The organism is Bartonella sp. HY038 (assembly GCF_014117425.1).
GTDB lineage: Bacteria > Pseudomonadota > Alphaproteobacteria > Rhizobiales > Rhizobiaceae > HY038.
On sequence record NZ_CP059725.1, the window covers coordinates 2,830,001 to 2,887,671 of the forward strand.

At 40.8% G+C, this 57,671-nt stretch carries 54 protein-coding genes and 2 pseudogenes (2 of these 56 running past the window's edge); 20 read left to right on the plus strand and 36 right to left on the minus strand.

Annotated elements, in window-relative coordinates; all coding sequences use genetic code 11:
- From H3299_RS12230 to H3299_RS12250, 6 genes are all read left to right on the plus strand, one after another.
- A protein-coding gene (locus H3299_RS12230) for an enoyl-CoA hydratase (protein ID WP_182417926.1) crosses the window boundary here: on the plus strand, positions 1–589 show its 3' portion. 242 nt of this gene lie to the left of the window's left edge; 589 of the gene's 831 nt are visible here — the last part of the coding sequence; the start codon falls outside the window, past its left edge; it ends in the stop codon at positions 587–589.
- Between the two features lie 96 nt (positions 590–685).
- Positions 686–2,218 (plus strand): class I SAM-dependent methyltransferase, encoded by a 1,533-nt coding sequence (locus H3299_RS12235; protein ID WP_182417927.1) that lies wholly within the window; start codon positions 686–688, stop codon positions 2,216–2,218.
- A gap of 264 nt (positions 2,219–2,482) precedes the next feature.
- Complete coding sequence (gene fdhE / locus H3299_RS12240; RefSeq protein WP_182417928.1) at positions 2,483–3,397, plus strand: formate dehydrogenase accessory protein FdhE; 915 nt, start codon at positions 2,483–2,485, stop codon at positions 3,395–3,397.
- A 15-nt stretch (positions 3,398–3,412) separates the two neighbouring features.
- Complete coding sequence (gene selA, locus H3299_RS12245) at positions 3,413–4,801, plus strand: L-seryl-tRNA(Sec) selenium transferase (protein ID WP_371739544.1); 1,389 nt, start codon at positions 3,413–3,415, stop codon at positions 4,799–4,801.
- Between the two features lie 42 nt (positions 4,802–4,843).
- A complete protein-coding gene (locus H3299_RS15690) occupies positions 4,844–5,248 on the plus strand; it encodes a GTP-binding protein (RefSeq protein WP_246708076.1) in 405 nt (134 codons plus the stop codon).
- Positions 5,212–6,735 carry a SelB C-terminal domain-containing protein gene (locus H3299_RS12250; RefSeq protein WP_246708077.1) on the plus strand — a complete coding sequence of 508 codons (1,524 nt, stop codon included), beginning with the start codon at positions 5,212–5,214 and terminating at the stop codon, positions 6,733–6,735. The genes H3299_RS15690 and H3299_RS12250 overlap by 37 nt, the downstream gene beginning before the upstream one ends.
- An 11-nt stretch (positions 6,736–6,746) precedes the next feature.
- Here the strand turns inward: H3299_RS12250 and H3299_RS12255 are convergent, their stop codons facing one another.
- Positions 6,747–7,682 carry a glycosyltransferase family 25 protein gene (locus H3299_RS12255; protein ID WP_182417929.1) on the minus strand — a complete coding sequence of 312 codons (936 nt, stop codon included), beginning with the start codon at positions 7,680–7,682 and terminating at the stop codon, positions 6,747–6,749.
- 117 nt (positions 7,683–7,799) lie between these two features.
- Here H3299_RS12255 and H3299_RS12260 point away from each other — a divergent pair, with 117 nt between their 5' ends.
- From H3299_RS12260 to H3299_RS12275, 4 genes are all read left to right on the plus strand, one after another.
- The gene (locus H3299_RS12260; RefSeq protein ID WP_182417930.1) at positions 7,800–10,334 is read left to right on the plus strand and encodes a ligase-associated DNA damage response DEXH box helicase; all 2,535 of its coding nucleotides are present in this window, start codon (positions 7,800–7,802) and stop codon (positions 10,332–10,334) included.
- Positions 10,335–10,491: 157 nt separating this feature from the next.
- Entirely contained in the window at positions 10,492–11,385 is an 894-nt protein-coding gene (locus H3299_RS12265; RefSeq protein WP_182417931.1) for a LysR family transcriptional regulator, read from the plus strand.
- A 101-nt stretch (positions 11,386–11,486) separates the two neighbouring features.
- The gene (locus tag H3299_RS12270) at positions 11,487–11,822 is read left to right on the plus strand and encodes a DUF1330 domain-containing protein (RefSeq protein ID WP_182417932.1); all 336 of its coding nucleotides are present in this window, start codon (positions 11,487–11,489) and stop codon (positions 11,820–11,822) included.
- A 63-nt stretch (positions 11,823–11,885) separates the two neighbouring features.
- Positions 11,886–12,434 carry a flavodoxin family protein gene (locus tag H3299_RS12275; protein WP_182417933.1) on the plus strand — a complete coding sequence of 183 codons (549 nt, stop codon included), beginning with the start codon at positions 11,886–11,888 and terminating at the stop codon, positions 12,432–12,434.
- A gap of 91 nt (positions 12,435–12,525) precedes the next feature.
- Here the strand turns inward: H3299_RS12275 and H3299_RS12280 are convergent, their stop codons facing one another.
- Positions 12,526–12,882: a hypothetical protein gene (locus tag H3299_RS12280; RefSeq protein ID WP_182417934.1), complete on the minus strand. Its 357-nt coding sequence runs from the start codon at positions 12,880–12,882 to the stop codon at positions 12,526–12,528.
- A 143-nt stretch (positions 12,883–13,025) separates the two neighbouring features.
- On the opposite strand from H3299_RS12280, the gene H3299_RS12285 reads away from it, so the two are divergent.
- Positions 13,026–13,319: a PepSY domain-containing protein gene (locus tag H3299_RS12285; RefSeq protein WP_182417935.1), complete on the plus strand. Its 294-nt coding sequence runs from the start codon at positions 13,026–13,028 to the stop codon at positions 13,317–13,319.
- A 240-nt stretch (positions 13,320–13,559) separates the two neighbouring features.
- Here H3299_RS12285 and H3299_RS12290 read toward each other — a convergent pair whose 3' ends face one another.
- The 21 genes from H3299_RS12290 to H3299_RS12390 all read right to left on the minus strand — a co-directional run bounded on the left by H3299_RS12290 (position 13,560) and on the right by H3299_RS12390 (position 34,218).
- A complete protein-coding gene (locus tag H3299_RS12290; RefSeq protein ID WP_182417936.1) occupies positions 13,560–13,832 on the minus strand; it encodes a hypothetical protein in 273 nt (90 codons plus the stop codon).
- A complete protein-coding gene (locus tag H3299_RS12295; protein WP_182417937.1) occupies positions 13,833–14,498 on the minus strand; it encodes a lysozyme in 666 nt (221 codons plus the stop codon).
- A 35-nt stretch (positions 14,499–14,533) separates the two neighbouring features.
- Entirely contained in the window at positions 14,534–15,100 is a 567-nt protein-coding gene (locus H3299_RS12300) for a hypothetical protein (RefSeq protein WP_182417938.1), read from the minus strand.
- A 10-nt stretch (positions 15,101–15,110) separates the two neighbouring features.
- Positions 15,111–16,763, minus strand: coding sequence for a phage tail protein (locus H3299_RS15575; protein WP_210276104.1), 1,653 nt, complete (start codon positions 16,761–16,763; stop codon positions 15,111–15,113).
- A 55-nt stretch (positions 16,764–16,818) separates the two neighbouring features.
- Entirely contained in the window at positions 16,819–17,244 is a 426-nt protein-coding gene (locus H3299_RS12310; RefSeq protein WP_182417939.1) for a hypothetical protein, read from the minus strand.
- A 1-nt stretch (position 17,245) separates the two neighbouring features.
- Positions 17,246–18,190 (minus strand): phage tail protein, encoded by a 945-nt coding sequence (locus H3299_RS12315; RefSeq protein WP_182417940.1) that lies wholly within the window; start codon positions 18,188–18,190, stop codon positions 17,246–17,248.
- Between the two features lie 153 nt (positions 18,191–18,343).
- Positions 18,344–19,393 carry a tail fiber domain-containing protein gene (locus H3299_RS12320; protein ID WP_182417941.1) on the minus strand — a complete coding sequence of 350 codons (1,050 nt, stop codon included), beginning with the start codon at positions 19,391–19,393 and terminating at the stop codon, positions 18,344–18,346.
- A 1-nt stretch (position 19,394) separates the two neighbouring features.
- On the minus strand, positions 19,395–19,823 hold the full coding sequence (locus H3299_RS12325; RefSeq protein ID WP_182417942.1) for a hypothetical protein: 429 nt from the start codon (positions 19,821–19,823) through the stop codon (positions 19,395–19,397).
- Positions 19,820–21,286, minus strand: coding sequence for a hypothetical protein (locus tag H3299_RS12330; RefSeq protein WP_182417943.1), 1,467 nt, complete (start codon positions 21,284–21,286; stop codon positions 19,820–19,822). Before H3299_RS12330 ends, H3299_RS12325 begins: the two co-directional genes overlap by 4 nt.
- A 73-nt stretch (positions 21,287–21,359) precedes the next feature.
- Positions 21,360–22,058: a hypothetical protein gene (locus tag H3299_RS12335; protein ID WP_182417944.1), complete on the minus strand. Its 699-nt coding sequence runs from the start codon at positions 22,056–22,058 to the stop codon at positions 21,360–21,362.
- 228 nt (positions 22,059–22,286) lie between these two features.
- Complete coding sequence (locus H3299_RS12340; RefSeq protein ID WP_182417945.1) at positions 22,287–22,712, minus strand: hypothetical protein; 426 nt, start codon at positions 22,710–22,712, stop codon at positions 22,287–22,289.
- 129 nt (positions 22,713–22,841) lie between these two features.
- Positions 22,842–23,933, minus strand: a complete 1,092-nt coding sequence (locus H3299_RS12345) for a N4-gp56 family major capsid protein (protein WP_182417946.1) — start codon at positions 23,931–23,933, stop codon at positions 22,842–22,844.
- 328 nt (positions 23,934–24,261) lie between these two features.
- On the minus strand, positions 24,262–25,299 hold the full coding sequence (locus H3299_RS12350) for an alpha/beta hydrolase (RefSeq protein ID WP_182417947.1): 1,038 nt from the start codon (positions 25,297–25,299) through the stop codon (positions 24,262–24,264).
- 210 nt (positions 25,300–25,509) lie between these two features.
- The gene (locus H3299_RS12355) at positions 25,510–26,415 is read right to left on the minus strand and encodes a hypothetical protein (RefSeq protein ID WP_182417948.1); all 906 of its coding nucleotides are present in this window, start codon (positions 26,413–26,415) and stop codon (positions 25,510–25,512) included.
- A gap of 78 nt (positions 26,416–26,493) precedes the next feature.
- Complete coding sequence (locus tag H3299_RS12360; RefSeq protein WP_182417949.1) at positions 26,494–28,536, minus strand: phage portal protein; 2,043 nt, start codon at positions 28,534–28,536, stop codon at positions 26,494–26,496.
- A 58-nt stretch (positions 28,537–28,594) separates the two neighbouring features.
- On the minus strand, positions 28,595–29,947 hold the full coding sequence (locus H3299_RS12365) for a PBSX family phage terminase large subunit (protein WP_182417950.1): 1,353 nt from the start codon (positions 29,945–29,947) through the stop codon (positions 28,595–28,597).
- Between the two features lie 17 nt (positions 29,948–29,964).
- Positions 29,965–30,282 (minus strand): hypothetical protein, encoded by a 318-nt coding sequence (locus H3299_RS12370; protein ID WP_182417951.1) that lies wholly within the window; start codon positions 30,280–30,282, stop codon positions 29,965–29,967.
- 28 nt (positions 30,283–30,310) lie between these two features.
- Complete coding sequence (locus H3299_RS12375) at positions 30,311–31,678, minus strand: hypothetical protein (protein ID WP_182417952.1); 1,368 nt, start codon at positions 31,676–31,678, stop codon at positions 30,311–30,313.
- Positions 31,679–31,748: 70 nt separating this feature from the next.
- The gene (locus tag H3299_RS12380) at positions 31,749–32,246 is read right to left on the minus strand and encodes a hypothetical protein (protein ID WP_182417953.1); all 498 of its coding nucleotides are present in this window, start codon (positions 32,244–32,246) and stop codon (positions 31,749–31,751) included.
- Between the two features lie 110 nt (positions 32,247–32,356).
- Positions 32,357–32,869 carry a hypothetical protein gene (locus H3299_RS12385; RefSeq protein ID WP_182417954.1) on the minus strand — a complete coding sequence of 171 codons (513 nt, stop codon included), beginning with the start codon at positions 32,867–32,869 and terminating at the stop codon, positions 32,357–32,359.
- Positions 32,870–33,225: 356 nt separating this feature from the next.
- Positions 33,226–34,218, minus strand: coding sequence for an aldo/keto reductase (locus H3299_RS12390; RefSeq protein ID WP_182417955.1), 993 nt, complete (start codon positions 34,216–34,218; stop codon positions 33,226–33,228).
- Between the two features lie 605 nt (positions 34,219–34,823).
- Here H3299_RS12390 and H3299_RS12395 point away from each other — a divergent pair.
- The 3 genes from H3299_RS12395 (at position 34,824) to H3299_RS12405 (ending at position 39,576) form a co-directional block, all read left to right on the plus strand.
- Complete coding sequence (locus tag H3299_RS12395) at positions 34,824–36,242, plus strand: FAD-binding oxidoreductase (protein WP_182417956.1); 1,419 nt, start codon at positions 34,824–34,826, stop codon at positions 36,240–36,242.
- A 258-nt stretch (positions 36,243–36,500) separates the two neighbouring features.
- The gene (locus tag H3299_RS12400; protein WP_182417957.1) at positions 36,501–36,824 is read left to right on the plus strand and encodes a hypothetical protein; all 324 of its coding nucleotides are present in this window, start codon (positions 36,501–36,503) and stop codon (positions 36,822–36,824) included.
- 469 nt (positions 36,825–37,293) lie between these two features.
- On the plus strand, positions 37,294–39,576 hold the full coding sequence (locus tag H3299_RS12405; protein ID WP_182417958.1) for a molybdopterin-dependent oxidoreductase: 2,283 nt from the start codon (positions 37,294–37,296) through the stop codon (positions 39,574–39,576).
- Positions 39,577–39,629: 53 nt separating this feature from the next.
- Here the strand turns inward: H3299_RS12405 and H3299_RS12410 are convergent, their stop codons facing one another.
- From H3299_RS12410 to H3299_RS12420, 3 genes are all read right to left on the minus strand, one after another.
- Positions 39,630–42,104, minus strand: a complete 2,475-nt coding sequence (locus H3299_RS12410; RefSeq protein ID WP_182417959.1) for a TIGR02302 family protein — start codon at positions 42,102–42,104, stop codon at positions 39,630–39,632.
- Positions 42,105–42,281: 177 nt separating this feature from the next.
- Positions 42,282–42,890, minus strand: coding sequence for a glutathione S-transferase family protein (locus H3299_RS12415; RefSeq protein ID WP_182417960.1), 609 nt, complete (start codon positions 42,888–42,890; stop codon positions 42,282–42,284).
- 168 nt (positions 42,891–43,058) lie between these two features.
- Positions 43,059–45,269: a TonB-dependent siderophore receptor gene (locus tag H3299_RS12420; RefSeq protein ID WP_182417961.1), complete on the minus strand. Its 2,211-nt coding sequence runs from the start codon at positions 45,267–45,269 to the stop codon at positions 43,059–43,061.
- 297 nt (positions 45,270–45,566) lie between these two features.
- Between H3299_RS12420 and H3299_RS12425 the strand changes: the two genes are divergently transcribed.
- The 5 genes from H3299_RS12425 (at position 45,567) to H3299_RS12445 (ending at position 49,753) form a co-directional block, all read left to right on the plus strand.
- A complete protein-coding gene (locus H3299_RS12425) occupies positions 45,567–46,613 on the plus strand; it encodes an ABC transporter substrate-binding protein (RefSeq protein ID WP_182417962.1) in 1,047 nt (348 codons plus the stop codon).
- Positions 46,610–47,605 (plus strand): iron ABC transporter permease, encoded by a 996-nt coding sequence (locus H3299_RS12430; protein ID WP_182417963.1) that lies wholly within the window; start codon positions 46,610–46,612, stop codon positions 47,603–47,605. The genes H3299_RS12425 and H3299_RS12430 overlap by 4 nt, the downstream gene beginning before the upstream one ends.
- On the plus strand, positions 47,606–48,397 hold the full coding sequence (locus H3299_RS12435) for an ABC transporter ATP-binding protein (protein ID WP_182417964.1): 792 nt from the start codon (positions 47,606–47,608) through the stop codon (positions 48,395–48,397).
- 210 nt (positions 48,398–48,607) lie between these two features.
- Entirely contained in the window at positions 48,608–48,988 is a 381-nt protein-coding gene (locus H3299_RS12440) for a hypothetical protein (RefSeq protein ID WP_182417965.1), read from the plus strand.
- 27 nt (positions 48,989–49,015) lie between these two features.
- Positions 49,016–49,753 carry a hypothetical protein gene (locus tag H3299_RS12445; RefSeq protein WP_182417966.1) on the plus strand — a complete coding sequence of 246 codons (738 nt, stop codon included), beginning with the start codon at positions 49,016–49,018 and terminating at the stop codon, positions 49,751–49,753.
- A 90-nt stretch (positions 49,754–49,843) separates the two neighbouring features.
- On the opposite strand, the gene H3299_RS12450 is transcribed toward H3299_RS12445, so the two are convergent.
- The 3 genes from H3299_RS12450 to H3299_RS12460 form a co-directional block, all read right to left on the minus strand.
- Positions 49,844–50,149, minus strand: coding sequence for a hypothetical protein (locus H3299_RS12450; protein ID WP_182417967.1), 306 nt, complete (start codon positions 50,147–50,149; stop codon positions 49,844–49,846).
- 390 nt (positions 50,150–50,539) lie between these two features.
- Complete coding sequence (locus tag H3299_RS12455; protein ID WP_182417968.1) at positions 50,540–51,001, minus strand: hypothetical protein; 462 nt, start codon at positions 50,999–51,001, stop codon at positions 50,540–50,542.
- 13 nt (positions 51,002–51,014) lie between these two features.
- Positions 51,015–51,422, minus strand: a complete 408-nt coding sequence (locus H3299_RS12460; protein WP_182417969.1) for a hypothetical protein — start codon at positions 51,420–51,422, stop codon at positions 51,015–51,017.
- Between the two features lie 232 nt (positions 51,423–51,654).
- Between H3299_RS12460 and H3299_RS12465 the strand changes: the two genes are divergently transcribed.
- Positions 51,655–52,080 (plus strand): hypothetical protein, encoded by a 426-nt coding sequence (locus tag H3299_RS12465; RefSeq protein WP_182417970.1) that lies wholly within the window; start codon positions 51,655–51,657, stop codon positions 52,078–52,080.
- Positions 52,081–52,176: 96 nt separating this feature from the next.
- On the opposite strand, the gene H3299_RS12470 is transcribed toward H3299_RS12465, so the two are convergent.
- From H3299_RS12470 to metK, 7 genes and pseudogenes are all read right to left on the minus strand, one after another.
- On the minus strand, positions 52,177–53,205 hold the full coding sequence (locus tag H3299_RS12470; protein ID WP_182417971.1) for an LLM class flavin-dependent oxidoreductase: 1,029 nt from the start codon (positions 53,203–53,205) through the stop codon (positions 52,177–52,179).
- Between the two features lie 167 nt (positions 53,206–53,372).
- A complete protein-coding gene (locus tag H3299_RS12475; RefSeq protein ID WP_182417972.1) occupies positions 53,373–54,416 on the minus strand; it encodes a hypothetical protein in 1,044 nt (347 codons plus the stop codon).
- A gap of 65 nt (positions 54,417–54,481) precedes the next feature.
- A complete protein-coding gene (locus tag H3299_RS12480) occupies positions 54,482–54,907 on the minus strand; it encodes a cysteine hydrolase family protein (protein ID WP_182417973.1) in 426 nt (141 codons plus the stop codon).
- Complete coding sequence (locus H3299_RS12485; RefSeq protein WP_182417974.1) at positions 54,897–55,073, minus strand: hypothetical protein; 177 nt, start codon at positions 55,071–55,073, stop codon at positions 54,897–54,899. Before H3299_RS12485 ends, H3299_RS12480 begins: the two co-directional genes overlap by 11 nt.
- 46 nt (positions 55,074–55,119) lie before the next feature.
- Entirely contained in the window at positions 55,120–55,917 is a 798-nt protein-coding gene (locus H3299_RS12490; RefSeq protein ID WP_182417975.1) for a pyrroline-5-carboxylate reductase, read from the minus strand.
- A gap of 133 nt (positions 55,918–56,050) precedes the next feature.
- Positions 56,051–56,765: pseudogene (locus H3299_RS12495) on the minus strand (tRNA (guanosine(46)-N(7))-methyltransferase TrmB).
- A pseudogene (gene metK, locus H3299_RS12500) lies at positions 56,765–57,671 on the minus strand (methionine adenosyltransferase) (it continues 357 nt past the right edge of the window). Before metK ends, H3299_RS12495 begins: the two co-directional pseudogenes overlap by 1 nt.

The following is a 57,671-nucleotide window of genomic DNA, read 5'->3' on the forward strand; positions in this document are numbered from 1 at the left end:
AGCTGGTGCCGACATTAAAGAGATGCAGAGCCAAAGCTATATAGAAATGTATATGCAGGATTGGTTTGCCCAATGGCAAAAGTTCAGCAATCTGCGCACACCCACAATTGCGGCTGTTTCTGGCTATGCATTGGGCGGTGGCTGCGAACTTGCGATGATGTGCGACATTATTCTTGCCGATGAGACGGCTAAATTTGGTCAGCCCGAAATAAAGCTAGGCATCATGCCAGGCATGGGCGCCACCCAGCGCTTAACCAAACTTATCGGTCGGACGAAAGCAATGGACATGTGCTTAACTGGGCGCATGATGGGAGCAGAAGAAGCTGAACGCTGCGGATTGGTTGCACGAATTATTCCGAGCGAAAACTTACAAGAAGAAGCTTTGAAGACCGCAATTTCCATTGCCTCCATGTCGCGTCCGGTCGCGATGCTAGCCAAAGAAACGATCAAAATGGCTGAAGAACTGTCCTTGGAGCAGGGTTTACAGTTTGAACGGCGCATATTCCATTCGCTTTTTGCCCTAGAGGATCAAAAAGAAGGAATGGCTGCTTTTGTTGAGAAGCGCCAAGCGAAGTTTAATCACCGCTGACATAGGACCACATAATCCCGATGCCAAGGCAATATCTATAAATTAAAATATAAAAACATTCTAATATTAACACTAAAACAATAACAAGGTAAAAACATGACAAATATGTGGCACGATGGTTATGTCGCTGATATTGAATATACAACAGGTACATATGTCGAACAAACCCCCAGTCATATGGATATGGTATGCCAATTAAACGGTATTGAATTGCCAGTTCCTGCAGATGCAGATTATAATTATTGTGAGCTTGGCTGCGGACGCGGAGAAACATCGCTCCTAATTGCCGCAGCGAATAAGAATGCTAATGTTTGGGCATTTGATTTTAACCCTGCCCATATTTTTGAAGCAAGGCGCATGGCTGAAAAAGCCAATTTAAATAATGTACATTTTGAAGAATGCTCTTTCCAGCAAATAGCCGAAGAGCCTTGTCCTGAAGGTATGCCTTTATTTGATTATATTACACTGCATGGCGTGTGGAGCTGGGTAAGCGCGCAAAACCGCCAATATATCGTACAATTTATAAAAAAATATCTAAAGCCAGGCGGCATTGTTTATGTGTCCTATAATACCCTTCCTGCTTGGTCCGAAGTGATCCCTTTTCAAAAATTACTGTTCCAACTGGCACTTGAAGAAACTGGACGCAGCGACCAGCGCGTATTAAAGGCAGCCCACAGAATAAAGGACCTATTACCCGAAAATCTTCGCTTTATTCCTGAGCAATTTGTCCGCAAATTACCGGATAACGGCACATATCTTTCACACGAATATTTAAATCAAGATTGGGCCCCCGCATTCCATGTCGATGTTGCCAAGGATCTTAGTGAAGCCAAACTAAAATATGTCGGCATTTGTACCTATATCGAGAATTTTGATGAATTTGCATTTTCTTATAAACAAAGTAAGATTTTGGCGGCGACTGCCCCACAAACAGTTGAAACACTTAAAGATTATTTTATCAACCGTAAATTTCGTAAAGACCTATTTGCTCGGGGCTCCGTTGCCTTACAGCCAAAAAAAGCGCTTGAGCAATTAAAGAAATGTGTTTTACAACTTGCTGTCCCAAAAGAAAAAATCCTTTACTCTGTCGCCTCTCATGTCGGTGATTTAAGTCTTAACAAAGACTTGTTCGGCCCAATTTTTGATGCTTTGGAAAAGAAACCAATGAGCCTTGGCGAATTGGTAACACTTCCCGGAATTCCAGAACTTAATCCTAATGCAAGACAAATTATTGGCCTTTTACTCGCGGCAAATTATGTTCACATCATCAAACCGATAAAGATGCAGAAATCACGTGAGGAGGTAAGAAACTTCAATAAACTATACGTCAAAACCTGTCTTGAGCAGGAACGTAAATTGGGCATCCTTGCCTGCGCTGCAAGTGGCAACGGCTTTATAATGAACTTTTTTGATCTAATTGTTTTTGATGCCCTTGCCGATGGCAGCAAGCCAACCGTCAATGATCTTGCCAAGAAAATTTGGAAAAGAGCGATTGAGCGCAGCGATTCCCTATCTTTTGAAGGGGATATCATTCCAACTGAAGCCGATGCTGTTCGTTTGTTAAAACCCGACCTTACCAAAGTCGTTGAACAATCATTACCTATCTGGCAAAATCTTGGAATTTTATAATTTAACGCTGATTACAGCATTATGGACATAAAAGGCATGGTTATTTAACAATGCCTTTTAATTTTTATGCACGTAATTTAGCCTAAATGAAAGTAAAAAATAGTCTAATTATTCGTCGCTTTTGCGGCTTTAGCAAGTGGCAAGTTAATAGTTTTTCTAAAATACCCTAGCACTATTTAGCATTTCCATGTAAACATGGCCACTCACACATTCTTATATGTTTTAGAGCACTCGCTTTAGAACTATCAACTTACTGGATAGAAAATGCCACGTGATAAAAAATTTGAAGGTGATATGACAGCCGTTGGAACCATGCGCGAGCCACCAGTTTGCCGCGTTGCCAATATTGATCGCCTTTTTGAAGATAGGGCTTTGCGCTTTGAGCGTCTTGCTCCAACTAACCCCGTTTCAAGCTATATCCAATTCTTAACCGATTTAACCAAAGCCCAGCACGAAACAGCACAAAAATTCAAAGACGGTTTTACGTCTTTAACTGATGAAAAAAGCCAAATAAGCTTTGGCATGCCAATTATTGACCGCACAGCATTATATAGAAATCCGCTTGCCAATAAAATTACCAAAGATCTTTTTGCCCGTATCGAAAAAATAACTATGCCAGAAGCTTCAATGAAAGCTCTTGCCGCGGTAAAAAAATCAAAAATGATGCAAAAAGAAATTGCTGAAAATCTTAATGACCGCAAATTGCAAGAAGATCAATTACCAGAACATATTTTTATGTTGGCGAGCTTGCAAGTGCTTTATAGTTTGGCTGCATCACAAATTGACGCAAGCAATATCAAACCGCTTGAACAAAACCTATGCCCTGCTTGCGGCGGCACTCATTCAGCATCGCAAATTGTCAATTGGCCAAATGCTGAAGGCACACGCTTTTGTTCTTGCCTTTATTGCGGTACAATGTGGAATTACGTTCGCATAAAATGCACATTTTGCGGTGAAACCGGTGCTGTTGAATATGGTGAAGTTGCTGATGGGCCTGGTAGTATTTTAGTAGAAAGCTGTAGAGATTGCGGCAAATATTGCAAAATGACCGATGCGCAAAAAGATGTTAATCTAGATGTTTTTGCAGATGATATTGGGTCGCTAGCTCTTGATCTCTTGGTTAAACAAGAAGGCCGCTTTGTTCGCGGAGCTTTTAATCCATTTTTATATGGATTTTGATAAAGGATAGTGGTTGTGTTTTCAAAGCTGCCTTCGGTTGATTTGTTACTTTCACACAATCTTTTGGCTGATGCATTAAAAAGCTTTGGCCATAAGGCGACAGTTGAAGCGATTAGATCAGTTATCGACAATGAACGCTCAGTGATAAAAGCTGGACGCCCAGCGCGCGATACGGCACTTCTTGCAGGACTGGTTCTTGCAAGACTTGAAAGCGAATCCATATCGAAATTACGGCCAGTCTATAATCTTACGGGCACCATTTTGCATACCAATCTTGGCCGTGCAATTCTATCCGATGCGGCCATTGCAGCCGCAAGTGATGCTATGCGCAATCCAGTTGCGCTTGAATATAATTTAAAAAGCGGCAGCAGAGGGGAGCGAGATGACCATCTGCGCCAATTAATTTGCGAACTCACTGGCGCTGAAGATGCAACCCTAGTTAATAATAATGCTGCCGCTGTTTTTATTAGCCTCAACATGTTGGGGGAGTTAAAGTCAGGGCGCCGGCAAGTGATTATATCGCGCGGTGAATTGATTGAAATTGGCGGCGCTTTCCGCATGCCAGACATCATGGAAAAAGCCGGCGTTACTTTACGTGAAATAGGCACGACTAACCGCACCCATCGCGCGGATTATATTAATGCAATTAGTGAAGAAACTGCTGCAATAGCCAAAGTCCATACCTCAAATTTTGTCATTCAAGGTTTTAGCAAAAGCGTTTCAACTCAAGAAGTCGCCAATATTGCGCATGATGCGGGACTGCCGCTTTATGAAGATCTTGGCTCGGGCAATATTATTGATCTTCGACAATTTGGCTTACAGGCAGAACCATGTATCCGCGAAGTGGTCGAAGCAGGTGCTGATCTTGTTAGTTTTTCAGGCGACAAATTATTGGGGGGCCCCCAAGCTGGGTTTATTGTTGGTAAGGCTGAGCTTATTGCGCGCATTAATCGCAATCCATTAAAACGTATTTTACGCATGGATAAAATACGCATTGCGGCCCTTGAAGCTACTTTGCATTGCTACAAGAATGAAAGCCTGATGCTAAAAAATATTCCAACCTTACGCTTTTTGGCAAGAAAGCGTCAGGACATTGCTGAAATGGCCGGATTGTTATTGCCAGACATACAAAATAGCCTTGGTGATTTCTTCAATGCCGAAATACTACCATGCGAAAGTGAGGTCGGCTCTGGTGCAAGCCCGGCACAAACCCTGCCAAGCATTGCCATTGCAATCGAGAGCACGGGAAATGAAACCTTAAGCCTTAATCAATTGGCGCAAAAATTGCGCGAACTACCTGTGCCGGTCATTGGTCGTATGAAAGCCAATCGCCTTATGCTTGATTTACGCACATTGGAAGAACCACAGGCTTTTGCCGCCAATTTTGGATTACTTGATTTATGATTATTGGAACCGCTGGCCATATTGATCACGGAAAAACTAGCCTTGTCAAAAAAGCTTACTGGCATTGACACTGATCGCCTCATTGAAGAAAAAAAACGCGGCATCACGATTGAGCTAGGCTTTGCCTATAAAACAGCTGAAAATGGCGAGCGTCTTGGCTTTGTAGATGTTCCAGGCCACGAAAAGCTAATTGCAACCATGGCAACTGGCGCGGCGAGCATCGATTTTGCTTTGCTGGTAATTGCTGCAAAAGATGGCATTATGCCACAAACCCGCGAGCATCTTGATATATTATCACTTATGGGGATTACCAAAGGCGCAATTGCATTAACCCAAATTGATCTTGTTGATAGAGATCGACTCATCGCAGTTGAGCAAGAAATACAAAACTTTATACTCAAAATAGTTTTTTGCAAAATGCGCCAATATTCCCCGTCTCATCATTAACAGGACAAGGCATTAATGAGCTTTGGCAATTTTTAAGTTGTGAAGCACAAGAATTTAAACATCGCCCAATTGCTGGGCGTTTTCGTCAAACCATTGATCGCGCCTTTAGCGTTAAGGGCGCAGGAACAGTTATTACTGGCAGCGTCTTATCGGGGCAAATCCATAAAAATGACGACATCGTTGTGGCGCCACATCATTATAAAGGGCGCATTCGCACGCTTCATGTTCAAAATGAAGAAAAGTCACAGGCGATTAGCGGCGACCGCGCAGCATTAAATCTTGTTGGCGATATGCTTACATTAGACCGTATCAAACGTGGCGATATGGTGATTGATCCTTTTTTAGATCAACCAACCAACCGCTTTGATGTAAGGCTTCAAGTCTTAAACAATGAAAAAAAGAATTTGCAACAATGGTTTTCAGTGCGCTTTCACCATGGAGCGCGCGATATGGCTGCCCGACTTGTTTTTTTGGAAAGTGATGAAGGCACACCAAATAGCAAGCCATTAGTGCAAATAGTCAGTGAAGAACCAATTATTGCCGCCAGTTTTGACCATTTTATTATTCGTGATACATCGGCAAGCAGAACCATTGGCGGCGGTTTTATTATTGATCCCTTTGCCCCAGCGCGCAAAAGACGCAGCCCTCAGCGCCTGGCAATTCTTGACGCTTTAGAAAATCGCAATCATGCTGAGGCTTTAACCGCCCTCCTTGCAATTGAGCCATTTTTTGTCAATTGGCAAGAATTTTGCCGCGCCCGTAATTTAACCGATAAAGAAGCCGAAGATCTTTTAACCATTGTCAAAGTTAAAAAAATTGCCACCAATGACGGCACTGTCATTTTAAGTGATACTTATTTTGCAGCAATAAATGAAAAAGTCAGTGCTATTTTAACTGATTTTCATGCGACCGAGCCAGATTTGCAAGGCATCGGGCTAGAGCAATTGCGCCGTCAAACTGCGCCCGAGTTAAAAGCACCTTTTTTCCGTCTTTTGCTGCAAGAAGGCATTAAACAAAAACAATATCGAATTTTTGGCGCATGGGTTGGGCTTTTTGGTCATGAAGCACATTTATCCGCAGAAGATGAGGCAATTTTTCAAAAAATTTCCCCGATTTTAAACGGTGATTTGCGATTTAAACCACCGCGCACCCGTGATTTTGCCAATGATCTAACCATTGATGAAAGCCATATGCGTGCTATTTTGAAAGCATCTAGCCGCATGGGGCGCGTTTACGAAGTCGCGCAAGACTATTTTTTTCCAAAGCCAGTGCTAGCCCAAATTATCGACATCATGCGAGATATTGCCAGCCAAAAAGAAAAAGGCATTTTCGTTGCTGCGGATTTACGTGATCGCTTAGACAATGGTCGAAAAATAGCTATTTTATTGCTTGAATTTTTTGACCGACATGGCGTTACCATTCGCCGTGGTGACGAGCGTCGCCTTAATCCTTATCGATTAGATCTATTTAGTGACACCAGCCTATAAAGGCTAATTATTCAGCTTTTCTTTGCAAAGGCTACGCGTTTCCAGCGGGTCTTAGTCAATAGATTAATACCCAATCCCCAAAGCCCCGTCTTGCTGCGCTTTACCAACCGGCATAATTCGCGTTTAATGGTTTGTGCTTTAGTGCGTTTAACTTTCTTGGCTGTGGTGATTTGACTTCGCTCACCTTGCAACGTGCTTGGTAATTTAGCTTGTATAGCAATGGCAGGATCAAGCTGATAGGCTTTCAATTTATCGATAATGCCATAATCAAAATTAAATAACCAATGATCAAAAGGCGCACTTACATGCTGCATTTGCACTAATAATTTTTGCGCAGCCTGTTTTGAAACAATATAGGCAGCCGCCATGATATGAGTTGATTTTAATTCCGCAAGATAAAATTCTTGCCCCTTAAAACAACCAATTTTTTGCCCCTCACCCAGCCAAACTTTTTTGCCAGATGTTTCAAGTTTGATTATATCGCAGGGCGCATTACTTAGAGCGCATTTCGATCTGACTGGATCAGATCGGCGCTCTAATCCTTTGTTTACACCGCGTTTTTTGTCCGAAAACCGCTTCACACTTTTCGGAAAACGCTCTAAATTATTTTTGCTAAAATGCTCAATAATCCATTGGTCATCTTGCAAAATATCTCGCGCGCCCTCACCTAGCTCGACATCATCCTCAAATATAGCGCCATATTCATCATCACCGTCTGCAATAAGCTGCAACGCGCGGGCATGACTTAAAAAACAAGCAATTTCACCCTTGGTTAAAGGCTCCGTCCATATATTATTTTTTTGTATTTCGTTTACATCATCATCATTTAAATTTTGCGCGTCAATTGCAGCAACCCGCGTCAACTCAAGCTGCAAGTCACCAAAAATTTCCTGCAAACGTTTTAAGCGCTCTGGTGTGCGATCAAGATTGATGACATAAAGCTTCATAAGATTTCCTAATTTTTTTAAATCTAGTCTATTTTTTGTCTTTAGCAAACCGGCATTCAACAATTCCATTGTCAAAATGCATCACATTTCTTACTTTATAAATAATTACAACAATGGATGGCTTATTTGACAGAAATTAATATTCCTGCCCCTATAGATAAAATTAATCTTTTACCAGAAAAATTTAGAGATTGGTTTTTACAAAAAAACTGGCAGCCACGCCCCCATCAACTCGCCCTCATTGAAAAGGCTGAAAAAGGCCTATCAACTTTACTTATTGCGCCAACAGGTGCAGGTAAAACTTTGGCCGGCTTTTTACCTTCGCTCATTTCATTATTCAACCTATCGCGTACAAAAACCAAAAAGATTACGGGTATTCATACGCTTTATATTTCGCCCCTAAAAGCACTTGCCGTTGATATTCACCGCAATCTTACAATACCAATAGCAGAAATGGCGCTTGATATATCGATAGAGACGCGCACCGGTGATACACCGCAGCATAAACGCCAACGTCAAAAAATTACCCCGCCTGATATTTTATTAACCACGCCCGAGCAGCTCGCTTTATTGCTCGCAGCAAAAGATGCAAAACGCTTTTTTGAAGATTTAAAATTCGTCATATTTGATGAACTCCATGCCCTACACACATCAAAGCGCGGCCATCTTTTATCCTTAGGCTTGGCGCGATTGTTTAAACTCCAACCCAATTTACAAACCATCGGTCTTTCAGCAACAGTTAGTGATCCAAATGATCTACGTGGCTGGCTTGTGCCGCAAACTTGCGCATCGTTAAGAAATAACCTTGCCGAATTGGTCACTGTAAAAGGTGGCGTTCCCCCGCAAATCACCATTTTGAAATCTCATGCAAGATTGCCTTGGGCAGGTCATTCAGCCCGTTATGCGCTGCCAGATATTTATGATATCATCAAAACTGCAAAAACAACGCTTATATTTGTGAATACCCGATCACAGGCTGAAATGGTATTTCAAGAATTATGGCGCTTAAATGAAGACAATTTACCCATTGCCCTTCATCACGGCTCGCTAGATGTTGCCCGTCGGCGCAAGGTTGAAGAAGCGATGAGCCGCAATAGCCTTAAAGCAATTGTTGCAACCTCTACCCTTGATCTTGGTATTGACTGGGGCGATGTCGATCTTGTTGTCCATATTGGCGCACCCAAGGGGGCAAGCCGCCTTGCCCAGCGCATTGGTCGTTCTAACCACCGCCTTGATGAGGCAAGTAAAGCAATCCTTGTGCCAGCAAATTGCTTTGAAGTGCTAGAATGTCAAGCAGCCCTTGATGCCAATTATATCGGCGCGCAAGATAGCCCAAATATTAGCAAGGGTGCTTTAGATGTTTTAGCCCAACATGTGCTTGGCATGGCCATTGCCGCGCCTTTTGATGCAGATGATTTTTATGATGAAGTTACCTCAAGCATTCATTACAAAAATCTATCCCGCATTGACTTTGACCGCATATTGGATTTTGTCGCAACCGGTGGCTATGCTTTAAAAGCCTATGAAAACTTTGCCAAAATTCGCAAAAATAAGGATGGGCTTTGGCAGGTTAGCAATGCAAAAATTTCCCAGCAATATCGCTTGAACATCGGCACAATCATTGAAGCGGCTGAATTGCAAGTGCGCCTTATCAAAAAAGGCAGCCTGAAGCGCACGTCTTATGGTGGCAAGCAGCTTGGCAAAATCGAAGAAGGCTTTGTTGAATCCTTAGAAAATGGTGATACATTTTTTTTTGCAGGCTATGTTTTGCGCTTTGAAGGTATAAGGGATAATCAATGTTTTGTTTCGCTTTCACCAAAGCATGAGGCGCGCATTCCATCCTATGCTGGCGGTAAGTTTCCACTATCAACCTTTCTTGCGGCCCAAGTACGGGCCATGCTTGCCAAGCCGCAAAGCTGGCATAAATTGCCAGAGGCTGTGCGGCATTGGCTAGAAATGCAACAACAAAAATCAATTTTGCCAGCACAAAACGAATTATTAATTGAAACATTTCAAGAAAAAAAGCAGCATTTCCTCGTCGCCTATCCCTTTGAAGGCCGTCTTGCTCATCAAACCCTTGGCATGTTGCTTACAAAGCGTCTAGACCGCATGGGGCTTAATCCACTTGGCTTTGTCGCAACCGATTATTCCATTGCTCTTTGGGGGCTTAATGATTTAAATCAAGCTATTGCATCAAGGCAGTTAGATTTAAGCGAATTATTGAGTGAAGACATGTTGGGCGATGACCTTGAGGCATGGCTTGAAGACAGCCATTTATTGAAACGGTCTTTTCGAAATTGCGCGATCATTTCAGGGCTTATTAATCGCCGCCATTTTGGTACGATGAAAACGGGTCGGCAAGTCACCATTTCAACTGATCTTGTCTATGACGTTTTACGCAATCATCAAAAAGACCACATTTTATTAAAAGCAACCCGTCAAGATGCCGCCCATGGCCTTTTAGATATAGCACGCCTTGGTGATATGCTGGCACGGATTAAAAATCATATTCACCATCACCACTGCGCCCATATATCACCGCTTGCGCTACCAGTTATTATGGAGATCGGCCGCGAAATGATTCCAGGTAGCGGTCGAAACCTTATATTGGAAGAACTCGCGCAAGAATATGCTAATTTTGATTTTGGTTGATATACAAAAGCCAATCATTTTATTATTCATATTTACACGGTTTGGATGGTATAATACGCGCAATAAAACTGCATTTTATGCGTAAACATTAAAATGAGCATGGCGTTTTTAAATACCTCACTGCCCAAAAGGCTAAAGAAATTAAGCGGATAATACAATGTTACGTGAAAACATCCATGATCTTTTGTTGTTTTTTGTTGTTGCAAGAGAAAAGAGCTTTACACGGGCGGCAAGCCAACTTGGCCTTACTCAATCCGCGCTTAGTCACGCTATACGTGGACTTGAAGCGCGAATGAATTTAAGGCTTTTAACGCGCACAACCCGAAGCGTTGCAGTAACGCCAGCTGGTGAGCAGCTTATTCAAGATGTTTTTCCCTTGTTGCAAGAAGTTGAAGAAAAACTTGAAACCATCACCCAATTAAGCGGCCAACCATCTGGAACTATTCGCTTAACAACAGTCGATCTTGCCGCACAATATGTTCTCTGGCCTAAATTAAAAATATTTTTAGAAAAATACCCCAATATAAATATTGAAATTAGCAGTGATTACGGTCTTGTTGATATTGTAAGCAGCCGCTTTGATGCGGGTATCCGTCTAGGTGAGCATCTTGCCAAGGATATGATTGGCGTTTGTATAGGGCCAAATATGCATATGGCGGTCGTTGCAACGCCTTCTTATTTTAAACATTTTCCAAAACCAAAAAATCTAGAAGATTTAGATCAGCAAAATTGTATCAATTTGCGGTTGCCCACATCAGGCGGACTTTATCCTTGGGAATTTGATGTGGACGAAAAAACCGTCAAAATACGAGTGAAAGGGCAACTTACCTTCAATACCTACCCGCAAATATTAACTGCAGCCCTTGACGGCTTCGGTCTTGCTTACATTCCGCATGACATAGTTAAAAACTATATCACATCGGGCCACTTAATCAGCGTTCTTGAAGAATTTTGTCAGCCATTTCCAGGTTATTATTTATATTATCCAAGCCGCCGACATCATACAGCCGCCTTTAACCTTCTCGTACAAGCTTTGCGCTATCACCATTAATGAATGGCATTCATAAGTTCAATGATTGTAATACGACTAGTTATTTTTCAAAATCAAGATATTTAATCATTCATCACGCACATCCCGCAGGAATGATAAAAATGCAAGACACATCTTTAATAGTTGAAAATAAACCAGCCTATTTTGTCGCCGAGTTTTGGTTAAATGATTTAGAACCTATGCAAACTTATTCATCGCAAGTTCTGGCAACTTTAATACCTTTTAACGGCAAACTGATTGTACGCAATAATCAAACAATTCCATTGGAAGGAGAGTCAATAGCAAATGCAGCTATTGTAATCTTAGAATTTCCGTCAATGCAGCATGCAAAAAATTGGTATTACTCTAAGGCCTATCAAAAAATTATACCGTTACGCCATAAAGCAGGAAAAACCAACGCCTATCTGGTTGAAGGGCTTACACTACCATCTTCTTAAACCAATTTCTCTGTTCACCAATTTTTTTCAATCTAAACAATATAATTTAAGGAATATCACATCATGAAGATTGCAATCGTTTATCATAGTGGCTTTGGCCATACAGAAAAACTTGCCCAATATGTAGCAAAAGGTGCGAAGGAAGTGCAAGGCGCCGAAGTCTTTGAAATTAAACTTAGTGATGAGGCAACACCTTGGCCGTTATTGGAAGAAGCCGATGCAATTATTTTCGGCTCCCCTACATATAACGGAACAATTAGCGCACGTTTTAAGCAATTTATGGAAGAGTCAACCCGCCCTGCTTTTATCAAACAAGCTTGGCAAAACAAACTTGCAGCAGGCTTTACAACATCTGGTGCTTTACATGGCGATAAACTTAATAGCCTTATGACAATGAGTCTTTTTGCTGCTCAACAAGGGATGATATGGGTAAATCTAGGTCTGATGGCAGGAACTGCTGATACTGATTTAAACCCAATTGGCAGCTGGTTAGGTGCGATGGCACAATCAAGTGATGCATCACCAGAAATCACCCCTAAAATGAATGATTTACTCACCGCTCAATATCTTGGCAAACATGTTAGCGAAATAGCAGCAAAATTATCTCGATAATTATCCTAAATGTCTCATAAAACACTTTGGAAGTAGTTTTATTTAGCATTTTATAAAAAGTAAAAAGCGGGTTAAGGCTATAATACTAGTCTTAACTCGTAATTTTTCGCCTAAAATGTTTGATAATAATAACTAAGCTTTCAATCAAAGTTATGCCCAACGCACCACACATAAGACCAGCAAGGCCAGTTATACTTTCAGGTGATAATATTGCTCCTTGTTCAATTAAATCAAACTTATTTAAAAGATGTAGTGAAATATGGGTGACCGTTGGCGTCATATAAACGGCACAGATAGCCCCACCAATCCATTCACTTAATCGTTTCAACCAACTTTGTTTTGGGCCAGTTATTTGCCGTAAAACAGCACCAAGACTGCCGGCAAGCCCCGTCCAAAAAAGCCCAAATAGCGTTAGATACCAATCAGGCGGAATATTTCTCTCAGGCATTTTATATCTTTCTACAGTTAAAAAAACAGGTTTTACTTCCTGTCAGAACGCTGACGGCTCATGTGAGATTGGCGTCAGGGGAATCATGCTAGATAAGTTTCATCAAACAAAATCTTAAACAAACTCAATCATGGAGATGAAAAATGTCAGTTAAAACTTTACGAGCCCTTGTTGTTACCTCTGCAATAGCTGCAATTGGTGTTGCTGGTTTAGCGTCCGCTTCTTATGCGCAAAATGCGCCCTATCCTGCACAAACAAGTGCCCGCATCAGCACCTCACAGCTTGCCAGTAAAATTGAACAAGCGGGCTATCAAATTCGTGATATTGACCAAAAATATTACGGCTGGGAAGTTGAGGTGACAGACAGAAACAACCAGCGCCTTGAGCTTCGCGTTGACAATCAAGGCAATATTACCGGCCAAGAATATGATGATTAATCACATCATGTAGGTATATTTAAAAAGATGCCTTTTAGAGCGCATTTCGATCTGATTGGCGCTCTAATCCATTGTTTACACCGCGTTTTTGTTCGAAAACCGCTTCACAGTTTTGGGAAAACGCTCTAACAAGGGCATCTTTTTTTCCTTTACTTCCAACAGCCTTGCTTTTGGCCAAAGCGATTGGTTACCACAAGCCATTTGCTAAGTAGCGGCTCTTTCAAAACCAATTGGGCTGGCTCATTTATTTTCGGCGGTGGCGTCCACCCTGCGCAAGAGAGCCTCGCATGGATCATTTTTGGGGAACGGCTTTGACACCCCATTAAGGGCAAGGCACAAAGCATAATCGCTATATAGATCAACTTCATTTTGAATTTTACTCGCTAATTGGTAAGCTTTAACCGCAATTTCAAGCGCCGCCTCGCGCTCAAAATTGCGCCCATAAAAAAAGCCGCTTGATGCGGCGGCAAATAGACAAACAGCAATGATGCCAATTTTGTAAGGCCAAATCATTTAGGTATTTTCCTTTTTGATACGGCGAATAAAAAAAGCTGCACCAATAAAGGCAGCAACTACCATAACAATGGCTAAAGCCCATTGAAAAGGTCCCCCGCCACTCGCAAAACCGGTTAATCCTGATGCAGCTCCCAATATGGGGGCAATCACTTCTGGCTTGGTCAAAGGATTATCCTTAATTGGCTGCGGTTTGATATAATTGGATGAAACAAATTCGCCCTTTGCCCATAAACCACCTTCCGCAGATCGTCGATTAACCAGTCCTTGCAAGCGTTTACCGCCGGCATTAACCCATTTCATCAATTCCATCGGCACCGCTTCATAATCGCCCTTATTTAATTTTTTAAGCAAAGACGATTTTTTAAAAGCCCCAACCCCAACATTATAGGCAAATGAAACAAGGGCTGCGAATTGGCTATCATTCAGTTTAACTTTAACTGCTTGTTCAACCGCCTGTTCAAATTGCCTTAAATCACGCATTAAAATATGAGTGGCCTCAACATCGGTAATTACCATACCTGGCCGTACATATGGATCACCTGCCATGCCAGTATGACCATAGCCAATTGTCCAAATATTGGCACTATCTTGATAAGCGTTTAGGCGTAAACCTTCCCAACGTTTGATGTGATCCAACCCTTGTTGATTAATTTTTCTAGTCACGAAATCACCTTTCTAGGATAAGAATCTATCCCCAATTATATGTTGGAAAATTCATGCCAAGCTTCATTAAAACTATCCCAGTCAAGCGCCAAACCACTCACAATATGCTGAACTAAGAAATGCTCATGGTCAAAACTCAAACCATAATCCCACTCTATTTGCGCATCTTCTTTTTTAGGCGATGGCAGAGTGTTGATCACGCCTTGCACAAGGGGCAATTTATCAAGCTTGCGTAATAACAAACGGATTTGCCGCGCAGTTAAAACAGGATAGACTTTTTCTTGCCCAACTTTCTGTTGATCTATTTTTGGCGGTTGGCGCAAAAGTCCAATTTCGGCAGGGTTACCCAAGGTAGTAATTTCCACCTTGGTGCCATTGCTATCAAACCAAACGTCACCGCGATAATCTGCAATAATTTGCCATTTATCTTGTTCAGGCAAAAAAACAACATTTTGATTTTTTTTAAATTTTGGCGGTGACTGCAAGGTTGAAAAGGCGGGAAACAACCAAACACCCTCCTCCATTGGCGAGCGATCTGCAAAAGTTGTCCCTAAATATTCAAGACTACTTGGATGATAATTATAAATTTTTGGTGCGTTCATAATTTTAACCTTAATAACGAATACAAGCTAATAAAGCGATATTGCGTGGGCGATTTTCATCTGCGGTAGGAACAACACTTGACGCATCAAATGTAAGTATACTGCCCGGTGTTGGAACGGATGGATTAATAAAACGAAAGCCTGACGGATTATTAAGCGAAAAGGCGCCGCTCGCAGCTTGCCATGGCACAGCGCTAGAAGACCCCAATCTTGCAGTAATATTACGTATCGCGTCCCCCTGCGCCGTACCAATTCCACGCCCGGTGTCAATGCCGCGTCCGTCATCAAAGCTACGCAAAAACTCACCACGCAAATCAGGAATTCGAAACATCGACACTTCGCCCGTGCCGTAAGAAAAGCACCCTTGGGCACCGGCCTGCCAGTCACTCTCACTAACAACAGCACCTGTTTCCGTGGCAAAAGCCCAAAGGTCAGGGTATGATATTCTTGATATCAATGCGCCATTGGCCTTCAACCAACCAGATGGCGGATTATTAGCAGGAAAAAAGGCAATCTGGCCAATTAAACTGCGCTGTGCAGCTAAAATAGCAACAATTGCACGCCGTTCAGTTGTACGTAAAAATAGATTGCGGCTCCCTTCATTAAGGTTATCAGCGTCATAAATATCTGCTGCCACATTATTGGGATCATAGACCGATTTGGTCATATCTCCACTACCTGATCCACCACCCGATCCACTTGCGGTAATTGTGGCCCAACTCCCATCACCGCGTAAAAAGCTCGCGCTATTGGCAGTACCAGTAGCAGTAATGTCGGCAACAACGATTTTACTTTTGCTGGCTAATGCGCCAAGATCGGCAGGCTGGACAGATGTTTGCGCCTTAGCTATCGCGGCAATACTTGTCGCATTAAGTGACAATTCAATCTTGCTCGCACTCAAAGTACCGCCACCGGTTAGACCAGTGCCAGAGGAAATTTGAACCGTTTTAGCTGCCGCATTATCCAATAATGCCTTATCACTTGTAGTAAAAATTTTGTTGGTTGTGCCAGCAACCATATTATCCATATTAAATGCATCAGCATTTTTACCGGCAGGATCATAGACCGATTTGGTCATATCTCCACCACCTGATCCACCTCCCGATCCACTTGCGGTAATTGTGGCCCAACTCCCATCACCGCGTAAAAAGCTCGCATTATTGGCAGTTCCACTTGCAGTAATATCAGCAACAACGATTTTACTTTTGCTAGCCAATGCGCCAAGATCAGCAGGCTGGACAGATGTTTGTGCCTTAGCTATCGCAGCGAGACTGGAAGAATTTAATGAAAATTCAATACTGCGATCACTTAAGGTACCACCGCCTGTCAAACCGCGTCCAGGAGATAGAATTAAAAATCTAGAAGCGGCATCATTTGCTTTATCCAAAGCATTTAAAGTTGCCTCTGATAGATTAAGGGTTCTATCCTCACTAAAATCACCACCACCTTGCAAACCATTGCCAGCAATAATTTTACGATCTGGATTAACCGCCCGATCAGCTTTTAAGCCCTGTTCAGATGTTGCAAAAGCCGAAACATCTTCTACTGCAGCACTGCCAAGGCTAGCTGGCACTACAACTTTATCAACTGCAATTCCTGCCACCACCTCTTGTTTGGTTGCGGCTGGCAATTCAAAATTATGGGTGTGATAGGGAACAGCCATAGGTTAACTCCATAAAAAAGCCGCTTAAAGCGGCAGATAAATTATAATGATGATTTTAAAACCAACGGCCTATGGCCATTCTTTGCGGCGGCTTCATATTACTGGTTAACTCATTGGCATTACGACTAAACAGTACTTTTGCTCTGTCAATCTCACTAATAAGCACAGAACTATTATTTTGCACTGCCAATGGCGTAATTGTCACAACTGGTGTTGACACGAAAGCAGCTGGAAAAATCCATTCATCAAAGGATTGATTATCGCTACGCCTTACTGACGATACAGAATTTGCCCAGCAAAGCTGCGTACCATCAGCAAATCGCACAAAGTCCCCATTTTCATTGCTGCCACTTGTTATACCAGCTTTTAAAACCGCATTAAGTGGCGCATGCACCATTTCATTATTAGCATAGATAATTACGCGAATTTTTTCCGGCTCTTTAATGCCCGAAATTGCAAAAGGTGTTTGACTTGCACTCATTTTACACCTTTATCGCATATAAAATACCAAGATTAATTGGGCGTGCTTCATTACCACCATCAGAATTAATGGTATGATTATGATCGCCATTAGTTGTTGTGGTGCGTGTTTCTTCACGCACACCAGGAACAAACGCGTTATACCCAAAGTTGCCAGCAGCAACAACGTCTATATATCTATAGGTAAAATTATGATTATGGTTACCATTGGTACTTGTCACCCCACCATGATTATGGGCGCGATTTTGGCTATCTTGAAACGTTGCAAAAGCACGGCCACTATCAATTCCACGTCCATGGTCCCAACCGCGTAAAAACACCCCACGAAAATCAGGTAGATTGAAACTGGTTTGCCCATCACCCCACCCCCAAGTGCCACCAATGGCATTAAACAAAGCAGGATAAACAGTACGTGAAACTGCGGCGCCGTTACATTCAAGCCAGCCAGTTGGCGCAAACGCCATAGCAAAAGGTGCAATCATACCTGTAGGAATGGCTTGGCTCGGTGTTGGCGCTGCTAAAAACCAGCCCCCGCCGCCATTATTCAAACTTTGTTGGTAAACCACCTCATAAATACCACCAATTTTAATTTCACCACCTACTAAAGCAGTTACACCATTAAAATTAGATTGAAATATTGGACGTGCACCAAGACCATTCAAATTTAAGGTCGCATTACCATTATTATTGCCAACTGCTCGAAACCGCACCAAAATACCATCAAAAAGGCTAGTTATCGTTGCATTGCTGCGTAATTCCACACTATTTGCACTTCCGCCAGCGATCAGTGTGCCACCAATATCGGCGATATATTCGCGAATACGCTGCATCATTGCCCGCGCCGAATTATTTACCGAACTTGGTGGCTGCCCTTCCGACCAATTGATAATATCATCGGCATTAGCATTATTTGCCGCATTGAGCGACCAATCATAAATTGTGCTCATCACCATCTCCAAATTATTAAGGGAAAAACTTAAAAAGCCTTTTTAGGCAAGTTTAGAGCGCATTTCGATCTGATTGGATCAGATCACCGCTCTAATCCATTGTATACACCGCGTTTTTGTCCGAAAACCGCTTCACACTTTTCGGAAAACGCTCTAATGGACTAATTCCATAGCAAAGCCGATCTCACTATAGTCGACACAATAAAGACCATCACTTTCATCAATCAACACCGCTTGCGGTTTAATCGATAAAACATCTTGCGCCATCACGCCGCGATAACGTTGTGGCTGCCCACAATAATTAAACTCATAAAGCGGATAGCCGTTGCGATTTCCAATTTGAACAATGTTCTCTTTGGCGCGAATATCAGACTTGCCGATCAAACCACCAACGGTTTTCGCCGTATCCAACAGGCTTGGCTTTTTGGTTGTCTGGCTTTGGCTCGAACCACTGCTTGTGCCATAATTGCCCGAAAAACCAGTTGCCGCATTTTGCAAAAGATTAAGCCTACTCCAATCACGGTTATCATCTTCAAGCCATTTTTGCCAATCAGCATCAACTTGCGCCTGCGCGTTGTCATCAAGCGTCTGGCCACCATTTAATGCGTTGCGCCAAGCATTGCTTTCATTACCTAAATAATTGGCAGCACCTGCCACTTGCCCTTGATTAGCACTGTCAATCTGACTATTGGCAGTTAGCATATTTTTTACATCTTGATTATATTGGTTGGACAAAGCGGAGGTTGCAACTTGGCCTAGATTATTGGCAAGAACTCCCGAATGCGCACCCGAGCCATATCGCCCAGCACCTGCCATCTGGCTATTAATGGTAGTGGCAGTATTATTCAACGTATTTTGTAATGCTTCGTTAAAAGCACTATTATTGCCAATTAAATCACCTGATGCCATTTTTGTTAAATTACTAGCACTTGAGGTAGGATTATTCATCAATTGGCGAAGATAATCATTGTTAAAATTATTAGCGCTTGCATTTAAACCATCAATGGCAGATTTTGTTGTATCACTTAAATCTGCAGCACGCTGCCCTTGATAAACATTACCGCCTTGTCCATTTTGATAGGCCGAAAGAGCATCACTTGCCCCTTGCTGAAACAAAGCTTGCGACCAAGCTGGCGGCGCATTGGTCTGGCTTTCCGTTTGTTTTTGTTCGCTCTTACTGTTTTTACTTGTGCTACCACCCATATTAAAGCTCCTTATAATAGCGGACAAACTTTGCCGCATATCCATGTTTTGCTAAAGCTTTGCGCCAACCTAATCGCCCAATCGGGCAAATTTCATCAAAGCCATTATTTCGCGCCCAAACTTCAATTGTCTTAATCAAATCGGCTATAAATGGTCCACCCTCACCCGCCAATTCTAATAAAAGCAAACGCTTACGCCCGGTTTCAGTCTCCTCACTCTGGCTTGTGACAAAAGCAACAAAGTCCTTTTTTTCATCCAAAATGAGCCATAGCTGCTCAACCCCCTCGGCAATATTGCGGGCAAGATTGGCAATGCTAATATCGTCTGGAAAACGCTGCTCCAGTTTTTTCATGGCTTCGCCTATTGCCTTGCTATATGGCGCAATTTCATCAAAGCTCCACTCACTGGTTAAATAGATTGATAGGCTCATCGCATCCCCGCAAAATTAAAATCAACATCAAAACCCTTTACATGTTTCCAAACCTCACCGACTGGAACACGCAACCTAAATTTATGGAAACGCCCGCGCGCGCGCATGTGATAACGGCCACTATTATAAGAAGGCAATTTTTCCACCCCCCATCGAATTGGGTCATAAAGGTTACGTCGAAATCGTGTTCCAACACTTAAAAATGCCTGATCGGTATCAATGGCCGCAAACACTGAGCTAATTCGTTGCACACTACCCGCGGTTGAGCCAATCTCTTGCGATGAAACAATCGCCTCCATCCCAGTGCCAGAAAATGCACCAAGGCGATAATCTGCCGAAAACGCTCCTAAAATCGGTGCGCCGCCCTGCCAAGCCTTGCTGTCTAATGAAAATGGTAGGGCTTCAAGACTCATTGATACACGGTCTAAACCATCAAGCGTATAGCCAGCATTATAAATCGGTAAAACGCCGCAAGTCTCAACATTGACCAAAGACCAACGTTGCAAGCCCCAATCATAAATCAGCATTTCTCTAAAAATACCAGTTCCCAAATAATCGGTAATCCAGTAAACACGGCTATAAAATGGATCAATGGCACCAAACATGCTGGAAATATCAACGGCATTTAATTTAGAAAAAACACTGCGATCGACTTTTTCAAAGCCAATCGGATTAATTGTGCCATCCATACTTATTTGAAAAAAGCCACCCTCATCAGCATAAAAAGCATAAGAACCCCGACATGCAATCGAAGCGGCTGACTTCGCACCACGTTTATCGTGAATTTTTTGAAAACTAAAAATAATGTCAGAACCGGGCACGAAGGTGGCACGATAAATAGCAGTTTGCAAAAATACAATTGGATTTGTTGTTTCACTAGAGCCTTGAACATTGCCACCATCGGGAAAATTTTGATAATCACAATTTTTTTGCCCCACCGTCCACCATTCAGCGTCATTAAGCCCTGACCAATGAACACGGTTTGGAAAATCAGGCAATTGCATAAGACAAACAAAATCACCCCAAACCCGCACTAAACCTGCTCGCGGCGGATCACCACCAAGATTACGAAAACGACTTGCTTGCCCAATGATAAAGACTTGCGGTGCATCGTTTTTATTCACCGCAATAACATAATTGCCAAATGCCGCAAAACTCCAACGCGCATCTTCATTGGCTGAATAGCTAAAATTCTCTTTACCAATATTTTTCCAGGTTAAATCAGTATTATCTAGCATATAAAGACCAGTGTCAGTACCACAAAATATAAGCGTTGTGCCATCAACGGCGCGCACAGCAATGCCACCTAACGGCTTTGCCATCAAATTACCGGTAAAAACTTCAAAAGAAGGCATTGGTATATAAGAGCCATCGGCAGGAATAACATTGCAAATATCATCGGTAAATTGACCATTTATATCAGCAACATCAGGGCGATATTCAGCAATAGGAAAAAAAGCCATCGACTTTTCCTTTCAAAAGGCAATTTTCAAAAACATTTTGTGACAAAAAAGCAGTTTTCTTTTCCTAAAAATGCTAAAAATTTGTCGGATAGATGCGGCCTCGGCCATTGCGACGCGAGGTCTCGGCTCTTAATGCGGCTAATTGCTCATAAAAATCATTCAAGGCACTTGCAGCAATATCGCCATCTTTTAAAATGTCCTTATAAAGCTCATATTTCGCCCTCGCGCGAATTAAATCAAAAGCCTCATAAAACCAAGGATTTGGCTCACTCGCCGAAGTAATATTGCGAAATCGCACCGGCGATAATTGCAATCTTATTTGATAGGCTGTGTCAGGAATAGGATAAAACCGTAATTTTTGCCCAAAATAACTATAATAGATAGGTTCGCCGCACATATTGCTTTGGTTGGTTTCCATAAACTCCGGCGGTTTTGCTGTTAAAGACACATAGTGATTATTATCCCTTTGGCAATAAACCTGAGAAAGACCAGCTAGAGTCGCAATCGCCTCATTATCATTAGCTGAATAAAATTCCTGATCTTGTTTGGTAAAAAAACTCACCTCACGACTTTCATTAAAATAAAAAGGTTCACGCTCACAAAATCTAATAGCTGAAAAGATTGCTTCTTGGATCTGCGCCAAATATTCATTATTTGTGTCATCAAGATCGTCAGAAATACTATTGATCAAATCAGTAAACGTCTTAATTTGCGGTGCTAAAACTGTGGGTATGCCTGAAATCGGGCCACCCGTTGTTACGATAACTGCCATTCATCCCTCGCATAGGTCATCATTCAATCAAATGACAAAACGCATTTGAAAGTAATAAAAAATATTTTGGATTGGAAATTAATCAGGAGCTTAATCGGATTGCATTCCGGTCAACTGCCAAAGTCCGGAAACTTATAAGCAATAACCTTTGCTAATACCTCTATTTCAGTAATTTTCGTTATTGCATTGCAAAGGCATAAAAGTTTATTTCATCTTTCACTACAAATGCTATAAATCGTTTTTTACTTCTCCCTGCCGCCATCTGCCTCTAAGTGTTGCCCATTCATTTTCGCATCGAACAAATGTTAATATCTCTTTTTCAAGTGTTATGACACATGAACCTGCACCATTATTGTTAGGCTTGCGAAAAAATAATTGATTATCTTTTATAAACCAATCATGCCAATACATATAAAAATAACCATGCTCTTGGCTACCGTCAGGTAAAAGACTATTCACATAGCGCGGTATTTTAAAAATTTTTTCCTCAAAACAAAGTGGATCTAAATATACATCTTCAGAATCTTTTATAATTTGATAAAAGCATTTTCCTATCAAATCAGTTTTATTAACATTTTGAGAAAAAGCCATATTCACATTGACAAGCGAAAAAGACAAAAAAGTGATAAAAGCTATTTTAAAAATAATATTCACAATATATTCGCCATTTTTATTATAATTTTTATTATTAAATAGAATTTAGTTTTTAAAATGGCAAAATTATTATCTCCCTTAAAGTAAGGGCAAGGTTTGCCTGCCCTTACCATAATTTAAATCATGTTATTATGCAGGTGCGGCATAGGTGGAAATAACGATGGAACCAAAGTCTTCATTATTGAACACTGTTTTCTTAAAGCCAAAAACAGTTTTTGCAGCAACACCTAATTCGCGTTGATAATCAAACAACTCTTCAACCAACTTATATTTTTCAGCAGAGCGATCCTTACCAAAAGCAATAACACCGGCTTGCCCACCAAGTAAAACCGCACGGCGCACATTCGGCAATTCAACACCAGTATCGCTAAGGCCAGGCATAATATGTTCAGCTTCGCGCAAGATAACGCCATTATACATACCCAGTGAACCATCAAAAATCGGATTTTTTGACCGAGATCCCATATAGGCAGCTTTTTGAATATCAAGCCACTGACCCGCAGATGTATTGGTACGCAATGATGTCACCTGTGTTGGGTGCAAATAAAGCACATAAACATTTTCACCATTCATACGCACTGGACGAATTTTAGGATTGGCAAGTTTCGCCTTTTCGACAGCCCGATCAATCAAAGAAAGGTTAAAGCTATCTGCCACCGCAAGTGCTGCTTCATTGGCTTTGTTATTGGCACGGAAAACGCGGTTAACCGTCGGCGCTGTTGGTTGGTTAAAACCATAATGAACCGATGATAGGGTTAGCGAATTCCCTTCAAAATTAAGTGTTTTGCCAGTATAACCACAAAGATGCAAAAATGCTGTCATTGACAAGCGGTCGGCATACCAATCAACCAGACCAGCATTGGCTTCTTCACGCAAGTTAAACGGCACGCGCTGCGCATCAATCGTGCCATCATTTTTTACCCGTACGGCATGGGCAAGTTCGTTAAGCATCAAACTGTCACTATAAGTGCTCAAGGCTTCTTCACGCCCCTCAAGCTCGGTGCCTTCAGTTACACCATCACCAATTAATTGGCGGCGCAGCCCAAAAGTCACCTTATCGCCCGCTCCTTTGGAAGTCTCATCCTTTAATTGGATAATACTGCTAGATGATGTGCCAATCAGCGGCGCAATCGCTGTCGCTTTTGAAATTTCTGCCGCAAGCTGACGCGACCAGGTTTTAACCGCCAAAGGATTATTGACATCAATATTGGTTACAGCCATGTGCTGTTTCTCCTAAAAATGAATTGGAAAAAATAAACACCCAACAAATGAGGCCCATGCCCAATTATGGGCAAAACTGCCTTTTAAACTTTTAAATTTTGATAGGTGATTGCTTAACGCAGCAATAAGCGCAGCTTTAATCAAGCTTTATAAAGTCCTGCTTTTGCAAGCATAAGATCACAAAAACAAATTGCAAAAATACGTCTTTTGCGAAACGAAAGCCTTTAATAAACAAATCTCACGGCTATCTTAGATTTGCAAAGAAAAAATGCACTGGCTTTCACCAGCGCATTTTTTCTTTAATCGGATATAAAGCTTATAGTTCAACTTATTTTTGCAGATGCTTATCAAAAAACCGGCTGACATCTCCAAAATGCTCGGTCATTTCAGGCATTGGCCCAAATAAGAATTGCACATGTGAAAGTCCCTCAAAAACAACTAAGTCCGTTTCAACTCCAGCTTCAATCAATTTGCGATGCACACGCACCGTATTGCTTAAAAACAAATCCCTAGTGCCGCTAGTCAATAAAGTTGGTGGAAAATCATGATAATCCCCATAAACAGGCGATAATTGCGGGTCTTTCATATCATGGCCATTAGCATAAATTTCAGCTGCCCCCTTAAGCCAGCCATCATAGCGCACAAGCACATTATCAACCCCTTCATTAACAAAATAACTATCACCTGTCTTAGTTAAATCAGACCACGGGGTAGCAGGTGCAATTGCTGCAGGCAACACAATGTGTTCAGATTTGGCACGCAAAATAAGCGCCAAAGTCATACCACCACCCGTTGATGATCCAAAAACACCAATTTTCTTTGGATCATGCTGTTTAACCAAAGCACTATAAACCGCAAAAGCATCATCCATTGCGGCAGGATAAGGATAATCAGGAGCCATACGATAATCCACTGAAATCACTTTATAACCACCAAGCCCTGCCAATTCTATCGCTTCAAAAGCGCCAATTTCACCGGGATTAAGCACATATCCACCACCGTGAAAATGTAAAATAATGCGGTTTTTATTTTCAGGTTTTATAACCTTTGGCGTCACAATAAAAACAGGAACATTAGCAATTTGAGACTTTTCTACCTCAACACCAAAGGCCTTTTTGAATACTGGCATAGCTTCTTGGAGCTGCTTGGCATTTTCAGCCACCCATTGCCGCCACTCATCCGCTGTTTTTGGTGTTTCAAGCATTAGTGGTGATGGCGACACACCGATCAAAACCTTTGCTTGATCACTTACAGTCGATGGAACTGGCAATATTCGTTCTGGAACTTTACGTTCTTCACCTACTGCATAATTGGTTAAACTTACAAGACTTATTGCGAGAAATGCAAAAATACTTTTTTTATTCATAAAATATCTCCATTAAATAGCAACTTACCACTAAGAAAAATAGTAATATAGTCTAAGAAATGGATTTTTTAGAAAATTGCAACATAAAATTTAAAATTAAATCAATAACTTATATTAGAATAATTCATAAATTAGTTATCAAAACATGCCTATAAAACTTAATCAAATTTTACAGACATGTTTTCATCAACGATGCCAAAAAACTAAATATCAGCCACCAAACATTTTGCGGAAATTATCGCGATTATTATCATACCATTTGGCAAACTCCGCTTCTGAAAGTCCGGCAAGCGTTTCTAGCAACATTGGATCACCGGCATCGCGGCCATTGGTTGCTGCAAGAGTTCGCGCGGCATTTTGCGCTTCACCCAAAGCCTTGAAACGCGCACCATTTTGTCCCCCATAGCCATAGCCTTTGGCCACTTCATATAAGGCTTTGGCTGGATTTTCACCTTGCTTTAAGCTTGCAGCAACAATATCGCGCAGTTCATTGCGCATTTGGTTTGTTCTAAAACCAGCATCATTAAACCGTCCATCAATACCAGCTAATGCTTTTAATTGATTATCCCGCGCTTGCCCTAAAAAATTCAAAGCTGTATCTAAATCACCAATCTCGCTGCGTGATTGGCTAAGCGCATTACTCCATTGTCCCCATAAAGCATTTTCGGTTTCAACTTGTTGTCGTGCATCATTTTCGCGTTGTTTTTCAGCTGCCATATCCTCACGCAACCGCTTAATTTCATTAGCTTGCCAACGGGTAAAACCAATAAAATCCTTTTCTGGATCAGGCGGAACATCACTCTCATTATTGAGTGATTTTTTTTGCGATGTTGTATCTAATAAAGACTTTAGTAATTCTGCCTCTTCACGTAATTCACTTAACAAAGCCCTCGTCTTTTTATGCTCCTCCCGCTCGGCATGCAAAGCTGCATGAGGCACCGTTTTTTGCATATTAGGTTCTTTGGAAGTCTTGTCATTCAGCGCACTATTATCCAACTCCCCCACATCTATTGCGCTTTCATCTCGCTCCCCACTTTCATTTACTAATCCGGTGGCGCCACGGCTTTCAAAATAGGCCTGTTCAACATCATTTAAAACTACATCTGCTTCTTGCATTTTGACATCCTTATTCATTGCAGCAAAGGGCTGCATGTCATCAAAGAGGAATTTTCAATTAAAAGTTGACGCTGCTATTTAAGAATTGGCGCGTTGGTTATTTACTCGCTGACGAGCAATAGCATTTCTTTCCTGCGCAACAGCAAGGCTCTGCGCGTCACTTGCCGCTTTTAAAGCAAGATCACGCGCTTTTGCTTCTGCTTCCAATTGCTTCATGTAAAGATCAATGCTTTTTGCCTCAACTTCAAGGCGTTGTTTGGCAGTTTTCCCAGCAATATCGGCTTGCAAACCTTGCAATTTTATATCTGCTTCAGAAGAAGCCGTATTTTGCTCTGGCATTGCCTCTTTTTGTGCTGCCGACAAACGTTGCCAACGGTCAATTAGCGACGCTGGCAGCGGCGAATAGCGCAATATTTCCATACCAATTTCTGGCGTAATATAGTCGCGTAAAATCGGCAACATTTGCTGAATAATTGCAAAGGTGCGTTCTTTTTCATTAGGGCTAGTCGGCGCATCATCAACAATAATATCATAACTCCTATTGGCAATGGTGTCGCGCGTTAACGGCACATATTGGCTTTTATCTTCACCAATAATACGCACAAGCCGCCCATCCGATAGGTAATTTTGCAAAAGATAAAGAACAATGGTTCCTTGGCGTTTGCGGTAGCGGCGCAGCGAATTAAACAAAGACGCCAAAAGGTTTAAAGATGATTGGCGTCTTTGTGCTTCCAAAACCCCCGGTTGGTTCACTTCTCGCGTACCAATAAATTCTGGCGACAAGCCAGTCACCTGCGTCAAAGCTTCTTTGCTTTCATTAAACAAAGTAAAAAAGCCGGATGGAAATTGTGCCACTGGCTTTGGTTGGATACGCGCAGCATTACCAGATAAAGCCCCATTGCGCATCCAGGTCACTTGGTCGGCACGCGCCAAACTATCCTCCGCTTGACGGTCATCCTCAAATGCACCGCGCTCAGCCATAATACCGCCCTTGGCTTGACTGTTTAGCAAATACATCACTTGGCTAAAAAATTTATTTGACCAGCGTTGCGGATCCTTTGCCGGACGGACAACCCCATAAAACTGCCGCTTCATACGATCATAATAGCCGGTAATACATTCCCAGCCAAACATGCCTTTAGGTGCCAAAGGGCTATCCGGCGGAGCCAGTAAAGTGCGCCCTAAAAATGCGCGTTTTACAACTTTGCGGCTTTGTTTAATAAAGGGAAAGTCCTTAAATCGCTTTAAAATTTCATTTAGTTCCAATTGGCTATATTCACGCGGGTTCCCCGTTAATAAATCGGGGCCACGATAAAAATTCTCACGCTCAACATAGCGGCACTCCACCAAAGTGCACATTTTACGGCCCCTATCATCTTTTGAAAATCCATAATCATTATTGTCATTATAAGCAGAACCAGCTTGATGAATATGCGCGCCTTGTGGATCATGGGCCAAAGTCTTAGCCCAGTCAGCATGAAGAAGCTCACTATCAATATTAGGAAACATCGCTTTAACATCTTCAAGCGGCTTTTCATCAACATACCAAAGCCGCCGCGCATCACCCAAATTTGCTTTCACAGCACCGCAATCCCAAACCATTTTTAAAGGATCCAAACGCTGAACTAATGGATCACCATCGGGATTATTTTCAAAATCAAGCCGCGTATCCGTCCACCCCATGCCACAAATTACTGTATCGGCAAAAGCATCAGAATCTTCGTCTTCCGCGCCCGATTGATCGCGGAACCACTCACCAGCACCAGTTAATAATTCATTAGCAATACTATCACCAATTTCGCGCGGGATATAACGCACTTGCCGGCGATTATTAATTTCCGAGCCAATCACGGCATTAACCAGTGGTGCAACGCGGTTAAACGTCATTACAGGTCGGCGCTGTTCACGCAAAACCGCCATATCTTCAGCCGCCCATTGCTCACCATTATAAAAAGCATAATCTTCACGGGCATGAACACGCCATGCAGCACAATGGGCAATGTCTTCTTGAAACCAGCCAATGAGTTTTTGAGTTAATGCTTCATTGCCAAGCTCTTTGTCAGTATCTTTAGACGCAGCAATATCATGCACGCTAAAGTCAGCATGTTCATTTCTATCCATCTTATAATCCTTGAAAATATTTATCGCAGCGCCAAAAAAATAAATTGGCTCAACTCTTTTAGCCGGCCATCCATGATGATGAATTATATCGACCATTTTGATAGCGTTGGCTTAACTGTTTGTCATTTGGCGCTTCATAAGCCACGCACATTAAGCCAAAAGCATCAGCGCCATGGCTTGACCAATCATGCTCTGGCCCAAGACCAATTTGGCGGTTATCATCACGCTTTTCATGATACCAGCCAAGAGCATCAATCCCCGCTTTAGTTGTTTCTTCATGAAACCAAATAGCATTAAATAAACGCCGCACTGCTTCAATACGCAATCGCGCCGCCCCTACCCCTTGATTGGGAACAATATCAACAAAAAAGCCTGCGTCACGCAGGCTACCGGCAAAACTAACATCATGTACTCGATCACGGGTCACCCCATCATGGGGCAAAACCATCTGCGCATCACCGTAAGAGTTTTGCCGCAGCCAATCAATATGGGCAGAAAGTGGCTGACCTTGCGCTTCATAATAATTTAAAACCCTAATTTCACGCCCAATAAATTGCGCTATCCAAATGGCCGTTGCATCCGCACGCGCGCCCGTACCGCCAATATCCCAAAAAGCTTTAACACTCATTAAAGGATCGCGCGCGACATGGCCAATGCGCCCTTCTTCACGAGCTGTCAACAAAGATTTAGCAAAATAAGCGCCTTCCGCCGCCCCAATAAAATCACCCTCCCAAATATGGGCATATTGCTCTGGTCGCTTTTGCTTGTCTTCCAAGCGTTCCAAATTTAAAACTTCAGGAAACCACGGATTGTCGCGCCAATTCAATTCAACAATTTTTGCGCCGCTTGGAGGATGTTCACGAAAACGGCAATGGGTTGCACTTGTTTTTCGTTCAGGGTTCCAAGTCACCCATATTTCAGAACTTTCTTCGCGCACACTAGGAATAGCTTTACTCCAAGCTCTTTCGGATAATTTTTCTGCTTCATCCACCCATAAAAGATGGATCCGCGCCTTAGATTTTATCGAATCTAGATGATGTTTTAACCCAACAAAAGCAAAAGAAATCCGACCATCTTTGGTTCTAATATATTTTTCACCCACATCATAATGACGTGCAAGCCAATCCAGCGATAAAATAGCCGCTTTTACTTCAGCAAAAGACGATTCTTCCAAGGAATTCATATATTCACGACCAATAATGATAAGCCCTTCCTCACCAGCACAAGAAAGTTGATAACCTTTCACTGCCGCCATTTTTGCAAAAGACCTTGTCTTGCCAGAACCACGCCCACCATATGCGCCGCGATAACGCGCATTACCTGCAAAAACCGCAACAAGCTTTTGCGGCAACTCAATTTGCGCAATAGATTTTTGATTTTTGGGTGACTTTACCCTTTTTGGTTGTATCATATTACCTCAACATGTCATCACACCTTATCTTCACTTATATCCAACGTGCCAATAGCGTTTTGGACAACGTCTTCAAGTTGCGGTGCAATAATTTCAATATGGGTTATTTTAGCGCCCTTGCTTAATTTATCCTCAGCAAGTACCTTGCCAAGCAAAGTCAAAAAAGGACTAGGCGTTGCAATCGCTTGAGCTTCTAAATAAGAAACAAGCCCCTTATCGCCAAATTGTTTGCCAGCAGCTTCTGCCGCGCTCAAAACTGCTTTGCAAAGTTTTTCACGCTCAATATTATTGCCATGCGTATTGGCACGGCGGCGCGGCGCACTCCGTTTTACCATAAATCACCTTTTTATAAGAAATTTGCAGTTAAACTTTTTTCAAATAATTGCGCAGTTGCGCAAGCACCCCAAAGCGCTCAAGCCCTATCATCATCACCCAACATAAGATGATTACACAAAGATAGGACAACATCGGCCAAGCAATATTATCGATGAAAAAGCCAAATGATAAAATAAATGGACGCATCGGCAATAAAGAGCCAAGCAAACAGGCAATAATCGCCCAGCCCAAAAATACACTAAATTTCAGACGTCCAGTCATAAAAACCGAAATTGCTAACAAACCGCCAAAAATACAACCAGCTTGTACATAGGCAATCCAAATATTGCGCCATAAATAGCCAATTGGTGGATAACCAATAAAAATAGCGAGCAAAGATTGATTGGTAAAATGCAAAATAATCGGCGCAACAAGCGTCATCACAGCAAATATAAAACTAGCGGCGATAACCGACCCTAAAATGCTTTGCCCTTCATAAAGCGCGATATTTCGGCCTAAACCGTCACCTTGCCTCTTACCGATAATGCCAAGCAAATAGAAAACCACTAAACTTAATATGCCAGTCAAAAATGCAAGCCATATAAAGACCCAAATATAAAAACTGCTTAAATCACCTCTTACCTCACTTGGCAAAGCAATTAAGCGCAGCAATAAAAGAACAGCACAAACCACCCACGGCAAAACCAATATTGCCAAAGGGGTAAGTCGGCCAAAACGCCGCATAAGGCTGGCAATAGCAAAGGCTAGCAACGCCGCTATTAAATAAGCAGTCGTTTCAACTTGCACCTGTTTAATCGGGCCAGAAGCAATGGCAGCAATTGCGCTACCAAAGGCAAGCTTTACAGTGATCAATAAATATAAAACTGGCGTAGAAATACCATAGGTTAAAGCTGCCCAAAAAGCAGCGATAAGATTGGGGCGCTCATCAATTTGATAGCGATCATAAAACCCAGAAAGCACCAAAAGCCAATAATAAAGCGCGCCGCTAGCAGCAAAAGCAACCAACCAACCAAAATTAAATTCGCCGCCAAAGCCTGTATCATTCATCCATTGCGGCCAAAAATACTGCAAAACTGCCGTTATTATCATAATAATAAAGGCGCAGATAAAACTGGTTAAAATTGCAAATAAAAGACTTATGCTCCCCCATGTGCCACTGCGAAAAGCTAAAACCAAACCAATAAACAAAGCGGTTAGTAAACTTTTAGGATAAGGTATTAAAGTCAATGCTAAAATTTGCGAAAAAGATAGCTCAAAACCAGAAAAAACACCCGTGATATTTAAATAAATAAAAGCCCATAGCGGCGGCATAAAAACAAGACAACCGGCGAATATAAACAAGGCCTGCACCAATCGCGCATACCAAAATGTTGCATCTTTTGAAAACTCCGCCACGTCAATTGCATCCTTAAAGCCAATTTCGCTAACTCAAACATCTCGCCTTCTATAAACAGGGCAAGGTTTTTTAACTTTTTATATCATCAGCAGGACGCGCCAATTTTAACTTGCGCGCAAGCGACCAACAAATAAAGCCAGCAACAATGCCTTGCACAACCGCAATTAATAAAAGCATAGGGATAAAAGCAGTATGATTTACAAGCACAACAATGACTTGGGTAATTAGCTCAATAACAACGCCTGTAACCACCAAAGAGGTGATTGCAGTTCCAAGGCTCAAAGCCCTACCCTGCGCTGCTCCATAAGCACACCAAAGACCTGCAAAAACAGCCTGTGCCATAAAGAGTGAATAAGAACTCATCAATCGAGGGACAAAATTCTGTTTAAAAACATTCGTAATTTCAATCAGTAGGTCTGAACCACCAATCCAAGCATGATCAAAAAACACCAATACCAACATTTGTAAGGGTGGCGATATAACCAAATAAATAGACAAAACCAAAATACCACGCCAAGGATGGCTAAAAACCTCGTTAGGATTTGAATTATTTGTCATATTACTCATTAAACCACACCTGATAATCGCTCACATAATCAATCATAGCTTACATAAAATTATCTGCTCGCTACTTATATGTTATTAATCATCAATAGCACAAAAAAATAGCTTTTTCTTTAATAAGCCGATTTATTCTTTTTCAAAATTATGAATTGATCAATTTTTAATAGGCGTATAATTAGCCAACAAATGGAAGCTGCAAATATCGCTTGTAACAAGGTGACAAATAATAACAAACCATCAAAAGCCATATCCCGAAAGTAAAATGTTATAATTTCAATCAAAAATTCTGTCGTAAGCTCCAATACACTCAAAGCTATAACTGCTTGCCGCCATGAAAGAGCCTGTCCTCTAGCAACGAAAAATGCACAATAAAGCCCAGCTAAAACTGCTTGCGCAACAAAAAATGAATAGGAAATTTTTACATTTGGTAAAAAATAAATATTAAAAACATCAACCATTTCAACGAGCAATTTGGTACCACTACCCCACTCATATTGACAATACGCAAATAGAAGTAATTCCATTGGCGGTGCAACTATCAAAAAGATAAGCACGACAACAATACCGCGCCATGGATGACCAAAAAACACATCCTCATCAGCATTTTGGCTGATTTTATTTACCACTATATTTTATCCAATTCATTGATTATAAGAATAACAATATTCTTGACCCTTTGATAAACCACTTAAAGTCAACACTATAGTTTATCAATTTTTATAATGGTTTTTATCCGTATATTACAACCAACGCAACTAAGTAGTTTTTACCATATTGATAAAACCAATATTAATCATACTAAAAACGCACATTTTATTTTCGATCAATACGCTTTAAATTAATTAACTTTTCAAAAATGACCATGAAATTAAAGCCCTAGGTCAATTGGTTCAAATACAGCTTTACACAGAAAGTCAAAGGTCTCAATAATGGAAGTTATACTTATAGAATATCCGCTGTATAACTTCCAAAAAATCAGTATTTAAAATACACTTAAAACCGGATGCGGCTTATAAGCTTGTTCAAGAAACTCAATTTCATCATCATTAAGGGTAATATCAAGGGCTTTTACCGCTTCATCAATATGATGGGGTGATGTTGTTCCGATAATTGGTGAAGTGATAAACGGTTTGCTTAACATCCAAGCAAGGCTAAGCTGCGCCATGGAAATGCCGCGCTTTTTTGTCAAGGTCTCAACATTATCAACAATCACCTTATCCAAGTTTTCACTATTACCCCAAACCATCGGCGATACATTATCAATCTTTGAACGATCGGTTGCGGTTTGCCACGGACGGGTTAATCGGCCACCCGCTAAAGGACTCCACGGGATCATCGCCACTTTGCGATCAACACAAAGCGGGATCATTTCCCGTTCTTCCTCGCGATGAATTAGCGAATAGTGATTTTGCATGGAAATAAATTTGGTCCAATTATTCTTTTCAGCAATATTTTGCAATCGCTCAAATTCCCAAGCATGCATGGAAGATGCACCAAGATAGCGAACTTTGCCACTTTTTACTACGTCATGCAATGCTTCCATGGTTTCTTCATAAGGGGTGGAATGATCTAAGCGATGAATTTGATAGACATCAAGATAATCCAATTGTAACCGCTTTAAACTATGATCAATCTCGGTCATAATATTTTTGCGTGATAGGCCACCACCATTAGGACGGTTAGGGCGCATCGGAAAATTAACCTTCGATGCCACAACAATCTCATCACGATTAAGATTAAATGCCTTAATATACTGGCCAGTAATCTCTTCACTGCTTCCCATTTGGTAAACATTGGCGGTGTCAAAAAAATTAATACCAAGTTCAATTGCCTTTTTAAACGTCTCTTTACCCGCGTCAAAATCTTTAGCCCACGGAAATAGTCCGTTTTGTTCGCCCGGTTGGCCAAAACTCATCATACCAAGACAAATTTTTGATACATCTAAGCCGGTGGCTCCAAATTTTACATATTTCATAACAGCTCCTAATTAGCGGCAATGATGCAGCGCAATGATCTGCCCATTTTAAGAATTATTCACAAATTGCAGTAACATCAAATTGCATCAAATTTGATTTCACCCATCAATAACCGTTAAATAATTTATTGAGAATGCTATAAAAAGTAATTAGAGTTATTAGTAGAACTAATTAATAAGTAAAAATTTATCCATTAGCCACCAAACTTTGTTCGCTTAACGCAGCTCATTAAACATAGGCAGCGATTAATCACTAATCTCTATTGAACGCTCTCATGAGATCGCTTTTCACATTTTCGCATGAAGCTCACAATAATGTAATCACCTAATTGGTGTTGTATTGGTGACATATCATGACAAACCAAGTATAGTTTTCCAATATCGGGAAAATGCGGCACTAAAATTGGGCATAAATTCTTTCCCAAAACAGGGAAGATAAATGGGATTTTCTAGTCTCAAGCCTTATAATTTCCATCGCATTACAACCCTATTTGCAAGCATGCATTTCAACAAAACATAGCATAAATTATTTCTAATATATTGTTTTTGGCCAATTTTAATTCGTGCCAATAAATTAGAAATAACTTCAATAAAGAGGTTTGAATATGAATATTAGTAGACGAAAACTAATTTTGGGCGGTGCAGCTATTTGTGCTGTTGGTGTCGGTGTTGGCGTTCTCACCCCCATGCTACAGCGCGAAGGCAGATTGGTTCCCGGAAAGCCACGGGTTGGTTTTGTTGACGGCTCAACAGGACCTCTTCCGCAAAGCGCTGATGCCGTTATTATCGGTGGCGGCATATTAGGATTGATGACCGCCATCAATCTTACTGAAAAAGGTTTAGCGGTTGTTGTCGTTGAAAAGGGCAATATTGCCGGCGAGCAATCATCGCGCTTTTATGGGCAGCTCATCACTTATAAAATGGAAGGCGCAACATTCATGCTCCACCATTTAGGTAAAAAACATTGGCGCGACATGAATGCAAAACTTGGCGCTGATACAAGCTACCGAACACAAGGGCGTGTTGAAGTTCCATTTAATGAAGAAGATTTGGAAAATGTCAAAAAATGGATAGCGCAAGCCAAGGAAGAAGCCGGTACAGAAATTCCACTTCAAACCCGTATTATCGAAGGTAGTGAATTAAACGACCGTCTAAAAGGCGCCACTTCCGATTGGAAAATTGCTGGTTTTGAAGAAGATTCAGGAAGCCTCGACCCTGAAATTACAACATTTAAAGTGGCAGAATATGCCAAAAAAATCGGGGTAAAAATTTACACTCAATGCGCAGCTCGCGGAATTGAAAAACAAGCAGGCGCGGTATCGGAAGTAGTAACCGAAAATGGCTCAATCAAAACATCACGTGTTGTCCTTTGCGGTGGTGCATGGTCTCGTCTCTTCATGCAAAATCTCGGTGTCGATCTAGAAACTCTACCAGCCTATCAATCACAACAATTAATTACCGGCGGCAAGGGACTTCCTGGCGCAAATGTTGCATTACCGGGAAATATATTCTTCCGCGAACAGGCCGACGGCACTTATGCAACCTCACCGCGCATTGAAGTTATTCCCATCGTCAAAGATTCATTTGGCTATGGTTATAAATATCTTCCGCTCCTTTCTGCACCTGACGCTGCCATTCACATCTCAATCAATAAACAATTGCTTGATTCCTTCACTCAAAAAACCAGTTGGAAATTGGACGAAAAATCGCCATTTGAAAGCAATCGTGATATGGTCGCCGTCCCAGACATCAAAGACTTGGATGCGTCATTAATTTCCCTTAAAAAAGAGTTTCCAGCCTTTAATGATTCAAAAATTATCGATCGCTGGAGCGGCGCTATGGCAGTTGCCCCCGATGAATCGCCAATCATTTCTTTGGTCAATGAATGTCCAGGTCTCGTTGTCAATACAGCAACAAGCTGGGGCATGACAGAAAGCCCAGTATCTGCATCAATTGCCGCGGACCTATTATTGGGCGCAACACCAGTGATTGATCCAAAAGCCTTTAGCATGTATCGTTTTTAAAATAGTAATCAATTAAGGTATCCTAAACATATCTACGGCACATTTACAAAAATCTATTCAGAAATGTAAATGTGCGGTAGATAATTTCCTTTTGGCATTTTATACCTTAGCACCATCTCAAAACATCATTACCACCGCTGCAAGTTTTGCAAAGTGGCCTGAAATTTTTGGCAAATGCAAGTATAAAGCTCAAGCTACCCTTTTTAAATATCATCTGCATCATTTCAAAATTGGAATATAACAAAATTGGAACGTAAAATGAGTAACCATCAAGCAAATGATCTTATTTTTGGCTTTTCTATTTCCAACACACATCTATATCCAGGCTGCCAACTAAAACAGCAAGACGAACTGCCAGACCGCGGCACACTCCCAACCCCGATTAGCGTTGAATTTAGTGACGGCACTATTGTTGTTGCTCATATTCACCAAAATGCACAAGATTTGGATAATGAAAACCAACTTATCTTAACAATGCCCGCCTATAAAACAGCAGCCAAAACCAATATCAATGCTAAAAATTGGCTTATTTCCAAGAAAAGCAAAACCGACTGGAATACAGTTAAATTATTAGCTGAATGATATAAACCAAGCCAATTAAAATCTATTCCAATATGTCATTCAACCAATCATCACATAAATCATGAATCAAGCAGCTGATTTGCCATTGCTTGGTCGTTGGATACAATTTTGCATTTTGAAGATATATGTCATATATTCACCTTTTGTTCTCATTGCAAGAAAAAAATGCAAATCACTGTTAAAAAAATCAAAAACATACAAATAAACCTAACAATACGCAAACAATATATTGATTTTAAATATTATTTTTTAAAAATTAGAGTTGGAAAAGCAAAAATATAATTGGTCATTCCAATCTATTTTCTGTCATTTAATGTCATTAATACCGCTAAATTAAGCATTACTTATATTAAATTATCAACGATTCGATCTTTTTCAAGATAAGCAATCATTGAACTTAACCCCGCATTATAATATCACTCTTTACGTGATCGAAGGTTAAAGCATAAATGCTTGCAAGGATGGGTAAATGGAAAACCGCAAATATTTTCTAACCACCCATTGGGGCATTTATCAACATGATCATGCAACCCTTTTCCCCTTCCATAAAGATATCCAACCGGCAAGCTTTGGCACCGATTACCCACAATACCGCCTTGCACCTTGCCGCATTTTAAAACCAGCCATTCGCAAATCCTATCTTGAATATGGACCAGAAGCAAAAATTGGCACACGCGGCCAAGATGAATTTATTGAAGTAGAGATGGATTTTGCTCTTGATCTTGCAGCTCAAGAAATTGCCCGTATTAAACAAATTTATGGCAATGAGGCAATTTATAGCGGCTCCTATGGTTGGTCAAGCGCCGGACGCTTTCACCATGCCCAAAGCCAATTAAAACGCTTTTTCAATCTTGCTGGCGGTTCGGTTCGCTCAATCCAAACTTATAGCTATGGCGCTGGCGAAACAATTTTACCCCATATTATCGGTGGTCTTAGTGGCTTAGTCGCCAATCATACCAGTTATGACGATATTTTAGATGAAGCCGAACTTGTTTTAATGTTTGGCGGTACACCAATTCGCAATGCACAGGTTAACTCTGGTGGACTATTTAGTCATAACACCCATAGCCATTTGCAAAAACTATGCCAAAAGGGCATTGACCTTATTTCTATTTCGCCCATTAAAAGCGATAGCGATATTCAAACCCAATGGCTTTCTTTGCGCCCTAATAGCGACACGGCTTTGTTATTGGCTTTATGCCACCACGTCCTCGTCAATCATCGAGTTAATTATAATTTCATCAATCAATACACAACTGGCTTTGATCATTTTGTTGATTATCTTCATGGCAAAAATGACGGTATCATTAAAGATCATCTTTGGGCAGCGGGCATCACTGACATTAATGCCGATATAATTTTATCCTTGGGCAAACAGATAATTGACAAAAAAACATTCATCATGGTCGCATGGTCGTTGCAACGTGCCGATCATGGCGAGCAAGTCTATTGGGCAACAATTGCTCTAAGTGCTATGCTAGGCAATATCGGAAAAAAAGGACAAGGTTTTGGCTTTGGCTATTCTTCAGCCGGCAATATCGGCATGAATGGCCCCAAAGTTGCTCTACCATCATTACCGCAAGGGGTAAATCCGATCAAAGACGCAATCCCCGTTGCCCGCATTGCCGATATGCTGCTTAACCCCAATGCCAATTATCAATTTAACGGCCAAACCAAAAATTATCCTGATATAAAACTCGTCTATTGGATTGGCGGCAATCCTTTCCATCATCATCAAGATTTAAATCGTCTGGTTAATGCTTGGCAAAAGCCACAAACAATCATCACCCATGAACATTGGTGGAACGCCCATGCCCGCCATGCCGATATTGTATTTCCAGCCGCCACGTTTCTAGAACGTGACGATATAGCAAGTGCCAGCAATGATAGTTTCTTAACTTATGCCAAAGCCTTAAGCCAGCCACCGCAAGGCGTCACAACCGATCATGAGATATTAAAACAACTTGCTCAACGATTAGGTTTTGAAGAACAATTTACCGCTAAACGTAGCGAAGCGGATTGGCTATATTGGCTATATCAGCAAAGCTGCCAAATTTTTCAGCATCAACATATTAATTTGCCCAATTATCGCACATTTCAAGACATTGGCTATCTTGAACTTCCTAAAAGGCAAATAAAGCCACTATTGAGCGAATTTCGTCAATCCCCTGATGAAAACCGTTTATGGACACCATCAGGACGAATAGAAATTTATTCAAAAGCCATTGCAGCTTTTAACTATCAAGACTGCCCCCCCCATCCAACCTGGCTACCACCAAGTGAATGGCTCGGATCAGATAAAACAAAGAGTTTTCCGCTTCACCTTCTTACCTGCCAACCTAGCGACAAACTCCACAGCCAGTGGGATCATGCAGCACAACCACAAGCGACCAAACAGCATGGCCGTCAGCCAATCCTTATCCATGAAGATGATGCAAAACAGCGAAATATAAAAGAAAATGATCTGGTGCGCGTTTTTAACGAGCGCGGTGCCTGCCTTGCAATAGCAAAACCTAGCCAAGATATAAAACAAGGTGTCACACAAATGGCAACAGGGGCTTGGTTTAATCCATGGCAAGATGAAAACGGTAACAAGCTTGAGCTAAATGGCAATCCCAATGTCTTGACACAAGATCACGGAACATCAACGCTCACCCAAGCCACCAGTGCCAATTCCTGCCTTGTCGAGGTCGAAAAATATCACGGCATAGCACCTAAGGCCAATATTTATGAACCACCTCAATTCGGCTAAATACATTATCTAATATAATTGGTGTTTAATTCTTAGCTTAACACAAATGGGCATCAATCAAAATTTAGCAAGCGTTCAAGATATTGGCGTTCCATTTCTGGGGTGAGATTGCCAAGGCGTTTCCTAATTTCATCCAAGATGCGGCGGGCTTTTTGAATATCGCTTTCACTTGGAATTGCATTATCACCATGCTGATTTTGCTCGCCGCCCATCTCACGCCCCAATGGATCAATCTTGCGATCATCATTGGGTGTGCCTTCACCTTTTTCCTTCAAGGCTTCACGCATTTCAGCCATCATTTCCTGCGCGCCATTACGCATTGCATCAAGGGCATCGGCTTGGCTTTGGGTTGACGATTCGCCATCTTCATTATCTAGCGCTTCTTGCGATTGTTCCATCGCTTGCCCTGCATCATCAAGACCTTCGCCTTGTTTCATGCCTTGCTTTTTTAAATCCTCTTGCAGATTTTTTAAATCACTGGATAATTCTTGTTGGCGCTTTTTCAAATCATCAAGATCTTTAGCAAAATCCTCATCAGATTTTTCACCACGCTGATGTTCGCCAGTCATCTTATTAGTATCATTAAGCATTTCTTGTTGGCGGCGCATTAAATCCGATAATTTATCGATATTTTTCTGCATTTCTTGCTTTGCGCTATCTTTATTCTCGCCCTTACCACTACCGCTGCCCCCCTCACTTTGGGTGACTTGCATATTATCCATCATTTTTTCAAGTTCAGATAATAATTGCTCTGCCGCAGCACGATTTCCAGTTTTGGCAAGGTCTTCAAGCTCCTTTAACTTCTTTTGCAATTCATCTTCACTCAAGTCCTGCATTTGCTGGCCGGGCTGTTGTTGCAATTTTTGGCCACTTTGCGCAAGCTCATCCATATAAGCGGACATGGCGTTTTTCAACTCAGCCATTAAACGCTCAATCTCGTCTTGACTTGCGCCATTACGCAAAGCATCGCGCAAGGCTTGCTGTGCAGCTTTTAGTCTTTGTGCTGCTGCGCTTAAGCTGCCACCTTCAACTCCAACGGCAATATCCCATAAATAGTCGGCAATATTGCGAAATTCTTCATCATTATTAGCACCGGCAAGGCGGCGCTTAACACTCGCAAGGGTTATCACCGTTGTGGCATTCTTAATTGTATCTTTTGGACGAATTTGCACGGCATAAAGCATATCAAGAATATGATCTTTATTGGCTGTATCTGCAATCAATAGGCCGCGCTGCTCAATCAAAGCGCGGGCAAGTGGATTGCCAAAACTGCGTTGCGGCAAAACCAACTCCTTAGGCTCACTTGATGCAAGGTTACCTGCTGCATCTTGTGCATGCAAGGTCATATAAACCTTAGCGCCGGCCCAAGGATTTGCGGCAAAATCTTTCGATGTACGAGTAATTCCCTTACCATTGCGTGGCAATGTTAAAGTAATATCAGGCACTGGAAAAAGCTGGTGCCCTTTAGATAATGGGATCTCGCCATCATCATCCTTTGCGAGTTCCATCGTTGCCCAAGCTTTAACCGCACCATAATCATCATCAATTTTATAGCTTAAATCAAGCAAACCATTAATTGCCCTTTTGGGATCACCTTCCCAGCTGATGCGCGGGGATTGGTCGGCAATTGCATTAAAATTCCAACTTAAATCCGTATGCGGGCCAGTCAAGGAAAGCGTAACCGCTTTGGTTAATTTGACATCATAAGCCATAACATCGCTATTATCATCGGCCTTAGCTGCAATGTCTTCACTTTTAAGCGTATTGTCACCATCATGCCAATTAGCAGTAAGTTTTAAGCGCGTATCAGCACTGCTAATACGCAAATTAACAATACTATTGACTGGCACATCAAACTGTCCGTCCGTTTTGGAAGATGTATTATTTTCAATTAAATAAATCGGAGCGCGCCCTGTATATTCAGGCGGCGCAACCCACGCATCAACGCGCATATTGGACCAGTCGGCATGTTTGCCAAAATAAAATGCATCATCAATGCGCCCTGAGGATGGGCTAAAACTATAGGCAAAAGCAATAGCAAAACTTAAAATAATAATCGAGCGCAAACCATAGGGATCTTGGCGCGGAATATTGGGCGATGGGTAGCCACTTTGTAAATTATTTAAGGATTTAACCAAGCGTTGGCGATGTGCTTGCCACAATATTTTAGCAACTTCATCACTGGTTGGCGGTAGCGCATCATATTGCGCAAGAATTGGCTGAAACTTTAAGCCACTTGCTTTTTCAATTCGGTTATCAACATCACTACGAGTGGGTGATCTGAAATCCAACAATTTCAGCAAACACCAAAACAGTAAACATGCAAAAACCAATAGCAAGCCAATTTGCGTTAAACCGGAAGCCATTTTAAAAATGCCAAACCATGAAAGCGCAAAAAAGCTCAAAACCACTAAAATAACCGGCAAGACCAACGGCCATAAACGCTCGAAAATCAAAATAGCAAAGGTCAGCCGACGCACACGCGCCAGTTTTGCTTGCCAATTGTGATTTTCAACTTCTATGGTCATAATTCCATCCGTTTGGCATGATTTTGCCATGCAATATAGCAAAGAGGTGTCATAATCAGTCTTTATACAAGTTTTTGTCTTAAGTTTGATTTAAAAAGACAATCATCCTGTTTTTATTTTAAAATTATATTCATCATACCATATACTTATTATGGAATAATTTTCTCAATAATAAAATTAACAATAAGGATATTGTTTAAAAATATCCAACATTTCTGCCCTTTGCCAATGTTGGTTAAGTGCTGGATAGCTTTGTTTGGTAATCAAATCCGGCACGGTATTATAAGAAAAATTCAAAGCAATGGCGGTTGTTATATCACTTTGCATAATTTCCTCACCATGAAGCCAAGGTGTCGATATTTTCTGATATTCTTGCTCTAAAAGAGAAAAAGCACTCAGCATTTGTTCTATTATTCGCGCTAGCCAATTTGGAGAGCGTTCACTTATAGGACGCTTTTCTTCATATTCAATTTGGACGCTTTTATCACTAGCTGCTAAAGCAAGCCCAATAATCCTCAACTCTAGCGCAAGATTATCTTTTGGTAAAAGGCTACGTTGCTTTTGTGTTTGCGCTTCAAGATATTGAATAATTAAAGTTGAATCCATTAAAACTATATCGTCATCACTCACAAAAGAAGGCGATTTCAATACAGGATTATAAGTTGAAAACTCTGGAATATCCCGAAAGACCGAAAGGTTCTTGCGCTCAAATTCAAGCCCCATAAAGGCCGCAGAAATTGCAACACGGCGCACATAAGGTGAGTCTAATTGCCCAATCAAAATCATATTATCTCTTCCCCTTTTTAGGTTCTTTATGTTTTTATTTAAACATTTTGATACACAAAAAATCTAGAGTATTTATTCAAAATTGAAAACCAATTTTTCGTCTAGAAACAAAAAAAGCGCTGGCCTAAAATGTTAGACCAGCGCTTTATATTTTCGTAAACTTTCAGCTTAAAAAGTAAAACGGCCACTTAAAAAAAATGTTCGTCCAGCCTCTGGATAACCAGCTTCAACTTCATAATTTTCATCGCTAATATTTCTCACCCCTGCGAGCAAGCTTGCATTATCCGTAAAGCTATATTCGGCAGAAATATTGCCGATAACATAACCATCAGCTTTGCGATAAATATTTTGGATTGCGCTGCGTGAATAACGCCAAGAAGCAATTTCGATGCTAGGTGAAATGGTGAGCTTTTCAATCGGCGTCCATTTACCATAAATGAAAGCTTGATGTTGCGGCTTACCCGTCACCAATGTTTCGCTTTCATTCGGCGACGTGATCTTGCCCTTCAAATAGCTATAATTTCCACCAAAAAGTAGGTTTTCATTAATTTGCCATTCAGCCTTTAATTCAATGCCGTAATATCGAGCTTTACCAACATTGCGACTTTGTGCCATTTCACGGCCATCGCTGTTCATAACGCCAAGATAGACAGAATCAATCATATCCTCAACATTGTTGTAAAACACTGCAGTGCTTACCTCAAGATCAGAGGTTACAAAGTCTGACCAGCCAATTTCATAATTTGTTGCGCGTTCCGCTTTCACCCACGGATTTGGAACAGCCGCGCCAAAGCGACTTGAAAAACGTTCTTTAATAGTTGGAAAGCGTGTGCGGCTAGAAACGCTGGCATGCCACTCTGCAGTAGTGGTTAGGCGATAAATTGCTGCCATTTGCCAGTTTATTGCATCATCATCAGAAAGTTCAAAATGCCCAATATCACGAGTCCCTTTAATGAGATATTCAGCATTTTTTAAATCACGATAATCATAGCTAATACCACCAACTAAGTCGAGCTTATCCGTGGCATGAAAAGTATTTTCAACCGCGATTGAAAAAATATTTTCATCTTGCCCCGTTACCGGATCATATATAGCGGTTGGCTTAGAAGGCTGGTTGATATTATGCTCTTCATGCTCATCACGGCGAAAATGGAAAGCAGCTTTTAAATCATTGCGTTCAAATAGCTTGGTACCAGCTTCCATGCTCATACCATAGCTTTTGTCATGATAGGTTGAGCGAAAAGCCTTGCCCTTAAACTGGCTATTAAAGTGATAGTCATCATAGGCTGCAATGGTATTGTCAAATTCAGCATAGAAAAACCGCGTATTGAGATAAGTATGCTCGCCAAATTCAGTGTGGCTTGACAATGATATGGTTTCAACATCCCATTGCGGCCAATTCCAATTGGCTTGGTAACCAAGACCTTTAGGCGGTTTGGTTGTTAAACCATCAACAGGCGCAAAAATTGAATAGGGCGAATCCTTGTGGCCTTCTTGCTTGGTATAATTAATCGTATATTCATCGGTTTCATTTGGCGTAAAGCCAATTTTCAAATTACCGCGCCAATCCCTTGATGATGAAAAATCACGACGGCCACCATTTTCAATAATACTATTGCCAATAACCACTGGATCAAAATGGCGGGAGAGAAAAAAGCCATCATTATCGCTATAAACACCACTTGCTTGTACATAATAAGTGTCTTGCTTACTGCCAACATAACCATAGGTGGTATAATTGGCAACCCTACCTGTATTGCCAAATTCAACAGTGGGACGAAATTCAACTTCCAAGGCTTTTTCTGGGCGGCGGGTCACCAGATTGACAGCACCGCCCATGCCACCAGGGCCATTCAGTACCGATACATAGCCCTTTTGCACCTGTATTTGTGATAAATCAGGTGTCAAAAATCGATTAATATCAAGGCCATTATCATAGGGCAGATAAATTTGGACGCCGTCAACCATCAACGGCGCCTGATTCATATCAAAACCACGAATATAATAGCGGTTTTCATTGCGCCGCCCACCAGAACTATGAACTATAACACCAGGTGTCACTTTAAGTGCATCGCCCAAAGTGTTGCGGTTATAAACGCGAATATCTTCTGATGTAACAGTGCTTTCAGAAACCGATAAACCGCTCGTAGCAGCATTGGCTCTTGCGCCAAAAACTGTAATTGTACCAAGGGTGAAGACACCTGCATTATTATCATCAGTACGGTTTTGATTTTCTAAACTGCTTGGTGACGATGACGCATTTTGGTCTTGCCCTTCAACTGGCGCGGAAAATGCGGCTTGCGATAAGGTCAAAAACGATACGGCGGCAAAAAGCATAGCCTTTATGAGGCTATGCAGTGTTTTTTGGTTGTCTTTCATTTCCAAGACCCCTCAAGGAAAAATATGATTAAGAAATATACGATTAAAGTGCACAATGCGCCAAAAAAGTTTGCAAAAAACCACCCCTTGCATGTCAGTATATTAGACATGAACAAAGGTGATATTTTTTCTATTTAACCTTAATGGCTACTTGAATTATAAATCGTTATGTAGTTTACCTATATACCGTAATGTTTTTTAGAGCTAGTGTAAATAGTATTTTTTTCTAATGCATAAAGTTTTGCAAAAAACTCTGTTCAAAAAAACGAGCTCATAGTGGAAATAAAGGTCTGTGCAATGGTCTTACTGCGTTATTTATTCATAATCTTAATATTAGTTCCAAGCTTTGCAAAAGCGTCTGAAATAATTGATGCAACAGGCACAGTTGTAAAAATACCAGACCAAATCGCCAAGGTCGCCCCCGCAGGGCCGCCAGCCAGTGTTTTCCTTTATACGCTTGCACCAGATTTAATGATGGGTTGGCCAAGCGAAATTGGTGAAAAGCGCCGCGAATTTTTAGGGCAACGAGCCGTTGACATGCCGGTCATTGGCTCTCTTGGCGGACGGGTTGGCAGTGAAGCCAATATTGAACGTTTTTTATTGGCAAAACCTGATGTCATTATTGATTTAGGAAATGTTGGCACGGTTGACCTTGAACTTGCCCAAATGGTGCGTAAGCGCACTAATATTCCCTATATCCTGTTTGATGGCAGTTTAGACAATTTCCCGAAAGCCTATCGAGAGATTGGAAAAGCAATCAATAAACCAGATGAAGGTGAAAAACGCGCGCTGTGGCTTGAAAACCATATGAAAGCGGTAAAAACCGCAATAGATCAGATCCCGCAGGATAAGCGTCCGCGTATTTATTATGCCCGTGGTGTCGATGGTAAAGAAACGGGGCGCAGCGGTTCTATCCATGCAGAAGTGATTGAACGCGCTGGCGCGATCAATGCAGTTGATGCTAATATTGGTAGCCAAGGCATATTACAATTATCCATGGATCACATTTTAGCTCTTGATCCTGATATTATCATTGCTTCAAATCCAAAATTTATGGAAACTATCGCCAGCGATCCCTTATGGCAGCACTTGCGTGCGGTTAAAAACAACAAGGTTTATCTTGCCCCATCCATGCCTTATAGTTGGATTGATGTTCCCCCTTCAGTCAATCGCGCCATTGGCGTCATTTGGCTCACCCATATTCTTTATCCAGAAAACTATGATGTGGATATCAAAGCCACCGCTGGTGAATTTTATGACCTATTTTATCATATCACGCTTGATGATAAGGCATTTGATGACCTCATGATTAGCACTCAACCGCAAAAAACTGGTTCTCAATGAAAATCAAACTTTTGCAATGGATAGGGCTGCCGTTATTTTTAATTGCTGTTATTCTCATCAATTTAAAAATTGGCGCCTATCCAATATCAGCATCAACATTTTTACAATGGTTAGAATGGCGTATTTTTGGCGGTGAGCGACCCAATGATACGATAATCAGTATCATTGAAAATATTAGAGCGCCGCGAATTTTTGCCGCGATTTTGATTGGCGGCGCATTTTCTTGTGCCGGCGCTGCCTATCAAAGCATTTTTCGAAATCCCCTTGTTTCACCAGATATATTGGCGGTTTCTTCAGGCGCAGCTTTTGGCGCATGTTTAGCCATTGTTGCCTCGTTAAGCCTATTTGCCATTCAGGTCGGTGCTTTTTTGGGCGGTATTGGTGCTGTTGCTATCGTTCTTCTCATTGCTCGACTTGTACCACGGCGCGATGTCACTTTGGTGCTCGTTTTGGCTGGTATTGTTGTTGGCGGCCTGTTTGGTGCAGGCGTATCGCTTTTAAAAATTATTGGTGACCCTTATGAAAAACTACCGATTATCACCTTTTGGTTGTTAGGAAGTTTAAGCCGGGTAGAGCTTGATAATATTTTGCTATTAGCACCATTTTTTATCATTGGTATTACTATATTAATTGCCATGCGTTTTCGCATTGATGTCATGACCCTTGGTGAAGAAGAGGCTAAAACAATCGGCATTAACACAGGACAAATCCGCCTTACCACTATTCTTTGCGCCACTTTACTCACCTCAATTGCCGTTTCAATTGCTGGTATTATTGGCTGGGTTGGTCTTGTTGTTCCCCATATTAGCCGCATGATTGTTGGCCCAAGTTTTGGGCGTGTTGGTCCAACATCAGCTATTATTGGTGCAATATTTTTACTCTTTGTTGATAGCTGCGCCCGCTCACTTGCCGCAACTGAAATCCCGCTTGGCATTTTAACCGCCATTATTGGTGCGCCAATTTTCATTTGGCTGTTAATCAAAGGAAAATAAATGCAAACTTTGATCAGCGTTCAAAACCTTACTATTGGTTATCATCGCAAAATGATCTGCCAAAATATTGATTTTTCAATCAAGCAAGGCAGCGTCCTTTGTATTCTTGGTGCTAATGGCGAGGGTAAAAGCACTTTACTCAAAACCTTACTTGGCCTATTGCCTCCCTTATCAGGGAAAATTTTCCTTAACTCTTGCGAAATTAGCAGCTTAAATTTGCAAGAACGCGCCAAAGTCCTTTCCTATGTGCCGCAAAATATGCAAATCGGCTTTGCTTTTAGTGTTTTGCAAATGGTAACCATGGGAAAAGCTGGGCAAATGAGCGTTTTTGCCCACCCCAACCAGAGGGATGAGCAACAAGCCCGCACTATTCTTGATCAATTAAATATCTTGCATCTTGCCAACCAAGACTATGCCAGCTTGAGCGGCGGGCAACGACAACTTGTTTTAATCGCCCGCGCATTAATGCAAAATGCCCAAGCAATCATATTGGACGAGCCAACCGCAAGTCTTGATTTTTACAATCAATCCCATGTCATCCAGCTACTTGGCGCGTTAAAACACCAAGGACGCACAATCATTTTTACAACCCATCATCCAGACCAAGCCTTTGACATTGCTGATGATGTTTTAATGATCAAGGATAATAATATGCTGTGTTGCGGTAAAACCCATGATGTCATGAACGAAACAATGCTAACCAATCTTTATAAAGCACCTATCGGCATTATTGAAGTTGAAGGTAAAAAAATAAGCTTTATCAAAAATAACCATCAAATAAACCAACGATAAAACCTTGAAATTTCATCTTAAACGAAAATCTTATATTTAAAGTTTTTTAAAATCGCAAAAATCGCAGCTCTTCTTCATCAATTAAGTTGAAATTCTCTTTAATTATTTTACCGTTATAAATAAGCAATACCACCGCTTCCATCAATTAAATCGAACTTAGTTTAAATTTTGTATAATGTATTACGACTAATAAAAGGGGAGAAAAGAAAGATGCAATTTCAATTTCCAGAATTTAAATTAGAAATTGATACCCTTGAAGATCAATTAAAACAGCATAATGAAAAATTGTGGAAAATATCATATTTAGATCCATGGTGGGATTACCAACAAGTTATTATAAATATTGTACTATATAATAAAATTGATGTTTATAAATGTTATGATAAATTTTACGAGCTATATTTAAAACATGATGGACTTAATAAATTTATTAAACTAAATTTAAATTTCTGGGTCAAAAATCAAAATGATTATTACCAATTTCGTTTTTTATCATTGAAACGCTTTTTAAATAAAGAAACGTTAGAGGGAACATTGGACAGTAATCTTTATGAAATAATCCCCAATAATGAAATGCCAAAACTTTACTAAAGGACAAAGCCCCTAATAGGATAAGATATGTTTGGTTTTATTAAAAATATATTTCAAGGATCAAAGGCGGATGATAAGCACATCCAATTAATCGATAAGACAGCCGCTATTTTGCATGAACACTGGAATAGTATTGGCAAAATGGATGATGGCATTGTGTCATTAATCGTACAGGGCGAACCTTGGCCAACAGTTGTGCAAAGTTTTGCTTTTGTGCGCCGCACCAACAGCATTATTGTTTCCAGTAATGGGCTATCATGGCCGCAATCAAGTAAGGCGAAAACGAGCGGTTTCGGTTTTGAAGTGTTTTTGGAAACCAATTCCATCGCCCCTGAATATCTTAGCCATGATGGCAATAAAAATGGTTTGCAATATAGTTTTGCCTATAGTGTTGTTGTTAGCACCGCCGATGTTGCTGCACAAAATCCAAACCTTGCTGATATGGTTGAGCAATATGGTGCGGTTTCTATTGAATATCCAGACTTTCAAAGCGCTGAAGTTGCAAACCAAGTCCCATCACGCTTTGTCTTGGATAATGGTAATCTTGGTATTCTTATCGGTGCACCGCAGCCCAACTTTTCAACCACACTCGCTATGCCCTGCGGCCCTATTCGCTTGTTAGCAATCACATTGCTTACCGCTAAGGAACTGGCCTATATTCAAGAACACGGCGTAAATGGCCGCCTTGCTATTCTTGAAAACCTTACTGCCTTACCTTATGAGCAACGCATCAGCCTTGATCGTCCGGATGTTACGCCACAATAAAACTATTATGAGATTATATTAGACGATTTTAACCCATTATCCCAAAATACCAAGCATTTACGATGATGGGTTAAACAACGTTCCTATATTTTAGTACTCTCTCCTCTTAAATATTATAGTTCCAATTATTTGGATATCCTTGTATGCTCTATCATCAAACATTACATTTTCAGAAATTTTATCAACATATTCATTTATTCTTATATCATCTGCTAAATAAGAAGAAATTTCGCCTCCGGAATCCAAGTCATAATCAGAAACCATTCTATCTGTATAAATATTATATTTTAATTCTCTTTTATTAGGGCAAAATACGATAGATATTATTCTTATATTGTTATAAATTTCACCAAAAGTTGCTTCAACGCACAATCGAAAAAGTCTATCTGATAACATATATTTATCTTTTTTAATAGAGATTATGTAGCTACATAATGCATTCATTAAAATCTAACCAAGAAAAACGGCCTTGTCGCAAATATTTTTACGCTAGAATTTAATTCTCAAATAACTGGTAAAACTTTTAATATTTCCCGTTTCAGTCTCTAAAATTGAGTAATTTGATGCTTTGGCGTATTATTTAGACGGGTAATATTGCCATTATATGAAATATTATTCTAATTTTTACAGTCTTAAAAAAGTTTGCAACATGGCCAATAATCATAATTATGATTGGAATAACGGCCCATCAATGTAGAACATCATCGTGATAAACTATGATTCTTAAAAAACGTTGGCTATATCATATTGATAATAATCATTGCCCGCGTTTTTGTTCTTCGTTTCCTAATCTAATCGCAGTCCCCACTTTCTTTCATCAAATAGATCCGTTTTTGGATCATAATGCGAAAAATAATTTTTATTTAAGCGGTCAAATTTTTGCGGCTTTTTAGCGCCCAGATAATCAACGACATCAAAATTAAAATAAAAATTATCGCAGCTTATAAGCTGTTGAGCACCATCAAGAGCGGTAAAAATAAACTCGGGTACAGGGCGAAACTCGTTTTGAAGATTAATTTTTAAAAAATCACTATTGGTGTTGAAACTCCACTCGACCGAACAATTGGAATGACAATAATCATTTGAAAAAAACTCGCAAATATGATGCTTTTGAAAATCATCACTAATTGCTAAAAGTAGATTAGTTGAACACCACTCATATATTTTGATGCGCAAAATCTGATTAGGCCAACGTTCACGCAAATAGCCCATGATGGTTTGCGCTGTATGATTATCAATTTCCATCATAAAATTCCGATACTTAAAACAATTTACTAACTATACGCTCGCAGGGCTTTAAATTCTCACGTTCATAATAAAAAACCATATGAGAATTAAAATCTAAACTTTTTCCAATAAACCTTAAGAGAATACCCGTATCTGAGAGTATTTCTAAACGTATAAAATCCTGTTTATTTTTTTGAAATTTGAAAATGCGTAAATAATCCAGATTAAAGTCCGCTGACCACATGGCTTCGCAATGAATCAATTCAACACCGTCCATAATAAATTCGCAATTATGATAATAGCAAAAATCACTACTGATGGCGATTATTAGCTTATTTTCAGCATATTCATAAATATCAAAAAAAAGCGGAAATCCTAATGAAATAATTTCAAAAATCTTAGCTTTATATTTTTCCTCAAGTTCATAATCGCGATTTTCCATAACTTACCTTTCCTAGACAAATATAAACGCAGTTTATGAAAAAAATCAAACCATGATGATAATACTTTATCAAAAAAGACAAATATTGGTTCATTAAAATAAATACAGAACCTAGAGCATCGTAATAAAAAATCATTTATATTTGAAGTCTTATTGGTGCCATCAAGTTTTAGCATATTTTACTTTAATTTTTTCACAAAAAACAAATGAATAGAAGTTTTAAGGCATTACAATGGTAGATTTTATCGCTCATAAGGGAGTAAATACCCTTATAAATATGCAGATTGATGGCTCTTACGCTTTTGTTGATAATGGCGATCATTATACGCTGCACACCCATAAAGATCCTAAACATTGGTCTTTAATCTATTATCCTCAAAGCCCCGATTTTAAAAAAATTAAAGATATTTATCCGCAAGACAATATGTTTAATGAAATAAAATGCGCCTTTGAAAGCAGAAAATTTGCCCCTGTAGCGCAAAATCCACAACATTCAACTTTGTCTGAGATAAGTTTTTTTCGGGATTTGAATTTTAGTTACATAGAGGGAGCAAACAGAGCTATAGAAGACAATTCATGCCTAAGAAAATTACACGTCTATGTAATTTTTGAGCTAAGATTGGGATCAAGTTTACGATATAGATTTACAGAGAACTAATATTAAACAATATTTTTGAGGCGAAACTGTTGTTATGCCTCAAAAAAATTTCATCTTTATATTTATAAAATTTCAGTTTTAAATCAGGTCGCTTTGTTAGCGCCACCCCAATTCCGGTGCAATTTTTGTCAAAATATTTTCAATAATTTTAAGGTTAAATTCAAGACCAATGCTATTTTCAACCGGAATAAAAATAGTATCTGCTTCAGCAATTGCGGCATCATTTTTGAGCTTAGCAATTATATCTTTAGGGCGCCCACAATAGGTGCTTTGAAAAACATCGCGGGCTTTCTTATTATTGGGCCATAATTCCACCAATTCATTATTGATTTGTTGCAACCAAGCGTCTTCTTTTTCATCACAAAGCGGTATAATCTCGCGAATAATTGCAGCTCGTGGTGCATAATTATGCTGAGCTTTATCCCAGGCTTTTTTATGGGCGGTTAAAAACTCAACTTGCTCTGAAAACATAAATTGACCAGTATCAGGATTGCGATGGGTGGCACATTGAATATGCATGCCATGTTGAGCTGCCCAGATGGCCGATTCCATCGTGCCAGATCCCCACCAAATACGCTTGTGTAACGTGTCACTATAGGGTTCCACTCTTGCAATGCGGCGCGTTTCACCAGCATCAGCAAAATTATATTCAAGTTCAAATGTTTTTTCGCCGCGTAATTGGTCAAGAAAAAACAAAGCGCGTTGCTGGGCAAGTTCTCTTTGGCTCAATTCCTTATTCATGCTTGGTGCAAAAAAATCGCCACCATTAATAGATGCAAACGGCGCGCCGCGGCCAATACCAAATTGTAATCTCTGATCAGCAATCATATCGGCAGAGGCGATATTTTCGAGCATAGAAAGCGGATTTTCATAACGAAGATCAACCACACTAGTGCCAATTTCAATATGTTTGGTTTGCATTGCGATAGCTGCGAGCAAAGGATAAGGCGCACCCAATTGTTCGGTAAAATGATGAACACGAAAATAAGCACCATCAGCACCCATTTCCTCCGCTCGAACTGCCATTTCAATTGCTTGCTTATAGGATGCCTGCGGTGTCGTTGTTTTGGAAAGTTCATGTTGTTTCCAACGTCCAAAAGAAAGAAAGGCAATCTTTTTCATCATCTTTTCCTTTAATGCGCTATCAATTTTATAATAGCTTTCACAACAATTTTACACCCGTTATGTATAAAATCTATATAACGATATATAAATTAATGCAAGAATTTTGCAAAACAAAATACTACGGTTAGATGAATAGTTTAAATTAGCGATAAGCGCCTTTATGTAGCTTAAGAATAATGTAACCCTATATGACAAATTTTAAGATCTGCGATTAATAATCCGTTGACAACATCATAAGGATTCCAAACAGCAGGCACAATTGCAGTTAGCCGAGAATTAACCAACGGATAGGCCTTGTCATATTTTTCCGCCCAATCAAGTAGGGCAATATTATAATTAACCATAGCCTGCCCACCAAAACGCTGATATAAATCGTCAAATGCTTGATTTAACAAATCAAAATCACAGCAGGTCTCTTCCACGGGATTATCTCCAAGTCGAAAATGGAATGAATAAATCATCGCATAAACACCACAACCGAATTTTTCTTTGGTAACTTCAATGGCTTTGCGAGCAAAATCGTCAACATCTTGCATAGATGAGCCGAACCAACGCGGCAATAGCCGAAAACCATGATCAATATAATGGGTAAGATTATCAGGATCTAAAGCAAGAAGTGTACAAAACAACTCATTAAGATATTCAATTCCAGCACCACCATCGCTATATAATTTATAATGTGCTAAGTTCCATAAAAGGCAGTTGTCAGACCCTGCAACGCTGTCTTTGAGGACATCCCACATTTTGCTCAAACAACCTTGATAGCTATTCAAACCAGTCTTACCGACATCTTGGATATATCCGCCGCCGCGCGCAATCCAACCGGTATGATAAAGACATAATGCATAAAGCCCACCAGCAAATGAGCTTTTATCTTTTTCCCACCAATTTTCCAAATGTGAAATTTTCTTCAATGCTTCATCAAAGCTACAGTCTTTAAATATATTTTCAAGCCCATCAAAGACAAGGCCGCTTTTCAAAAAGCCATTGGCAAGAAGCTCATCATTGCGGCGCAATTGCTCGAACCCTTGCCGAAATGCGTCAAAATGATTTTGTAAAAAATGGTCTGTGACTTTTTTAACTTCAAGCCCAGCAGCGCCATATTCTTCAAAACGATCAATAATGTAGTTAAAATTTCGCTTTTTTAAATAACGTCTATTTTTAAACCTAAAAATAGGCATGTAGATTTTTAAAAATAAATTTTGTAACATGTTGTTCCCCGGCTTATGCTATAATCCACGTTTTAAACTGCGATATTTACCTAAAAAATCAAAGATTAGCTAATATTTGTTTCAATAAATTCTTGTGCAGACATGACCATTGCATGTCTTGGAAAATGCTTTTTGATTAAAATATCATGCATTTCAAGATCACCATCGGTACAAGCATCCTCAATGACCGTTAAACCATAATCAAGATCAAATGCTTGGTTGAAGGTCGATAAGACAACATGCGAGGTTGCAACCCCAGCAAGCACCAATTCTTCAATATTATTAGCGCGCAAAATCATATCAAAATCACTGCCAGAAAATGCACTAATGCGATGTTTGCCAACAATTGGCTCATCACTTTGCGGCGCAAGTGGCGCATAGATTTTCATCTCGTCACTGCCGGGAATAACCCGCTTATTGGCCTTAATATCACCAAACATGACATTGCGTGAATTAATTTCAGGATAGCCTTGGCGAAAACTAACATTCACATGGATAACCAAAAACACCTGCTTGGCGCGCCCATTGAAGTAGCTTTGCAGCATTTTGCGTCACATGTGTCGCTTGCTCTAGTGAAATAAAATTCTCCAAAATAAAATTTTGAAAATCCATCAAGATTAAAGCGGTCTTTTTAGGATCAATAACTTTGTTTTCCATAGCTGCCTTCTTCATCTTCTACATAAAAATAATACAAAATTTTAAGCTACTGCATTTTTTCAAGCGCGCTATCAAGCCCTTTAATAAGCGCATCAATGCCACCATTATCGTTAAAGACTTTCGTCACCAACTCATTGGTGCCGCCCTTGGTAGAATGGTCAATTTCTAGTTCTTTATAGTCAATTTTTGGTCGCGATTGCGCTTCATGGGCAAGGCTTGCAAATAATTTGCTGATAAATTTGGTTGAAATATTTTCATTAATGCCATGGTCAATCAACCATTGATTGGCACTGCCTGCAAAACGATAATAGCTGCCCATAAGTGAGCCTGCAATCATGAAAATTTTCAATTCTTCTTCATTGGCAAGACTAAGTGCGCCGCCAATCTTGGCAAAAATTCCTTCAACGTCCTCATCTTTTGGAAAAACCGGCGTGGCGCTTTGATGATCCATCACGAATGGTAACGGCACCGCGCGAAGAATGTCCCCCTTGTGCCCACTCCAAGCGGCAAGATCATCAATTGAGGCGGTTGCAATAAAACTAACAAGTTTTTGCTGCGGCTTAAATGCTAATTGTTTAAGCAAGTCTTGCGCGTCTTGTACTCGCAAAGCGATAAAGACAATATCCGATTGGTCGACCACCGCTTGATTATCACATGCCACATGCACAAGGTTTGGAAAATCTGTGGCAAGCCTAGCTGAAATAGATTGTGAGCGCGGTGATACAATGATTGATTTAACCGCCCCTTTTGATTTATCAAGGCTTGATTTGGTAATATCCGATTTAGCAAGACCACGAATAATAGCATCAGAAATTGTGCCAGTGCCTAAAAAACCAATATTCATCTGTCGCTTCCACCTTAAAAACTCAATATGATTAAGCCAATATTATGAATATAAGCTTATATCCATGGACTGGCAAAACTGCCAATAATGTATTTTTAACATCAAAAACAAAAGGGGCAAAATTGCCCCTTTTTTAAATATGTTTAAATGTCAAATAAGCTGGCGTGCGATTTTCGCGTATCGCCTTTGCTTCATAGCGCGTGCCCGGCCATGCCTCATAGGGCGTGTGCCAATCACTGGCATTATCCGCTACCCATTCAAAACCACCATGCTCACGGCAATGCAATAATGTCCAGTTAATATAGGTATCAATATCACTGGCAAAACGAAACAATGCCCCTTTTTTTAAAACACGGGCGAAACGCTGCAAATTTTTCTCATTCACAAAGCGCCGCTTCCAATGTTTTTTCTTGGGCCAGGGGTCTGGATAGAATAGATCAATACCATCAAGCGATTGATCAGGCAGCCAATCAAGCAGTGCAGTTGCATCATCATTATAAAGACGCAATGAGGATTGCAAATCGGGCAATTCATCAAGACCAGCTAAAAGCTTTGCCATGCCGTTAACAAAAGGCTCAACCCCAATAAAACCGGTATTGGGAAAACGACCAGCCTCATGCAATAAATGCTCACCGCCGCCAAAAACCAATTTCAAGGCGTACAGCTTCAACGGGCTTTGCAAATAATTCTTTTAGCGATTGCGGCGCTGGTTGTTTGAGGTCAACCAACACCTGCGGCAAAAGATCTGTTTGCCGTTTAATTTGGTTATCCCGTAAGGGCTTGCCTTGACGTCGGCCATAAAAAGCCTCGCTCATACGGGTTCTATGTGGTGTTTTATCCGATTGCATTACTGAATTGCTGCCTTTAACGCACTGCCAAGGTCGGTTTTTTCCCAAGAAAATGAACCATCGCGGCCAGGTTTACGACCAAAATGTCCATAGGCTGACGTTTTGGCATAAATGGGTCGATTAAGATCAAGATGTTTACGAATACCGGTTGGGCTAAGATCCATCACTGCGCGAATAGCGGCTTCAACCTGCGCCTCTGAAACCTTGCCCGTTTCATGAAGGTCAAACATAAATTGAAAGCGGTTGGGCAACGCCAATCGCATAGGAAATCTGGATGGTGCAACGCTCAGATAGGCCAGCAGCAACAACATTTTTAGCTAGATAGCGTGCGGCATAGGCAGCGGAACGGTCAACTTTAGTGGTATCCTTACCAGAAAAAGCACCGCCACCATGCGACGCGGCCCCACCATAAGTATCAACAATAATCTTACGACCGGTAAGCCCCGCATCACCATCAGGCCCACCAATAACGAATTTTCCAGTTGGGTTAATATACCAATTGCAATTTTCTGAGATTTCAATGTCATGTAAAGCATTGCGAATATAGGGTTCAACCACTTCGCGCACTTTTTTCGAATCCCAATTGGCATCAAGATGCTGAGTCGATAGGACGATTGACACCACCTCTGTTGGTTTGCCATCAATATAGCGCACCGTTACCTGACTTTTAGCATCTGGTCCCAATAAACGAGCCTCACCATCACCTTTATGACGAGCGACAGCAATTTCTTCCAAAATTTTATGGGCATAATAAATGGGCGCTGGCATTAAATCTTCAGTTTCACGGCAAGCATAACCAAACATAATACCTTGATCGCCAGCACCTTCTTCGCCTTGGCGGTCAGCAGCATTATCAACACCTTGGGCAATATCGGCTGATTGTGAATGAAGCAGCACATCAATACG

What these genes read in the sequence shown, in the direction of transcription:
- H3299_RS12235 (WP_182417927.1), top strand. Translation starts at nt 686, where the DNA reads ATGACAAATATGTGGCACGATGGTTATGTCGCTGATATTGAATATACA.
- fdhE (WP_182417928.1), top strand. Translation starts at nt 2,483, where the DNA reads ATGCCACGTGATAAAAAATTTGAAGGTGATATGACAGCCGTTGGAACC.
- H3299_RS12255 (WP_182417929.1), bottom strand. Translation starts at nt 7,682, where the DNA reads ATGAAGCTTTATGTCATCAATCTTGATCGCACACCAGAGCGCTTAAAA.
- H3299_RS12260 (WP_182417930.1), top strand. Translation starts at nt 7,800, where the DNA reads ATGGCTTATTTGACAGAAATTAATATTCCTGCCCCTATAGATAAAATT.
- H3299_RS12265 (WP_182417931.1), top strand. Translation starts at nt 10,492, where the DNA reads ATGTTACGTGAAAACATCCATGATCTTTTGTTGTTTTTTGTTGTTGCA.
- H3299_RS12270 (WP_182417932.1), top strand. Translation starts at nt 11,487, where the DNA reads ATGCAAGACACATCTTTAATAGTTGAAAATAAACCAGCCTATTTTGTC.
- H3299_RS12275 (WP_182417933.1), top strand. Translation starts at nt 11,886, where the DNA reads ATGAAGATTGCAATCGTTTATCATAGTGGCTTTGGCCATACAGAAAAA.
- H3299_RS12280 (WP_182417934.1), bottom strand. Translation starts at nt 12,882, where the DNA reads ATGCCTGAGAGAAATATTCCGCCTGATTGGTATCTAACGCTATTTGGG.
- H3299_RS12285 (WP_182417935.1), top strand. Translation starts at nt 13,026, where the DNA reads ATGTCAGTTAAAACTTTACGAGCCCTTGTTGTTACCTCTGCAATAGCT.
- H3299_RS12290 (WP_182417936.1), bottom strand. Translation starts at nt 13,832, where the DNA reads ATGATTTGGCCTTACAAAATTGGCATCATTGCTGTTTGTCTATTTGCC.
- H3299_RS12300 (WP_182417938.1), bottom strand. Translation starts at nt 15,100, where the DNA reads ATGAACGCACCAAAAATTTATAATTATCATCCAAGTAGTCTTGAATAT.
- H3299_RS15575 (WP_210276104.1), bottom strand. Translation starts at nt 16,763, where the DNA reads ATGGCTGTTCCCTATCACACCCATAATTTTGAATTGCCAGCCGCAACC.
- H3299_RS12310 (WP_182417939.1), bottom strand. Translation starts at nt 17,244, where the DNA reads ATGAGTGCAAGTCAAACACCTTTTGCAATTTCGGGCATTAAAGAGCCG.
- H3299_RS12315 (WP_182417940.1), bottom strand. Translation starts at nt 18,190, where the DNA reads ATGAGCACAATTTATGATTGGTCGCTCAATGCGGCAAATAATGCTAAT.
- H3299_RS12320 (WP_182417941.1), bottom strand. Translation starts at nt 19,393, where the DNA reads ATGGGTGGTAGCACAAGTAAAAACAGTAAGAGCGAACAAAAACAAACG.
- H3299_RS12325 (WP_182417942.1), bottom strand. Translation starts at nt 19,823, where the DNA reads ATGAGCCTATCAATCTATTTAACCAGTGAGTGGAGCTTTGATGAAATT.
- H3299_RS12330 (WP_182417943.1), bottom strand. Translation starts at nt 21,286, where the DNA reads ATGGCTTTTTTTCCTATTGCTGAATATCGCCCTGATGTTGCTGATATA.
- H3299_RS12335 (WP_182417944.1), bottom strand. Translation starts at nt 22,058, where the DNA reads ATGGCAGTTATCGTAACAACGGGTGGCCCGATTTCAGGCATACCCACA.
- H3299_RS12345 (WP_182417946.1), bottom strand. Translation starts at nt 23,933, where the DNA reads ATGGCTGTAACCAATATTGATGTCAATAATCCTTTGGCGGTTAAAACC.
- H3299_RS12350 (WP_182417947.1), bottom strand. Translation starts at nt 25,299, where the DNA reads ATGAATAAAAAAAGTATTTTTGCATTTCTCGCAATAAGTCTTGTAAGT.
- H3299_RS12355 (WP_182417948.1), bottom strand. Translation starts at nt 26,415, where the DNA reads ATGCAAGAAGCAGATGTAGTTTTAAATGATGTTGAACAGGCCTATTTT.
- H3299_RS12360 (WP_182417949.1), bottom strand. Translation starts at nt 28,536, where the DNA reads ATGGATAGAAATGAACATGCTGACTTTAGCGTGCATGATATTGCTGCG.
- H3299_RS12365 (WP_182417950.1), bottom strand. Translation starts at nt 29,947, where the DNA reads ATGATACAACCAAAAAGGGTAAAGTCACCCAAAAATCAAAAATCTATT.
- H3299_RS12370 (WP_182417951.1), bottom strand. Translation starts at nt 30,282, where the DNA reads ATGGTAAAACGGAGTGCGCCGCGCCGCCGTGCCAATACGCATGGCAAT.
- H3299_RS12380 (WP_182417953.1), bottom strand. Translation starts at nt 32,246, where the DNA reads ATGAGTAATATGACAAATAATTCAAATCCTAACGAGGTTTTTAGCCAT.
- H3299_RS12390 (WP_182417955.1), bottom strand. Translation starts at nt 34,218, where the DNA reads ATGAAATATGTAAAATTTGGAGCCACCGGCTTAGATGTATCAAAAATT.
- H3299_RS12395 (WP_182417956.1), top strand. Translation starts at nt 34,824, where the DNA reads ATGAATATTAGTAGACGAAAACTAATTTTGGGCGGTGCAGCTATTTGT.
- H3299_RS12400 (WP_182417957.1), top strand. Translation starts at nt 36,501, where the DNA reads ATGAGTAACCATCAAGCAAATGATCTTATTTTTGGCTTTTCTATTTCC.
- H3299_RS12405 (WP_182417958.1), top strand. Translation starts at nt 37,294, where the DNA reads ATGGAAAACCGCAAATATTTTCTAACCACCCATTGGGGCATTTATCAA.
- H3299_RS12410 (WP_182417959.1), bottom strand. Translation starts at nt 42,104, where the DNA reads ATGACCATAGAAGTTGAAAATCACAATTGGCAAGCAAAACTGGCGCGT.
- H3299_RS12415 (WP_182417960.1), bottom strand. Translation starts at nt 42,890, where the DNA reads ATGATTTTGATTGGGCAATTAGACTCACCTTATGTGCGCCGTGTTGCA.
- H3299_RS12420 (WP_182417961.1), bottom strand. Translation starts at nt 45,269, where the DNA reads ATGAAAGACAACCAAAAAACACTGCATAGCCTCATAAAGGCTATGCTT.
- H3299_RS12425 (WP_182417962.1), top strand. Translation starts at nt 45,567, where the DNA reads ATGGTCTTACTGCGTTATTTATTCATAATCTTAATATTAGTTCCAAGC.
- H3299_RS12430 (WP_182417963.1), top strand. Translation starts at nt 46,610, where the DNA reads ATGAAAATCAAACTTTTGCAATGGATAGGGCTGCCGTTATTTTTAATT.
- H3299_RS12435 (WP_182417964.1), top strand. Translation starts at nt 47,606, where the DNA reads ATGCAAACTTTGATCAGCGTTCAAAACCTTACTATTGGTTATCATCGC.
- H3299_RS12440 (WP_182417965.1), top strand. Translation starts at nt 48,608, where the DNA reads ATGCAATTTCAATTTCCAGAATTTAAATTAGAAATTGATACCCTTGAA.
- H3299_RS12445 (WP_182417966.1), top strand. Translation starts at nt 49,016, where the DNA reads ATGTTTGGTTTTATTAAAAATATATTTCAAGGATCAAAGGCGGATGAT.
- H3299_RS12450 (WP_182417967.1), bottom strand. Translation starts at nt 50,149, where the DNA reads ATGTTATCAGATAGACTTTTTCGATTGTGCGTTGAAGCAACTTTTGGT.
- H3299_RS12455 (WP_182417968.1), bottom strand. Translation starts at nt 51,001, where the DNA reads ATGATGGAAATTGATAATCATACAGCGCAAACCATCATGGGCTATTTG.
- H3299_RS12460 (WP_182417969.1), bottom strand. Translation starts at nt 51,422, where the DNA reads ATGGAAAATCGCGATTATGAACTTGAGGAAAAATATAAAGCTAAGATT.
- H3299_RS12465 (WP_182417970.1), top strand. Translation starts at nt 51,655, where the DNA reads ATGGTAGATTTTATCGCTCATAAGGGAGTAAATACCCTTATAAATATG.
- H3299_RS12470 (WP_182417971.1), bottom strand. Translation starts at nt 53,205, where the DNA reads ATGATGAAAAAGATTGCCTTTCTTTCTTTTGGACGTTGGAAACAACAT.
- H3299_RS12475 (WP_182417972.1), bottom strand. Translation starts at nt 54,416, where the DNA reads ATGTTACAAAATTTATTTTTAAAAATCTACATGCCTATTTTTAGGTTT.
- H3299_RS12485 (WP_182417974.1), bottom strand. Translation starts at nt 55,073, where the DNA reads ATGGAAAACAAAGTTATTGATCCTAAAAAGACCGCTTTAATCTTGATG.
- H3299_RS12490 (WP_182417975.1), bottom strand. Translation starts at nt 55,917, where the DNA reads ATGAATATTGGTTTTTTAGGCACTGGCACAATTTCTGATGCTATTATT.